This window comes from Chromobacterium phragmitis (genome assembly GCF_003325475.1).
GTDB lineage: Bacteria > Pseudomonadota > Gammaproteobacteria > Burkholderiales > Chromobacteriaceae > Chromobacterium > Chromobacterium phragmitis.
On sequence record NZ_CP029495.1, the window covers coordinates 393897 to 450850 of the forward strand.

Consider the following 56954-nt stretch of genomic DNA (forward strand, 5'->3'; position numbering starts at 1 on the left):
CTGAGTGCCGTAAACCATGGCGAAAGTGCAGAAACCGCCGATGAACATCGCGCGAGCGGTGGCGCGGAAAGCCGGGGTGCCGGCGTGAAGCTTGCCGGCGGGCGGCTCGGTGGCGAGCGCGGCGTCTCTCAGCGCGGCGGCGGGGGGGAAAGTAGGCACGATGACAATCTCGCATTCAACGACACCGTCAGCTTAGGCTTGGGTAAAATCACAGTCCAATATATATTTCACGCAAGATTAATACTTAAAAAGTATCAATATGGAACTGCGCCATCTGCGTTACTTCCTCGCCGTGGCCGAGGAGCTGCACTTCACCCGCGCCGCCGAGCGGCTGCACATCGGCCAGCCGCCGCTGAGCCAGCAGATTCAGGCGCTGGAGGCGGAACTGGGCGCGCCGCTGTTCCGCCGCCACCAACGCAAGGTGGAGCTGACCGCCGCCGGCCTGCAGCTGCTGCCGCGGGCCCGACAGATTCTGGCCGACAGCGCCGCCGCCGCCTCTGCGGTGCGCCGGGCTGCCCAGGGAGAAACCGGCGAGTTGCGCATAGGCTTCACCTCGTCATTGCCGCTGACGCCCATCCTGCACCACAGCCTGCAACGCTATCGCCAGGCCTACCCCGACGTCCGGCTGACGCTGAGCGAACGGTTCACCGCCAGCCAGTTCGACGCGCTGGAGCGCCGCCAGCTGGACCTGGGATTCGTCCGTTTCAACGGCCCCGCGCCCAGCCCGCAAATCCGGGTGGAAGAGCTGCACCGCGACCGGCTGCTGGCGGTGGTGCCCAGCGGCCACCCTCTGGCAAGCGCGGACAGCGTGCCGCTGGCACGCCTGGCCGGCGAGCCGCTGATCGGCTACCCGCGCGACTCCGGCTCCGGCCTGAGCGACGTGGTGCGCCTGCTGGCGCGGGAAAACGGCGTGGAATTGAGACTAGTGCAGGAAGCGGGCGAGGCGATCACCCAGATCGGCCTGGTGGCCGCCGGCGTCGGCATCGCCATCCTGCCCTCCCCGCTGGAAAGCGTGCGGATACCGGCGGTGCGCTACGTGCCGCTGTCGGACGAAGCCGCCTATCTGTCGATGGGCATCGCCGTCCGCCGCGACGACGACTCGCCGCTGGTGGCCAACTTCCTGGCCGGCGTAGAGGGAGACTGAGCTAGCGCCCGCCGGACACGTCCAGCAGGCTGCCGGTGCAGAACGAGGCGGCGTCGGACAGCAGCCAGACGATGGCCTGCGCCGCTTCCTCCGGCTGGCCGGCGCGCAGCAGCGGCACCGACGGCGCCATTCTCGCCGCGCGCCCCGGCTCGCCGCTGGACGCGTGGATGCCGGTGGCGATCAATCCCGGCCGCACCGCGTTGACGCGGATGCCCTCGGCCGCCACCTCGCGCGCCAGGCCCAAGGTCAGCGTGTCGATCGCGCCCTTGCTGGCGGCGTAATCGATGTATTCGCCGGCGGAGCCCAGCCGCGACGCGGCGGACGACACATTGACGATGGCGCCGCCGTCGCCGCCGCGGCGGGTGGACATGCGCCGCACCGCCTCGCGGCAACACAATATCGGCCCCAACACATTGACGCGCAGCACCCGCTCCACCCGCTCGGCGCGGTAATCCTCCAGCCGGCCCAGCGGCGCGGTGACGCCGGCATTGTTGACCAGCCCGTCCAGGCGGCCGTAATGGCAGAGCGCATCATCGAACAGGCGGACAATGGCCTTCTCTTCCGACACGTCGGCGCGGAACAGCTCGATGGCGTCGCCCAGCTCCGCCTTCAAGGCTAAAGCGCTGGCTTCGTCGGCGCGGTAATTGGCCGCCACCCGCCAGCCTTGCGCCACCAGGAGCCGCGTCGTCGCCGCGCCGATGCCGCGCGTGCCGCCGGTGACCAGAACGACTCTTCCGCTCATTTGCTATCCCCTGCGCAAGAATTGCTGATGCCAGCGCGTGCGCGCGGCGCGCGCCTCGCCGAACAACCGGTTCAGGCCTTCGGCGTCGCCCGCCTCCAGCAAAGCCGCCAGCCGGCTCAGGCCTGCCTGGTAGTCGGCCAGCTCGGCCAGCAGCGCGTCGCGGTTGGCCAGGCTGATGTCGGTCCACATCTCGGGGTGGCTGCCGGCGATGCGGGTGAAATCGCGGAAGCCGGTGGCGGCGAAATCGAAGCAGCGCTCGGCATTGGCCTTGGCCGCCACCCGGTCCACGTAGGAAAAAGCCAGCAGATGCGGCAGGTGGCTGACGCTGGCGAACACCGCGTCGTGCTCGGCGGCTTCCATGCAGTGGATTTCCGCGCCGCAGGCGCGCCACAGCTCTGCTACCGTCTCCGCCGCCTCGGGCGCGGTGTCCGCCAGAGGCGTCAACACCACGCGGCGGTTTTCGTACAGACCATATTGGGCGGCCACCGCGCCCGACATGTCGGAGCCGGCGATCGGGTGAGCCGGCACGCACCACGGCAGGTGATCCGGCAGGTGCGCGCGATACAGCGCGGCCACGTCGCTCTTGGTGCTGCCGCCGTCGGTGACCACCGCCCCCGGCCTCAGGCCCGGCGCCAGCGCCGCCATCAGCGCGCCCATCTGTCCCACCGGCGACGCCAGCAGCACCATGTCGGCGCGATGGGCGACTGCGCCGATGTCCTGGCTGATCTCGTCCGCCACGCCCAGCGCCAGCGCCTTTTCCAGATTGGCCAGCGTGCGGCCGACGCCGATCACGGTCTTCACCCTGCCGGCGCGCTTGAGCGCCAATGCGAACGAGCCCCCGATCAGGCCGACGCCCGCCACCACCAGGGTGTCTATCTGCTGCTGCACCTGCATCCCCCTTGTCCAGCCGCCACATGGGCGGCGCGAAGGTCTATCATAAACAATTTTGCCGCCATGGCCAGTCTGGAGAAACGCATGACCGCGACGCTGTACTGTTATTTCAAGGCCCCGCCCGAACGCGATGCCACGCTGGCCCGGCTGCGCGCGCTGCAGGGCGAGCTGGCCGCCGCCGGCTGGACCGGAGAACTGCTGCGCCGCTGCGACGACGCCGACACCTGGATGGAGGTCTACCCCGGCATCGCCGACCGCGATGCCTTCCGCGCCGCCTGGCAGGCCGCCCGCCTACGCCATGGCCTGGCGCTGCCGGCCAGCGAGGAGTGGTTCCAGTCCTTGTAGCGGGCAAGAAAAAGCCGGGCGCGCGGCTCGGCCAAAGATACGATCAACGAGAGAAACCGATGACCTCGCCGCAAACGGCTGTTCAACGGTCAGGCGGACACTATAAACATGGCCGCCCGCTCTCCCAAATCACTTGTTCTGCTTAGCAAATCACCGTCACACTCGCTGCGCGGCGGCCTCGCCCTCCGGCTGCGCCTCGCGTCCCACCAAGCGGTTCACCCACAGCGCGATCACGCCGTCGCCGGCGACGTTGCAGGCGGTGCCGAAACTATCCTGGGCCAGATACAGCGCGATCATCAAGGCCAGGCTGGCCTCCGGGAAACCCAGCACGCTGGACAGAATGCCCAGCGCCGACATCACGCCGCCGCCCGGCGCGCCCGGCGCCGCCACCATGGTCACGCCCAGCAGCAGGATGAAGGGCAGCATCACGTCCCAGCCCGGCACGTCCAGGCCGTGGGTCATCAGCATCACCGCGGTGGCGCAGCTGACCAGGGTGATGGTGGAACCGCACAAGTGAATGGTGGCGCACAGCGGCATCACGAAATTCACCACCGGCGGAGCCACTTTCATATTGCTGGCCGAGCGCAGCGCCACCGGAATGGTGGCGGCGGACGACATGGTGCCCAGCGCAGTGAAATAGGCGGGCAGCATCGCCCGCAGCAGCGACAGCGGATTGCGGCCCAGCAGCGCGCCGCTGGCGCCGTACAGCACGGCCAGCCACAGCCAATGCAGCGCGATGGCCATCAGCAACACCACGCCGAAGGTTTTCAGCGTGGCGAAAGCGGTGCCGGCGGCGGCCATGTCGGCGAACTCGCTGGCGATGTAGAGAGGCAGCAGCGGCACCAGCACGCGCGCCAGCACCTTCTCGACGATATCCTTGCCTTGGTCGGCGATCTCGCGCAGGCGAGACGCGCTGGTGGCCGCGATGCCCAGGCCGAAGACGAAGGCCAGCATCAGCGCCGTCATCACGTCGAACAGCGGCTTGATCTCCAGCTTGAACAGCGGCGCGATCTTGTCGGCGGCGGCCGGCGCGGCCGCCGCGGCGCCCAGCCACTGCGGCAGCAGGGTGGACGCGGCGGTGAAGGCCAGCGCGCCGGACAGGATGGTAGAGGCATAGGCCAGACCCACGGTCCAGCCCAGCATGCGGCCGGAGCCGGTTTCCAGCGCGGCGATGCCGCTCATGATGTAGAACACGATGATCAGCGGGATCATGAAGCCGATGAACTGGCCGAACAGGCCTTTGAAGGTCAGCAGCAGCGTCAATATCGGCCCGGGCGCGTACAGCCCCAGCAGCAGGCCGGCCGCCATGCCGGCCAGCAGTTTCAGAATCAATTTCACAGGCAACCTCTATATCCGGGTCATGCAGCCTGTCGCGCTCGCCACGACGCCGGACAAAGCCCGTCCGCTCCGATGCGATCGGATCGACGCGGAAGAAGAAGATGAGCCAGCCGGGGCGGCAAGCGGAGCACGGCTCCGACTGTCCCCGGCGCCATGCTTCAGGCTTGTTGTAGTAAGGCTTGCCGCAATGCCTGCAGCAAAGGTGGGGGCGTCCAGACCCGCTCGCCCAGGCGAGCCAGCGGCCAGATGCCCATCAGGCTATTGGAGAGAAACACCGCTTCAGCGTCAATCAAGTCTGCGGCAGAGAGTCGCATTTTAGAAAATTTAAGTCCGAATTTTGAAACATTATCCGTCAACCAATCCCGAACCGCGCCGTTCACGCCGCAACGGTCCAGCAAGGGCGTCTGAACCTCGCCGTTGCGCAGCAGGTAGACATTGCTCATCGTCCCCTCTATCAGCCAGCCATCCTGATCCAGCAGCAGGCCTTCCTGCAGCGCGGCATCACTCCACTCGGAGCGCGCCAGCACGCTCTCCAGCCGGTTCAAGTGCTTGACGCCGGCCAGCCTGGGTTGCAAGGACAAGCGCAGCTCGCACCAGCGCGCGGCCACGCCCCGCTCGCCGTACTCCGCCGGATAGCCGGCCCACGGCGTGGCGGACACGATGCGGGTGGGCGCGCCGGCTCCGGCCATCGCGTAGCCGCGCGCGCCCACGCCGCGGGTGATCACGATCTTGCCCACCGCCAGCGCGTGCTCGCGCCCCAGCGCCATCAGCTCGTCCAAAAGCTTCTGCTCATCCGGCAGCATCAACGCCAGCCGCGCGGCGTCGTCGGCCAGCCGCGCGTATTGCCAGCGCCACATCCACGGCCGGCCGTGGCGCAGCTGCAGGGTGCGGAACACGCCGTCGCCGTAGTTGAAGCCGCGGTCCAGCGCCGATACCGCCTCGCTCGGCAAGCCGTTGACCAGCATCGCCATCAGGCCTGCTCCACGCCCAGCGCCCGCAGCAGGCCGCGCGCCTTGTGCCGGGTTTCCTGCAGCTCGCGTTCGGGATCGGAGTCGGCGACGATGCCGCCGCCGGCGCGGAAGCGCAGCTTGCCGCCCTCCTGCATGAAGGTTCGGATCAGGATGTTGAAGTCCATGGTGCCGTCGCGGTTCAGATAACCCAGGCTTCCGGTGTAGGCCCGGCGCGCGCTGTTTTCCAGCTCGCGGATGATCTGCATGGTGCGCACTTTGGGACAGCCGGTGATGGTGCCGCCGGGGAACAAGGCCCGCAGCACGTCCGCCGGCGCGACGCCGTCTCGCAGCTTGCCGCGGACATTGGATTCGATATGGTGGACGTAAGCGTAACTCGCCACCGCCATCAATTCGTTGACTTCCACCGTGCCCGGCTGGCTGATGCGGCCCAGGTCGTTGCGCTCCAGGTCGATCAGCATCACATGCTCGGCGCGCTCCTTGATGCTGGAGATCAGCCGCTTCTTCAGTTCGGCATCCTCGGCAGGGTCTTTGGAACGCGGATGGGTGCCGGCGATGGGCCGGGTCTCCGCCCAGCCGTCGCGCACCCGCACCAAGCGCTCCGGCGACGAGCTGACGATCTGCGCGCCGCCGAAATCGGCCAGCGCGGAAAACGGCGCCGGGTTGGCGCGGCGCAAGGCGGCGAACACGTCCGGCGCGGCGACGCCATCCGCCAGTTCGGCCCGCCAGCCGCGCGAAATGTTCACCTGGAACACGTCGCCCTCGTAGATGTAGCGCTTGAGCTTGCCCACCGCGTCGGTATACCACTCGGGCGGGTCCTCCTCCAGGCTGGCCAACGCCACCGGCTTCGCCGCGAATTCCGGCCGGCGCGCCACCAGCCGCTCCAGCGCATGCCAGTCGTCGGCGGTTTCACCGACCAGCCAGGCTTCGTTTTGGGCGCGGTCCACCAGCACCGCGGCCGGCGTGCGCGCCCATACCGCCAGCGGAAAACTGTCCGGCAGCGCCGCCGGCACATGCGGCTCGAATTCGGACAACAAGTCGTAAGCCAGGTAGACGAACCAGCCGCCGACAAAGGGCAGCTGATGGGGGTTGGCCACGGGTTGAGGCTGGAAGGCGCGCAGCGCGTCCAGGAAAGCCTGGCCTTCTCCGCCGGAGAACAAGCGGCGCTCGCGCTGCATCAACAGTAAGTCCCAGCCGCTGTCGCCGGACGATTGCATCAAGTAAGGGAAATTTTCTCGATCCGCCGCATGCAAGGCCAGCAGATCGGGAATGAAGTCGAGTTTCTGGGTGAACATCCAAAGTCCTGGGCCGGCAAGGCCCGGCACTGATTTGCGACTGCCGCCGGCCAGCCTTGCGCGCGGCGGCTGAAAAAAGAAAAACCGCTGCGAGTGTAACGCAGCGGTTCGCTCTGTCAATCGCCTGTGGCGGCGATCAGACGCGCTTGAACACCAGGGTGCCGTTGGTGCCGCCGAAGCCGAAGGAGTTGGAAATGCCCACTTCGATCTTCATGTCGCGCGCGGTGTTGGCCACGTAATCCAGATCGCAGCCGCTCTCGACATCCTGCTCGACCAGATTGATGGTCGGCGGGGACACCTGATTATGGATGGCCAGGATGGTATAGATCGCCTCCACGCCGCCGGCGCCGCCCAACAAGTGGCCGGTCATCGACTTGGTGGAGTTGACCACCAGCTTCTTGGCGTGGTCGCCGAATGCCATCTTGATGGCAGTCGTTTCGTTGGCGTCGCCCAGCGGGGTGGACGTGCCGTGCGCGTTCACGTACTGCACCGCGTCGGCATTGATGCCGGCGTCGCGCAGCGCGTTGCTCACGCCGCGGGCCGGGCCCTCGGAACTCGGCGCGGTGATGTGGTGCGCATCCGAGCTCATGCCGAAGCCGATCAGCTCGGCATAGATCCGGGCGCCGCGCGTCACCGCGTGCTCATACTCTTCCAGCACCAGCACGCCGGCGCCCTCGCCCATCACGAAACCATCGCGGCCCTTGTCCCATGGACGGGAGGCTGCTTCCGGATCGTCATTGCGGGTGGACATCGCCTTCATCGCGGCGAAACCGCCGATGCCCAGGCGCGACACCGCGCCCTCGGCGCCGCCGGCCACCATGACGTCGGCGTCGCCGTACTGGATCAGGCGAGCGGCGTCGCCGATGCAGTGCGCGCCGGTGGTGCACGCGGACACGATGCCATAGCTCGGGCCCTGATAACCCTTCAGGATGGAGACCTGGCCGGCGATCAGGTTGATCAGCGAGCCCGGAATGAAGAACGGGCCGATCTTGCGCGGACCGCCCTCCATCAGCGCCACGCCGGTTTCCTCGATCAGCGGCAGGCCGCCGATGCCGGAACCGATGTTGACGCCGACGCGGGTCTTGTCCAGGCCCGGAATCTCGTCCAGGCCGGCGTCGGCGACGGCCTGCAGGGCCGCGGCGATGCCGTAGTGGATGAACAGGTCGTTGCGGCGCGCTTCCTTCGGCGTGATGTAATCGCCGATATTGAAGCCCTTGACCTCGCCCGCGATCTGGCAAGCCATGTCGCTGGCGTCGAATCGGGTGATCTTGGCGATGCCGCTCTTGCCGGCCAACAAGTTGGCCCAGCCGGTGGCGACGTCGTTGCCGACCGGGGACACATGGCCCAGGCCGGTGATTACTACTCTGCGTTTGGACACGAAGAATCTCCGTGATAGATGGGAGGGCAGTCTCCCGATGAAACCACGCGCGTCTGACAAGCACAAGCCAGATTCAAACGCGCGTTTGGAACCTTCTTAACAAAAGAACCTCTGCTGGCGAGCCGAAGCAGCACCGCGCAGAGGTCCGGGTCCCGAAAAAGGGGATTACTTGTTCAGATGGCCGGTCACGTAGTCGATGGCTTGCTGAACGGTGGTGATCTTCTCGGCCTCTTCGTCCGGAATTTCGCACTCGAACTCTTCTTCCAGAGCCATCACCAGCTCAACGGTATCCAGGGAATCGGCGCCCAGATCGTCAACGAAAGAGCTTTCCACCTTGATTTCGGCTTCGTTCACGCCCAGTTGCTCGGCAACGATCTTCTTGACGCGCGCTTCGATGTTTTCCATTTGTTTAAACCCTTGACCTTTCTGATTCGGGATCACAAAACCCCGGTATTCTACAAAAAAAAATTAGAGCAGCCTACCTAAATCTCAATCCGGCACCAACCAGCCGAAATCAAGGCATCAGCATGCCGCCGTTCACATGCAGCGTCTGCCCGGTAATATAGGCCGCGCGATCCGACGCCAGGAATACCACGGCATCGGCGATATCCTTGGCGTCGCCCAGGCGGCCCAGCGAAATCTGGCCCACCAGCGCCTCGCGCTGCGCTTCCGGCAGCGCGCGGGTCATGTCGGTATCGATGAAGCCGGGCGCCACGCAGTTGACGGTGATGTTGCGGCTGCCGACCTCGCGCGCCATCGACTTGGTGAAGCCGATGATGCCCGCCTTGGCCGCCGCGTAGTTCGCTTGGCCGGCGTTGCCCATCGCGCCCACCACGGAGGCGATGTTGATGATGCGGCCGCTGCGGGCCTTCATCATGCCGCGCATCACGGCCTTGGATGCCTTGAACACCGACTTCAGGTTGGTATCCATGATGGCGTCCCAATCCTCGTCCTTCATCCGCATCAAAAGCCCGTCGCGAGTGATGCCGGCGTTGTTGACCAGCACCGCCACCGCGCCGAACTCCTTCTCCACCGATTCGATCAGCGCCTCGACCGCGCCGTCTTCGGTGACATTCAGCACGCGGCCCGCGCCGCCCTTGGCGGACAGGCGCTCATGAATGGCGGCCGCGCCGGACTCCGACGTGGCGGTGCCGATGACGATGGCGCCCTCGGCGGCCAGCGCGTCGGCGATCGCCGCGCCAATGCCGCGCGAGGCGCCGGTCACCAGCGCCACTTTGCCTTGCAGACTCATCAATGTGTCTCCTTATTGTCAACGCCTGTCACGGCTCGAGCCGAAACGGACGATGGCGCGCCGAACCCGGCCGGCGCGCCGGAATATCGCATCAAACCAGCTCTTCGCGCGCAGCTTCCAGCGCGGCTCGATCAGTCAGCGCCAAGCATCTTACGTTGCCGTCGATGCGCTTGGCGAGACCGGTCAGCACCTTGCCCGGGCCGCACTCCGCCATCATGGCCACGCCGTCGGCGGCCAGTTTCTGTATGGTTTCGGTCCAGCGCACCGGCATGTACAGCTGGCGGGTCAGCGCGTCGCGGATCTGGCCGGCATCGGCATAGCTGGCCACGTCGGCGTTGTGCAGCACCGGGATCGCCGGCGCGTTCAGATGCACGTCCCGCAACGCCTCTGCCAGCCGCTCGGCCGCCGGCCGCATCAGCGAGCAATGCGAGGGCACGGATACCGGCAGCGGCAGCGCGCGCTTGGCGCCCTTGGCCTTGCACGCCTCCATGGCGCGCTCGACCGCTCCCCTGTTGCCGGCGATCACCACCTGGCCCGGAGAGTTGAAATTGACGGCCTCCACCACCTCGCCCTGGGCGGCTTCCTTGCAGGCCGCGCGGATATCGTCATCCGGCAGGTTGATGATGGCGGCCATCGCGCCTGCGCCGGCCGGCACCGCGGCCTGCATCGCCTCGGCGCGCAAGCGCACCAGCCTCACCGCCTCGGCGAACGGCAACGCGCCCGAAGCCACCAGCGCGGTGTATTCGCCCAGGCTATGGCCGGCCACGATGGACGGCTGCCTGCCGTTCAGTTCCTGCCATGCCAGATACGTGGCGTAACCGGCGGCCAGCATGATGGGCTGGGTATTGACAGTGGCATTGATCGCATCGGCGCTGTCGGCTTGCAGCATCGCCCACAAATCCAGCGACAGCGTGTCGGACGCCTCTTCGAAAGTGTGCTGCACCACGGGCAGGTCGGCGAAGCCATCCATCATTTTCAGGCTTTGCGAGCCCTGACCCGGAAAAAGAAAAGCAAAAGCCATAGTCGACTCCACAGAATTCGACGCAGAGAATGACGCAAAGCGGCTGTTTCCGCCACGCGGCCGATCAATAAACGTTGTCATTATCGGCGATCATGCGGCGAAAAAGCCACTTTGCGGAATTCCAATCAGAAAGTCAGCAGCACGGCGCCCCAGGCGAAGCCGCCGCCAATGCCCTCCAGCATCACGGTTTGCCCGCGCTGGATGCGGCCATCGCGCACCGCTGCGTCCAGCGCCAGCGGAATGGAGGCAGCCGAAGTGTTGCCCTGCTCGGGCAGGGTGACGACAACCTTGCCCATCGGCAGGCCCAGATGCTTGGCAGTGGACTCGATGATGCGCAGATTGGCCTGGTGCGGCACCAGCCAATCCAGATCCGCCTTGTCGATGCCGGCCTCCGCCAGCGTCGCGGTAGCGATTTCGGACAACGATTTGACGGCAAACTTGAACACCGCCGGACCATCCATATGCAGATAAGGCATGCCCTGGATCTTGCCGCCGGATATCTGCGCCGGGGTATTGAGCAAACCTTGATAGCGGCCGTCGGCCGCCAGCTTGGCATGCAAGATGCCCGGCTCGTCGGATTCGCCCAGCACCACGGCGCCGGCACCGTCGCCGAACAGCACGCAAGTGCGGCGGTCGTCCCAATCCAGCACGCGCGACATGATTTCGGCGCCGACCACCAGCGCTTTCTTGGCCAAGCCGCTCTTGATGTAGGCATTGGCGGTGGTCAGCGCGTAGACGAAGCCCGCGCACACCGCCTGCACGTCAAAAGCCTGCACGCCGGGCAAGCCCAGCTTCTCTTGCAAGATGCAGGCCGTGCTGGGAAAAACCATGTCGGGGGTAGTGGTCGCGACGATGATCAGATCAATCTCGCGCTTGTCGATGCCGGCGTTGGCGATGGCGGCCTCCGCCGCTCTCAACGCCAGATCGCTGGTCTTGTGCCCGTCGTCGGCAATGTGGCGCGCGCGGATTCCAGTGCGAGTGACGATCCACTCGTCGCTGGTCTCCACGCGTTCGGCCAATTGCGCATTGGTGAGCACCTGGGACGGCAAGAAACTGCCGGTGCCGAGAATGCGGGAATAGCCCATATTATTTCAGTTCGCTTCCGCCTCGGATTGCTTGAGGTTGTCTAGTTGTTTGGCAACCCGATCGGCGATGTGTGCAATCACGTCGGAACCGGCCTCCTCGCATGCCTGCGCCAACGCGTAACGGAATCCTGTGACATCGGCGCCGCCATGGCTTTTCACCACGATGCCGCGCAGGCCCAGCAAGCTGGCCCCGTTGTAGCGGCGCGGATCGATGCGCTTCTTGAAAAGGCCCAGCACCGGCAGCGCGGCCAATGCGCACGCGCGCGTCCACCAGCTGCGGCCGAACTCTTCCTTCAGGAAGACGGCGAACATGTGCGCCAGCCCCTCAGCTGTCTTCAACGCCACATTGCCGGTAAAACCATCGCAGACTACCACATCGGTCGTGCCCTTGCAGATGTCGTCGCCTTCCACGTTGCCGTAGAAATTCAGCTCCGACTGGCGCAACAGCTCGGCAGTCTTCTTGATGTTGTCGTTGCCCTTGATATCTTCGCTGCCGATATTCAACAGGCCGACGGAAGGATTGGCTCTGCCTTGCAGGCAGGCCATCAGTTCGGAACCCATGATGCCGAACTGCAACAGTTGTTCTGGGGTGCAATCGACATTGGCGCCCAGATCCAGCACGCAGGAAGTGCCCTTGACGTTGGGCAGCAGCTTGGCGATGGCGGGACGGTCGATGCCCGGAATGGTCTTGAGGACGAAGCGGGCGGTGGCCATCAACGCGCCGGTGTTGCCGGCGGAGACGGCGGCCTGCGCCTTGCCTTCCTTGACCAGATTGATCGCCACCCGCATCGACGAATCCTTCTTGTTCTTGAGGGCGAGCTGGGGCGCCTCGTCCATGCCCACCACTTGGGTAGCATGTTGGATGAGGATGCGCCCGCGCACAGCGCCATCATGCAGGGCCAGTTCCGCCTCCAGGGCCGGCTGGTCGCCTACGAGAATCAGATGGGTGTCGGGGTGGTCTTGCAGGAATTGGATCGATGCCGGGACGGTAACCTTGAGGCCAACGTCACCGCCCATAGCATCAACCGCGACGGTGATAGTCATCAACGATTGCGGTATATAAAGTGCCTACCAAAAAAGGAAAGGAAGTGAGGACAGGGAGATTACTCGCCCTTGGTCTTCACAACCTTGCGGCCACGGTAGAAGCCGTTCGGGCTGATGTGGTGGCGCAGGTGGGCTTCGCCGGTGCTGGCTTCAACTGCCAGGGCCGGAGCGGTCAGAAAATCGTGTGCACGATGCATGCCGCGCTTGGACGGGGACTTTTTGTTCTGTTGAACAGCCATGGTCGACTCCTAAGAAATTCAAGTAGATTCGGTTATAGCGAATCCGGGTTACTCGGACTTGGGTCTCTTAAGCGCCGCCAGCACCGCAAACGGATTGGGCTTGTCAGCCTTGGCGAGCGAGAGAGTATCCCTGCCGCATTCGTCGTGTTTCGGCGCATGCGGCAAGCCCATAATGATTTCGTCTTCGATCAGCGCAATCGCGTCGAGTTCGGGCTCGGCGAGAATCGCATCCAGCGTGTCGTCCAGTTCGCAGGCCTCCTCCAGCTTGTCCTGGCTTGCGAACAGCGTGAGCACCGAGTCGGTGTCCAGGCTGAACGGCATGCCGTCCAGACAACGCTGGCAAGTGACGTTCAGCGCGGCGGTCAGACGAATGCGCAGCGCGGGGCGCTGCAATTCATCGATAAAACCGTCGAGCTGATACGACACTTCCCCGGAAGCGTCTGCGAGGTCGCCACGAATGCGCTCGTCGAGTTCCGCCACCGGCGCATTGCCGGACAGCGAGCGGCCCTCCCGGGCGAACTTGAGCGGATCGATCAAAATCGGTTTAGACATAAACTCCGCATGGTACAATCCATTCCCCTGATTTGTCAAAAGAAACAAGGCAAGGCCAAACCATGGCCGCGGACGACCCCGCCGCGCCTCCGGCACTGCCGCCAACCGGCTCGAATCATGCACATCGTACTGGCCTCCACCTCCCGTTATCGTCAAGAAATCATCGCCCGCCTGGGCCTGCCCTTCAGCGCCGAGCCGCCCGTCTGCGACGAAACGCCGCTGCCCGGCGAAACCGCGCTGGAAACCGCGGTTCGCCTGGCCCGCACCAAGGCCCGATCGCTGGCCGGCAATCACCCGAACGCGCTGATCATAGGCTCGGACCAAGTCGCGCTGCTTGACGGCAAACAGATAGGCAAACCCGGCAACTTCGAAAACGGCGTGGAAATGCTCAAGTGGATGAGCGGCCGCACTGTGGTGTTCCACTCCGCGCTGGCGTTGCACAACAGCCACAGCGGCCGGCTGCAGGAGTGCGTAGGCATCACCCGCGTCACGCTGCGCCAGTTGACTGAGGCCCAAATCCGCAATTACCTGACCCGCGAGCCGGATGCGCTGCACTGCGCCGGCAGCGCCAAAAGCGAAGGCCTGGGCGGCGCGCTGCTGGAAAAAGTGGAGTCGGACGACCCCAACGCGCTGATCGGCGTGCCGCTGTTCCAGCTGATCACCATGCTGGGCAACGAGGGCGTGGAGGTGCTGAGATGAGCGGCACCCTGTTTCTGATTCCCGCGCCGCTGGGCGACGAAAACGTCGCTTGGCTGCCGGAAGGCGAGCGCGCCAAAGTCGTCCACATCAGCCATTTCGTCGTCGAGGCGGAAAAGACCGCGCGCAAACATCTGAAAGCGCTGGGCGTGACGACGCCGATCCGCGAGCTATCCATGAACACGCTGAACGAGCACACCAAAGAGGCGGACGTCGCCGCGCTGCTCGCCCCGCTGAAGGCCGGCCATGATGTCGGCCTGATCTCCGAGGCCGGCTGCCCGGCAGTGGCCGACCCAGGCGCCCAGCTGGTGGCGCTGGCGCACCGCCACGGCATCCGCGTCGAACCGCTGATCGGCCCCTCCTCCATCCTGCTGGCGCTGATGGCCAGCGGCGCCAACGGCCAATGCTTCGCCTTCCACGGCTACCTGCCGGTGGACGCGGCGGAAAAATCCAAGCTGGTGAAAGAGCTGGAACAGCGTTCGCGCAAGCACAACGAAACCCAGCTGTTCATCGAGACGCCGTACCGCAACAACGCGCTGCTGGCGCAGCTGCGCGAAACGCTGGCGCCGTCCACCCGGCTTGCGGTAGCCTGCGATCTGACCTTGCCGACCCAAACCATCGTCAGCCACCGCGTGCAGGATTGGCCGCAGAACCCGCCCGACCTGCACAAGCGGCCGGCCATCTTCGTGATCCACGCCGCCTGAGACGCGCCGCCATGCCCAAGAACACGCCCATCATCCGGTCGCTGCTGGATACCGATCTGTACAAGTTCACCATGCTGCAGGTGGTGCTGCACCAGTTCCCCGCCGCCCACGGCGAGTACGAATTCCGCTGCCGCAACCATCCGGACACGCCGCTGACCCAACTGAAGCAGCAACTGGAGACGCAGCTGGACCTGCTGTGCGAGCTGCGCTTCAGCCAGGACGAGCTGGATTATCTGCGCGGCCTGCGCTTCATCAAGAGCGACTACGTCGACTACCTGGAGCTGTTCCACCTGCAGCGCCGCTTCATCAGCGTCAGCGAGGAAGGCGAACAGCTGGCCATCCGCATCAAGGGCCCGATGGTGCAGGCGATGTTCTTCGAGATTTTCGTGCTAGCCATCGTCAACGAGCTGTATTTCCGTCCGCTGGACAGCAAGGCCGTGCGCGAAGAGGGTCGCCGCCGGCTGGAAGCCAAGCTGGCCGAGCTGGAGCGCTTTCAGCGCGAAGAGGCCGCCGGCCAGCGCTTTCCGCTGCTGATCGCGGACTTTGGCACCCGCCGCCGCTTCAGCCGCGACTGGCAGGCCCATGTGGTGGAAAGACTGAACCACGCGCTGCCGCAGGTGTTCCGCGGCACCAGCAACGTCTACCTGGCCCGCAAGCTGGGCATCACGCCGATCGGCACCATGGCCCACGAATTTTTCCAGGCCTTCCAGGCGCTGGGCGTGCGGCTGCGGGATTTCCAGAAAGCGGCGCTGGAATCGTGGGTGCAGGAATACCGCGGCGACCTGGGCATCGCGCTGACCGACGTGGTCGGCATGGATGCCTTCCTCGCCGATTTCGATCTCTATTTCGCCAAGCTGTTCGACGGCCTGCGCCACGACAGCGGCGATCCCTACATCTGGGGCGAGAAGGCGATCGCCCATTACCGCAAGCTGCGGATAGACCCCGCGACCAAGATGCTGACCTTCAGCGATGGACTCAGCGTGGACAGCGCGCTGCAGTTGCAGCGCCATTTCAGCCCGCACATCCAGGTGAGTTTCGGCATCGGCACCCACTTCACCAACGATATGGGACTGGAACCGCTGCAGATCGTGCTGAAACTGGTCAGTTGCAACGGCCAGCCGGTGGCCAAGCTATCCGACAGCCCCGGCAAGATCATGTGCAGCGACGAGACCTTCCTCGCCTACTTGCGCCAGGTCTTCAAAGTGGCCGCCGCCGCATAAGCTTGCCGCCGCCCCGCCCGCGGGCGGCGCCCGTCCCTTGACACAGCTGCGCGCCGCCTACTCGATCGACGAACATCCGCCCCTGCGCCTGCGCCGACGCGGGCGGATCGCCATCGATATCCGCGCCAGAGGCATGCAATGAATCAGACAGAAATCGGAATCCGTCTGAGCGGCCCGCCCTTCGCGCGCCCCACGCCCCGCCTGATCCAGCGGATTCGCGACAATGGCAGGGAGCCCCGTTGTCACGAGGCGATGCGCCAGGCCGCGGCATGGAGCATCCCGGAGCAGGCCGGCATTCGCTCGCCGGCGGACCTTATCGCCCGGAGGGATGCGCTGCCGCGCTGGACGCCCGCGAAAAACCGACAAGGGCGCGAAGTTTATAACCCCCTGCGCCAGACCAGCCCGCCCAGCTGCCGCCGCAGAACCGAGTCGACCCGAACGGCGACCGACGACCGCTCACACCCCTGTCAGCCTGGCTGCTGGAGTACGCGCAGGCCATGGGCGAATTCCTGGATACGCCGGAATCGCTGACAGCTGAGTCGCCGCAGTCGTTCTTCGACTCGCCCGCCTGCAATATGCGCGAACATCTCACTCCCCACGGCGGCTGGAAAACCTTCAACCAATTTTTCGCCCGCCATCTCAAGCCGGGCTATCGCCCCGTCGCCGCGCTGGCGGACGCGTCGGTCATCGCATCGCCGGCCGACGCCTGCATCGCCGTGAAAAATCTGCGCTGGCGCATCGACGAGTTGCCAAACGGCGGCTCCCATCCCTCCCGCCATTCACCGTCAGCAAAGCAATGCCAGCAGCCGCTGCCGCGCCGGCTCCTGCAGCCGGTCGCCGGCCAGCGCCACCACCTGCCTGCCCAGCGCGCGATAGGCCGCGGCCAGCCCCGCGTCGCCCAACACCGCCAAATGGCGCTCCACCGTGCCGATGTCGCCGCGCAAAATGGGCCCGGTCAACGCGTCGTACGGCCCCAGCTCCAGCGCGTTATCCAAGGTCTGCCGCATCAAACCACCCAATAGCGGCTGCGCCAACTCCGGCGGCACGCCGGCCTGGGCCGTCAATTGCCGCGCCATCGCCGTCAGAACAACCAGAAAATTCGACGCCACCGACAAGCCGGCGTGATACGCAGCCTTGCCGCCCGGCGCCAGCCGGAAAGGCCGGCCACCCAAGGCCCGGGCGAAGCCTTCCAAGCGGCGACAGGCCTCCTCGTCGCCCTCCAACGCGCACAGCGTGCCGGCAAATCCCTCCACCGCTCGCTGCGGATCGGCAAAGGAAAACGCCGGGTGCAGGCTGGCGGTCAACACCCCCTGCTCCGCCAAGGGCTGCAGCAGCTGGGCATCGCCCACCCCGCTGGCGTGGAATGCCACGCTGCCGGCCGGCGCCACGCCAGCCAGCGCCAAGCCTCGCGCGCAGGGGGCGATGGCGGCGTCCGGCACCGCCAATAGATACAGATCCGCCGCCGCCAACTGCCGCATCTCGCCCACCAGCCGCCCCGCGCCGACAAACTCGCGCGCCTCCCGCAGCGGCTGCGGCCGCCGTCCCATCACGTCCAGCAAGCAATACTCGCCGCTCATCACCGCCAGTCTGGCCAGGCTGCGACCCAGCCTGCCCATGCCCACCACCGTCAGCGTTTGCATACCTTATATATACTTTGCGCTCATTCATCCGATCGAAGCCGCCATTGTAGGCGCTTCCCGGCCAACCACCCACCGCCCCTCGCCTCCGCGGCCCGAGACGGCGCAGCCGTCGCCAAAACACATCACTCTCCGACGCGACCAGCATATTTCCGCAACTACTTACACGTCGAAATTTCACTTTAAAATCAATCACATAAATACAATCAACAATTAAGATTGTCTCTTTTTTGGAATATCTACTCAATTTACAGAGCCAATGCTTTCTTTTAACATGACTGAAAGCGAATTCAAGTGGATGCAAACCGCGCCTGCTGGGATTCACTTCAAGTCACGTTGATTTTTCAGCCCGCCCACCCGGTCGGGCTGTTTTTTTTGGCCACGCCGACTCCCCAACCCCTAAAAAATACATACATCATAGGCATTTCAACGTTTTGACGTTTTTTTGCAACACCACAAACAACACGGTAAGAAGACAATAATAAAACTGACAATTCAATAAGTTACATCGAAATAAAACGAACAATTCATCGATTCAAATCCAACACAAGTTGCTTGATAGCAACACAAATCCACGCACAAAGTTGCATTTCCACAACCCAGCCAATAGCATTTGCTCACATTCCTAAAACCTAAAAAGGATGACTTGACCATGAAAAAGAGCCTGATCGCCCTGCTGGTAGCCACTCTGCCGGCTGCCGCTTTCGCCGACGTAACCATCTACGGCAAAATCAAAGGCGGCGTTGAATACGTCGACAATGGCACCACCAAGCAAACCAATGTTGACGATCTGGGTTCCCGCATCGGCTTCAAAGGTTCCGAAGATCTGGGCAACGGCCTGAAGACCATCTGGCAAGTTGAAACCGGTTTCGGCATCGACGGCACTGGTGACGGCTCCTCCAGCGGCACTTTCGCCAACCGCGAGTCCTTCATCGGCCTGCAAGGCTCCTTCGGTACCATCCGTCTGGGTAACATCTCCAACTTCCAAGACAGCGACATGGGCATCGTCGACGCTTGGGAATACAAAGATGCAGCTCTGGGTCTGAAAGTATTCACCCGCGATGCTGACCGCCTGAAGAACTCCATTCGCTACGACCTGCCGGCCATCGTTCCGGGCCTGACCGCCGCTCTGCAATACGGCGCCAAGGAAGATAAGACCGCTGGCACTCCTAAAGACCGCGAAGTTTACGGCCTGGGTCTGGGCTACGAAAACGCCGGTTTCTTCGGCAAGTACGCTTACACCTACGAAGCCGCTCAGCAAGTTGGTGGTGTTATTACCAGCAGCAACGACAAGCACCGCCTGGAAGTTGGCTACAACGCCAACAACCTGCTGGTGGCCTTCGGTTACAACCAAGACGACGCCAAGCTGGCGAATGCTGCTGGCAGCGTCAAGCTGAAGAGCAAGGACTACGCGCTGACCGCCGCTTACACCATGGGTGCCATCACCCCGAAATTCACCTACGGCCAAGGCGAAACCAAGGGTGCAGGCGTAACCGCCGGCAAGTACGACCAGTACATCCTGGGCGTTGACTACGCTGTATCCAAGCGCACCACTTTCGGCGCTCAGTACGGCCACATCAACCTGAAGGACGACAACACCAAAGACCGCAACGCTTTCGGTCTGAACATGGTTCACAAGTTCTAATAGCTGGTTCGACGCAAGAACCTGCGAACTTAGACGCAAAAAAGACCCGCTTCGGCGGGTCTTTTTTCATGCTTGCGACAGACGATGGAGGAAAGCGCGGGCCGCGCGCAGCTCCCCCCCACCACGACCACACCAATCCAGGCTGCGGACAAATGAAAACCCCGCCGCAAGCGACGGGGTTTTTTACGCCAAAGAGCCGAGGATTAGAACGGCAGTTGGTAGACCGGGTTGCGGGTATCCGCCCCTTCCTGCCGTATCCGCTCCAGCTCAGCCCTCAAGGCGGACAGCAGCCATTGCTCGCGCATCCTGTCGCCTTCCGGGTGCTCGGCCAGCGTGCGGTACAGCGCCATGCCGTGCATGGTGGTCATCATGGTGAGCAGCGTGGCGAAGAAGCCGGTGGAGATCGCGTAGCGCGGAAACAGCGACGCCATCAGCGCGACGAAGCGGTCGCGGAAATAGGTGCTGGCGCTGCCCAGAAACACATCGCGCAGATCCGGCGTGGTGCGCGCCGCCATCAGCAGCTCCAGCAGCACGATGTGGCGCGGCGACATCACCAGCGCCTTCATCAGCGCGATGATGCGCTCCTCCTCCGACATGCCTGGCGGCAACTGCGCCGCCAGCGTCAGCGCGGACTCGAAGATGTCGTCCACCACCTTGCGCCCCACCGGCTGCATCAGTTCGTTCTTGGTGGCGAAATGGCGGAACAGCGCGCCTTGGGACACGCCGGCGCGGCCGCAGATCAGCTGCACGCTGGTGCCGTGGTAGCCGCTCTCCATCAGGCATTCGATCGCCGCTTCCACCAGTTTGCCTATGGTGGACTCCCTGCGGCTTTGCTGTGTTCGTCTGGTTTGCATCTATTGTTTTATCATTTATCGTCCCGAACCCGGCGCATCATACGCGAAAGCGCATGCGCAAGCGAGGGCGGGCGCATTCTATGAACAAGCAAGACACGCCAACGGCAAGGCGTTCCTCTCTCCCCTGGCGGCCGTGCATTGCGACCGCCTCCGCCATACTACCAAATCCAGCCTACTCGCATGCAACTGGCAATGCGGCGCGGACAAAGGAAGCGGCGCGTTGCGACATTGTCGCCGCCAAGCAACGGCCCCGCCTTGCCCTGAAACAAGCCACCCAAAAAAGAAAGAGACTACTCTGTTATTAAGCAGAGTAGTCGATTGTTGCCCGGAAAACCGCTTATTTCAAGCTTACGGCGGCGAAATTGACCCGGCCATAAGGATTGACCGCATAACCGGAGACTTCCTTGCGCGCCAGGCCATAAGCGGTGGGGTGAGCCAGCGGCAGCCACAACGCCTGCTCATGGATGACGCGTTGGGCCGCCTGATACAACTTGGTCCTGGCCTTGAAATCGCTGGTCTTCTTGCCGTCGGCGATCAGCTTGTCGAGCTTGCCGTCGCAATAACGGGCGAAGTTGGTGCCGGACTGCACCGCCGAGCAGGAAAACTGCGGCGTCAGGAAATTGTCCGGATCGCCGTTGTCTCCGGCCCAGCCCATGAACAGCATCTCGTGCTCGCCGGCCTTGCCGCGCTTGATCAGCTCGCCCCACTCCAGCACCTTGATCTGCAGCCGGATGCCCACCTTGGCCAGATCCGCCTGCAACATTTCCGCGCCGGCCTTGGGGTTGGGATTCAACGTGCTGCCGCCGGGACGCGCCCATACCGTGACATCGAAGCCGTTGGGGTAGCCAGCCTGCGCCAACAGCTTCTTCGCCTGCGCCGGATCATAGGCATAGGGCTTGATGGCTTTGTCGTAGCTCCAGGTGTTGGGCGGATAGACCAGATTGGCGGCGCTGGCGGTATTGTCGAACACTGTTTTCAGGTAGCTGGCCTTGTCGAAGGCCAGGTTGATCGCCTGCCGCACCAAGGGATTGTCCAACGGCTTCTTTTGACTGTTGAAAGCGACGAAGGCAGTCATGAAGGCCGGCGTCTGCGACACCTGCAGCCTGCCATCGGCCTTGGCCGCCAGCACGTCCTGCGGCTTGGGCGACAGCGCGATCTGGCACTCCCCGGCGCGCAGCTTCTGCAGGCGGACACTGGAATCCGGCGTGATCGCGTAGATCAGCGCCGAAGCCTTGGGTTTGCCGCCGAAATAGGCCGGATTGGGCGCATAGCGCACCAGCGCATCCTTGGCGAAGCTCTTGAAAATGAACGGTCCCGTGCCGATGGGCTTGCTGTTGAGCTCCGCCGTTTTGCCCGCCGCCAGCAGCTGAGCCATGTATTCGGCAGAGTAGATGGACGCGAAGCCCATGGTCAGGCTGGACAGGAAGGTGGCTTCCGGGTAATTGAGTTCGAAACGCACCGTCTGCGGATCAAGCTTGCGCACCGCCTTGATCAGCTTGGGAAACTGCATCGATTGCGCGTGCGGATAGCCGGCCGGCGCGGTCTTGTGCCAGGGATTGTCCGGATTCAGCATCCGGTCGAAGGTGAGCACCACGTCGTCGGCGTTCAGCTTGCGCGTAGGCTTGAAGTAGTCGGTGCTGTGGAAGCCGACGTTGGGCCGCAGGTGGAAGGTGTAGCTCAGGCCATCCTCGCTCACCTCCCAGCTGCTGGCCAGCCCCGGCTGCAGCTTGCCGGCGGCGGCGTCGTACTCCACCAGGCGGTTCATCAATACGTCGGCGGAAGCGTTGGTGGTGACCAGCGAGTTGTACTGCACCACATCGAAGCCTTCCGGATTGGCGTCGGTGCATACGGTCAATGGCTTGGCCGCGTAAGCGGCCAGCGGCAGCAAGGCCGCCAGCGCGGCTACGCTCAGTTTCTGCATATCGTTCTCCTTGCCTCAGACGGAAATGCCGTCTGCATTTACCCGCATAGGGTAAGCGAAGAACGCGGTCAAACCAACGATTTAATCCACATATTGATATAAGGCCGCCGCAGGCTGCGCCAGGCGTTGCAGAAAGTCTCGGGCGGACAGCGCCGGACTATACAGAAAGCCCTGGTACTCCTGACAGCCTCGCTCGACCAGCCAAGCCAGCTGATCCTCGGTTTCCACGCCCTCCGCCACCATGTTCAGCCCCAACATCCGGCACAGGGTGGTGATCAGCTCCGCGATGGCCGGCTTGTCGTCCAGCGTGGCGATGAAGGAACGGTCTATCTTCAGCGAAGTCAGCGGGTAACGCTGCAGATACGCCAAATTGGAATAGCCGGTGCCGAAATCGTCCACCGCTATCCTCACGCCCAGCGCGCGCAGCGCCTGCAAGGTGCTCATGGTCTGCTCGTCGTGCCCCAGCAGCACGGATTCGGTGATTTCCAACTCCAGCCGGTCCGGCTGGCAGCCGCTGTCGGCCAGCAGTTGCTCGATCAGGGACGGCAGGCCGGGATCCACAAACTGGCAGGCGGACAGGTTCACCGAGACCAGCAAATCCAACCCGCTCTCGCGCCACTGCCGCTGCTGCCGCGCCGCCTGCGCCAGAATCTGCCGCCCCAGCTCCATCACCATGCCACAGTCCTCGCACAACGGGATGAAGCTGTCCGGCATCAGCAGGCCGCGCTGCGGATGCCGCCAGCGCGCCAGCGCCTCGGCGCCGACCACTTTGCCGCTGCCGATATCGACCCGCGGCTGGAAGTAGGCGAGGAATTCGCCGGCATCCAGCCCGCGGCGAATATCGGTCTCCAGCGCCAGCTGCGCCTGGCTGCGCGCCTCCAGCGCCGGCGTGAAGAACATCAGATTGTTGCGCCCGGCATCCTTGGCGGCGTACATGGCCAGATCGGCGTGGCGCATCATCTGCTCCAGGTCCAGCGCGCGCCCCTCGCACACGCTGACGCCTATCGACGCCGACACGCCCACATCCATTCCTTCCAGCCGCATCGGCACCGCCAGCGCCTGCAGGATGCGGCGGCCCAGCGTTTCGGCGCGTTCGGCCACTTGCGGCGCGCTCAGCATCACCAGAAACTCGTCGCCTCCCAGCCGCGCTGCTTTCTCGTCATGCCCCAGCAGGCCGACCAGCCGGCCCGCCATCCGGATCAGCAGCTCGTCGCCGCAGGCGTGGCCGAGCGAATCGTTGACATTCTTGAAACGGTCCAGATCGATGAACATCAACGCCACCTGGCGGCCGTTGCGCAGCGCTTGCTGCAAGTGCGGCAGCAGTTCGCTGCGGATGCCGTTGCGGTTCGGCAGGCCGGTCAGCACATCGTGGTTGGCCAGGAAGCTGGCGCGCGCCTCGGCGTGCTTCAGGTCGGTGATGTCCACCTCGCTGACCAGCAGCGCATCCTGGCCAGTGACCGCGTCGCGGCAGGCGCGGGCCGCCACCTCATGCCAGCGCATACCCTCGCGGGTGTTGACCCGCGCCAGCAACCGCGCTTCGCCGCAGGCGGCCACGCCTTGACGCAGCTGTTGCCAATCGCTGTCGTGGACGAAATGCTGCCGCCAGTTCTCGCCCGAGGACGCCAACCACTCGCGCGCGGCCGGGTTGCGATATAGCGCGCGGCCGTCATCGTCGTACAGGGAGATCAGCACCGAGGTGTGCAACAGCGCTTCGGTGCTGCGCAGCGAGGCGGGGTCGGCGCTCAGGCTGTTCTGCGCCTCGCAAAACATCAGCATTCGGCCATTCACCCTTATGCCGCGGAATTTCACCTTCAACACGCAAGGTCGGCCGTTGGGATACAGCGTCCAGCTTTCGACGAAACTGGCGCCCTCGCGCTCGAAATCCTGCTGGTATTGGGCCAGCCTTTGCGAAACGGAGACCGACATGTCGCTCGCCATGTCTCTATCCTGCAGCTCGCGCAAGCTGCGCGCGCCCCACACCTGCAGCGCGGCCTCGTTGGCCCAGAACACCCGCTTGTGGTCGATGTCGAAAATCCATACCGGCAGGCTCAAAGCCTCCAGCAGCTCCAGATTGCTCCCCTGCCAGGAGAGCACGCTTCTCATCGACATGTCCGACGCCAACCTTTTATTTATTCATCAAAAACTGCCGCGCGACTGCCATCGCGGGCGCTGGTCATTGTAGCAAACACGTCTCATTTCCTGACTCGTTTTTTGCGTTTGCCTATGATTGACTGCGATGAAGCGCCCCAGTTTGCTCCATGCAATAAAAAACAGGGCCGCTGGCCCTGTTCCCAACTCGCCGCCCAGCGTCAATGCTTGCAGGCGAAAATCCTGGCCATGCTATGGTGGTGGGGGTAGCCATGGCTGAGGTCCAAAGCGAATTCCTCCTGGTAGGCGAGCGGCGTCAAGCCGTTAAACTGCTCGCGCAACTCTCCTGGCTGATAATAGTGGCGAATATAGGCCGCGGTCTCGCTGATCCCGCCCCCGGAGCCGCAGCAGCCCGGGTCGTCCACCATGAATACCGCAGCGAACAGATAGCCCCCAGGCGCCAGACCGGCCATCATCGCCTGCGCCAGCCGTTGCCCGGCGGCGGCATCCACATGGTCGAGCGCGGTATAGGCGATGATGATGTCGTAGCGCTGCGGCTCGATCTCCAGCTCGGTCAGGTTGACCACCTTGCCGCTGACATCCACTCGCCGCTGATCAGCCAGCTCGCCTAGCCGGGCGATCGCTTCGGGCGACTCGTCGATGCCGAACATCGAGTAACCGCGGCTCGCCAAATAGAACGCGTTGCGTCCCTGGCCGCAGGCCATGTCCAGCCCCCGCCCGCCTCCCTTGACATCGTATTTGTCGAGAAAGTACATCAGCGACAACGCCGGCCGATCTCCATAAAAGGAACCATTGCGGCGGTAAAAAGCATCAAAATTAGCGACGCACATATCATCCACCCCTGCTTCTTTCCTGCCCGAGACGCCGCCGCGCGCGCGGCGCGGCCACTAGCTACGTACTACCCCTTAGTGATAGTTCGCACAGAAACAGATGACCACTTAGTTATGATTTCTAAGTGTTTGTACGTAAAAGTTCATGAAACATAAAAAACCCCGGCAAACAACCGTCTGCCGGGGTTTAAAATGACGCGCGCAAGGACGCTGGGCGCGCTTACATATAGCTATCCGTGCTCGGGCAGCTGCACACCACGTTGCGGTCGCCGTAGACGTCGTCGATGCGGTTCACGCTCGGCCAGAACTTGTTTTCCAGCACGTAAGGCAACGGGAACAAGCCCTGCTCGCGGCTATATGGACGGTTCCAGTCGCCGGCGATGTCGGCCTTGCTGTGCGGCGCGTTGACGAGCGGATTGTTGTCCGCCGGCCAGGCGCCGTTCTGCACCTGGTCGATCTCGGCGCGGATGGCGGCCATCGCGGCGATGAAGCGGTCCAGCTCGGCCTTGGGCTCGGATTCGGTCGGTTCAATCATCAAGGTGCCCGGCACCGGGAAGCTCATGGTCGGGGCGTGGAAGCCGTAGTCCATCAGGCGCTTGGCCACGTCCACTTCGGTCACGCCAGAGGCGGCCTTCAGCGGGCGCAGGTCGATGATGCACTCATGGGCGACGCGGCCGTTGGCGCCGGTGTACAGCACCGGGAAGTGCTCGCCCAGACGGATGGCCAGGTAGTTGGCGGACAACAGCGCGTTTTCCGTCGCCTGCTTCATGCCTTCCGCGCCCATCATCGCGATGTACATATACGAGATCGGCAAGATGGAAGCCGATCCGAACGGCGCGGCGGATACCGCGCTCTGGCCTTCTACCGCGCCCGGCACCGAAGCCACCACATGGTTGGCCATGAACGGCGCCAAATGGGCCTTGAGGCCGATCGGGCCCATGCCCGGTCCGCCGCCGCCGTGCGGGATGCAGAAGGTCTTGTGCAGATTCATGTGCGACACGTCGGCGCCGATGTCTGCCGGACGGGTCAAGCCCACTTGGGCGTTCAGGTTGGCGCCATCCATATAGACCTGGCCGCCGTGCGCATGGACAATCTCGCAAATCTGCTTGATGCCCTGCTCGAATACGCCGTGGGTGGACGGGTAAGTGATCATCAGCGCGGCCAGGTTGGCGGCGTGCTGCTCGGCCTTGGCCTTCAGATCGGCGACGTCGACGTTGCCGGCATCGTCGCACTTCACGACCACCACCTGCATATTCATCATCTGCGCGGTGGCCGGGTTGGTGCCGTGCGCCGATTGCGGGATCAGGCAGATATTGCGATGGCCTTCGCCGCGCGACTCATGGTAGCGGCTGATGGCCAACAGGCCGGCGTATTCGCCCTGGGCGCCGGAGTTGGGCTGCATGGAGATGGCGTCGAAGCCGGTGATCGCCTTCAGCTGCGCCTGCAGGCCTTCGATCAGCTCCAGATAGCCCACGGTCTGCTCGCGCGGCGCGAACGGGTGCATATTGGCGAATTCCGGCCAGGTGATCGGAATCATCTCGCTGGTGGCGTTCAGCTTCATGGTGCAGCTGCCCAACGAGATCATCGAGTGATTCATCGCCAGGTCGCGGTTTTCCAGCTTCTTCATATAGCGCAGCATCTCGTGCTCGCTATGGTGGGTGTTGAACACCGGGTGGGTCAGGATGGCCGACTCACGCTTCAATGCGGCTGGAATCGCGTCCTGAGCGGCGGCGTCCAAGGCGGCGATGTCGGCCGGCTTGCCGGTGAACAGCTCGATCAGCTTGGCCAGGTCGGCTTCGGTGGCGGCTTCGTGGAAGGCCACGCCCAGCACGGTCTTGCCGGCGCGGCGCAGATTGTAGCCGGCGGTCAGCGCAGCGGCGTAGATGGCATCGGCCTTGGGCGCGTCCACCTGCACCGTGTCGAAGAAGCGGTCGAACACCAGCTTGCCGCCGGCGGCCTGCACCGCGTGGGCGAAAATGGCGGCCAGCCGGTGGATGCGCGCGGCGATGCGCTGCACGCCTTCCGCGCCGTGGTAAACGGCGTACAGGCCGGCGATATTGGCCAGCAGCACCTGGCTGGTGCAGATATTGGAATTGGCCTTCTCGCGGCGGATGTGCTGTTCCCGGGTTTGCAGCGCCATGCGCAGCGCGGCCTTGCCCTTGGCGTCGATGGACACGCCGATGATGCGGCCCGGCGCCGAACGCTTCATCTCATCCTTGAACGCGAAGTAAGCCGCGTGCGGGCCGCCGAAACCCATGGGCACGCCGAAGCGCTGGGTGTTGCCCAGCGCGATGTCGGCGCCCATCTCGGCCGGCGACTTCAGCGCCACCAGCGCCATCACGTCGGCGGCGACGGCGACGACGCCGCCCTTGGCCTTGATCGCGGCGATGTGCGGCGTCAGGTCGATCAGATCGCCCGCCTCGCCCGGATACTGGAACAGCGCGCCGAAGTAGTCGCCGCTGCCGGCCTCTTCCGGATGGCCCGACACCAGCTCGAAGCCGAAGTACTTGGCGCGGGTCTTCATCACGTCCAGCGTCTGCGGCAGCACGCGGCTGTCGACGAAGAAGCTGACGGACTTGGACTTGGACACGCGTTTGGCCATCGCCATTGCTTCCGCGGCGGCGGTGGCTTCGTCCAGCAGCGAGGCGTTGGCCATTTCCAGGCCGGTCAGGTCTATCACCATCTGCTGGAAGTTCAGCAAGGCTTCCAGGCGGCCCTGGGCGATCTCGGCCTGGTACGGGGTATAGGCGGTGTACCAGCCCGGGTTCTCCAGCACATTGCGCAGGATGACGGCGGGCGTCAGCACCGGGGAGTAGCCCAGGCCGATGAAGGACTTGTTGACCACGTTCTTGGACGCTACCGCCTTCAGCGCGGCCAGCGCCTCGGCTTCCGGCTGCGGCGACGGCAGATCCAGCCGGCGATTCAGGCGGATGTCGGCCGGCAAGGTCTGGTCGACCAGCGCGTCGATGGACGGCGCGCCGACGGCGGCCAGCATTTCGGCGCGTTCGGCGTCGGACGGGCCGATGTGGCGGGCGATGAATTCGTGGCGATTGAAGAGTTCGGAGAGCGACATGCTTGGGACTTCCTTCTTTGCGGCGGCCTGCGCGAGGCCGCGCCGGGAAAAACAACGCCCCGGCGTCTGGCGACGGCGGGGCGGTCAGGCGATCAGGCGCCGATTTCCTTGGCGTAGGCGGCGGCGTCCATCAGCCCGTCAAGATCCGCGGCGTTGGCCGGCTTGATCTTGAAGAACCAGCCGTCGCCGTACGGCTCGTTATTGGCCAGATCCGGCGCGCTTTCCAGCTCGGCGTTCACTTCCAGCACTTCGCCGGCGATCGGACAGTAAACATCGGAAGCGGCCTTCACCGATTCCACCACGCCGGCCTGCTCATCCTTGGCCAGGGTCGCGCCCACTTTCGGCAGTTCGACGAAGACGATGTCGCCCAGCAGTTCCTGCGCGTGCGCGGTGATGCCCACGGTCACGGAGCCGTCGGCTTCCAGACGCAGCCACTCGTGGCTGTCGACATATTTCAGTTCGGCGGGAATGTTGCTCATCTTGAAGTTCTCCAGCTTTAGATCAGATCAATGGTGACGGCAGTCGCCCCGAGGCGTTGCCCGATTATTCGAAAACTTTCTTGCCGTTGCGCACGAAGGGCATCCTCACCACGCGCACGTCGGTCAGCGCGCCGCGCAGGTCCACCTGGGCCGAGGCGCCGGTAGCGGCCGGCACGCGGGCGATGGCGATGGAATGCTTCAGCGTCGGCGAGAAGGTGCCGCTGGTGATCACGCCTTCGCCCACGCCCTCCACCACCACCTTCAGGCCTTCGCGCAATACGCCGCGGCCTTCCAGCACCAGGCCCACCTGCTTCATCTTCACGCCGGCGGCCTTTTGCGCCTCCAGCGCCTCGCGGCCGTTGAACTTGCGCTCGGCCGGTTCCCAGGCGATGGTCCAGCCCATGCCGGCTTCCAGCGGCGACACGGTTTCGTCCATGTCGTGGCCGTACAGATTCATGCCGGCTTCCAGACGCAGCGTGTCGCGCGCGCCCAGGCCGATGGGCGATACGCCGGCATCTTGCAGTTGATTGAAGAAGGCGATGGCCTGATCGGCCGGAACCATGATTTCCAGCCCATCTTCGCCGGTGTAGCCGGTGCGGGCGTAGAACCACTCGCCCTGCGGCAGGCCCTGGAACACTTTGAGCGCGCGGATGGCGTCGGCCAGTTCCGGTCGGATGGAGCAAACCTTGTCTATGGCCTGGGGGCCCTGCACGGCCAGCATCGCCAGGTCGCGGCGCACGTTCAGCGCCACGTCGAAACCGGCCCTCTGGCTCTCCATCCAGGCCAGGTCTTTTTCGGTGGTGCCGGCGTTGACCACCATGCGGTAGCCATAGGAAGTGAGATAGACGATGAGGTCGTCGACGACGGTGCCTTCCGGCGTCAACATGCCGGAATACAGCGCCTTGCCCTCGAAGCCGAGCTTGGACACGTCGTTGGCGATCAGTTTTTGCAGCCAGGCTTTGGCGTCGGGTCCGGTGATGTCGACCACCGTCATGTGGGACACGTCGAACATGCCCGCGTCGGTGCGGACGATCTCATGCTCTTTCAGCTGGGAACCGTAATGAATGGGCATTTCCCAACCGGCGAAATCGACCATCTTGGCGCCGGCGGCGAGGTGGGCTTCATACAGCGGAGTACGTTTCGGGGCCGTCATGGCGCGGTTCCTTGCAGAATAGTGTGGATAGCCTCATCAACCACACCCCTCTGTCCCTGCACCTGAGATTTTCCGGCCGGATAAGCCGTTAGCCCCTTCGGTGGGCATCGCGCGGACGCCGCTCTCCAGATTGCGCGAACCGGCTGCCGCCGGCCCGATGATACAGTCCTTTTGCCTGAGCGATTGCGGGTGCGCTTGCGCCTTCGGCGGCGGCCCAAGGCCGCTCTCTCCTGTATGATCCGGCGATTATGGTGTCAATATCCGAGCCTTGGCAAGCCGAGTTTATTTCCAGATCAAAGCAATACGATAAATGTTTTTTTATGAAAAAAAACGCAAAAAATCATGTAATTTATTTTTCGAAAACCACCGGCATTTCCAAAAAAACAACGGCCGCCCACATGGATCAGGCAGCCACTGGAAGAGCGGGAGCGGCGTGTTCCGCCGCCCAACATCATAAAGCGCAGTTTAGCGCCGGGTAATGCTTTGCAACTCCCTGGGCTCGGTTTCGCCGATATTGCGGAAGGCCTCTTTAACCTTTTCTGCGCCGGTGATGCCCGAAAAATAGAACGGAGCCATATCCACCACTTGCTGCTGCACCCGGCAACCCAGGCCTTCGCGCGCAGCGTTGGTCAGCAAGCCGCTATCGCCATCGCCAGTCCAGACAAACATGCCGCCTAGGCCCTTGGAGCGGGCATACTCGGCCTTGGCCTTCACCGACCGCGGCGTATCCAGCGACATGAATACCTGGCTTTGGCTGTTATACAGGAAATCCGCGTCCGCCACCGTGTCGGTATACAGCTGAAAACCATTGCGGCCGGTCTGATTTTCGAAGTCCATGTACTGGTACAGCACATCCGGCCATTCGGTGGTGCCAGACTCGAAACTACCCACCGTGGTTTGATCCGGGTAGGGCTGATAACTGCCGCGCAACGGCGAAACGCCATCGATCCTGGCGCGTTGCGCGTTGCGGCTGTAGGCGGCATAGCCGAGGAAAATCTTTTTCGGCGCCACGCCCAGGCTCAGCAGGTAGTCCACAGCCTTCGTCGCGGAGTTCTGGCTGGCGTCGGAAGGATTGCCTCGCAAATTGGTGTGATGCGCCAGATGTTCGGCCCAAGGCGTGCCGAAAAAGTCGTAGCACATCACATTGAGGCCTTCCACCCCTGCCGCCAACAACGAAGGAATATCGGCCGCCGCCATCTTGGCCGGTTCGGCGTTGACCGCGATGCTCAAATGCATGGACGGCAAGTGCGCCTTGATTTCCCGGATCAGCGCCGCGAAATTGGGGGCGTCCTCTGGACCGAATTGATTACCCGGCGCGCCCGGCACGCCCGGATATTCCCAGTCGATGTCCAGATCGGTGAACATCGGGAAGGCATCGACAATGCGCTTCAGGCTAAGGGCAAGCACGGTGCGCAATGCCGGCTCCTTGGCGATGTGATGGAAGGCCTGGCTCATGGTCCAGCCGCCCAGGCTTAGCGATATCCGCAGATCCGGCTTGCTCCGCTTCAGCTTGACCAAGGCGCCGAGCAGGCCTTGCGCCCGGTCAGGGTGGAACATGGCAATCGCGTCGTTGCTCACCCAGCTGTTGAAACCGCAGTTGATATAAGACAGCACATCGCCCCAACTGTCGGTGAAAGTGGCCTTGCCGCGTTGATTCGGCAAGTCGGCCGGGCCGCTGGCGATGCCGAAATCGATGGCGGCTTTGTCTATCACCGGCTTCTTTTCCCCTTCGTCGCCGATGATGCCGGCGAAGCCGACCACGATCTTGTCGAATGGTCCCATGGCCTGCAGACGCATCGCATCGGTACCGCGCCCGCCGACCGAATAATTGACACTTGGATCGCCAGGGCCATTCCCATAGCGACTGTCGTATTGCGACCAGTCGGTATAGTAGCAAGCCACTTGAAACTCATTGCTTTCGTACTTATTGAAAACGTTTTTCACCACCCGGCCCGGCGTATAGGAAAAAAGCTTATCTTCAACTGCCGCATCAAAATGATTGACGGCATACGTCTTTTCCGCCGCGCCCAATCCCCACACCTGTCCATTCACAAGCGTGCCGGGATCAGATGAATATACCAGCGCGTCATCTTTCACACCCCGCTTCAGCTGACCGTCATTAGGCATTTTGTTTCCCATACAAGTCATCCTTTTCAGTACGATTTTAAAAGACCGACGAACTGCGAGGAGATGATAATGCCGCGCCCAATCCAATTAAATGCAAGGCTTGGCGAAACTGACCCAAATGCCAGAAATGCATGAATAAATCATTAAATCTTATAAAACCGAAAAATGACCAGGCAAAATAAAACGCGGCAAAACTTGCCGCGTTCGTTTCATTCCAAATCAGACACCATCAATTCGCATGGCGTTCTTTTAGCTGCCAGACATAAATCGGCAAACCCAGCAACAATAGCAACATGCCCCACATAACAATATCGGCGCCAGAACCATACAAGGCCCACAAGGAATAAATAAAGCCAATGCCGGAGAAAAATCCAGGCGCGATGTAATCCTTGGGCGCGAACGCCTTGCCGCGCATCAACATGATGGCGATCAGCGCCATCGAGCAAAACGCATAAGGCAGCAGCGTAGTGGCGGTCGCCAGCAGGATGATGAACTCGAAGATCTTCACCCCGCTGTCGCCGCCGGCGTACTTCATCGCCATCAGAATGGTGACCAGCGCGCTGGATAGCACCAGGCCGAAGATGGGCACGCCGGCCGCGTTGCGCTGGTCGAAACGGCTGGGGAACAGGCCATCCTTGGCCGCGGCCGCCGGCACATGCGCCTGCATCAGGCTCCAGCCGTTGAGCGCGCCGAAGCAGGACACCACCGCGCCGAAGCCCACCAGCCAATAGCCCCAGTCGCCCCACATCAGCCGCGCCGCGTCGGCGAACGGCGCCTGAGAGGCGGCCAGCACATCGACCGGCATCAGCCCCATCAACGATACCGTGGACAGGATGTAGAGCACGGTGGCCAGCAGGGTGCCGATCACGGTGGCCCGCGGGATGGTCTTCTCCGGCTCCACCACGTCGCCGGCCGGCACCGACGCTGACTCCAGGCCGAGGAAGGCCCACAACGTCAGCGCCATGGTGGCGGACAACGAGGACAGCAGCGGCTTGTTGTGCGGATTGAATGCCAGATTATCCGGCTGGAAATGGAAGAAACCGATGAAGGTAACCGCCGCCAGCGGCAACAGCTTCAGCAGCGTGGTCACCACCGCCACCACGCCGGAACTGCGCGCGCCGCGGCTATTGATCCAGGTGACGATCCAGATCAGGCCGATGGCGACGGCGCCAGCCAGCGGCTCGTTATGCCCCAATATCGGGAAGAACACCTGCATGTAGCTGGTGGCCGCCACCGCCAGCGCGGCGTTGCCCGCCCACAGCGCGATCCAGTAGCCCCAGGCGATCCAGAAGCCGGCGAAATCGCCGAAGCCCGCGTGGATGTACGCATACGGTCCGCCCTCTCGCGGCAGGATGGATGACAGGCGGGCGAATACCAGCGCCAGGCAGATGGCGCCGCAGGAGGTCAGCAGCCAGCCCAGCATCGACACACCGCCGAACGGAGCCAACGAAGCCGGCAGCAGGAAAACGCCGGAGCCTATCATATTGCCCACCACCAGGGCGGTGCACATCCAGACTCCGAGCGAGCCCTTCTTTTTAACGGAACTGTTTTCGTTCAAACCTGACTCTCCGTGGGAACGAAAGCATCGCGCGCCGGAGTGATCCCCCCCAGCGTCAGACATGCGAAAAAGGTCAAAACCGCATCGGCAGGCCTATGGGCCATGGCTTCAAGATAGCTGAAGCCGGAACGCTCGGCTGCGTCGCAGCCGGATGCGGCCTGCCGCCGCGCCAAAAAAGGGCGCATTAAAACACAGTTTTGACGTAAAAACATGTCGCATTGACGATTTTTTCAGGAAAAAATCACACCCAAACAAATGCTTGCGTCATTTAATGGAAAAAGCGTCAGGAATGAGGGAGTTGCAAGGGGCCGGCCGGCACCCTGCTTAATGACCAATTCGCCACCGCCCAGCGCCACAGCTCGTCCAAGCCGGCGCAATCGGCCGGAGGCGCGTGGCCCAACAGCGCCAACGCGGTGCCGAGCTGGCTTGCGGCGGCATCCGCCGATATGGCCGGCGCCAGCGTCTGCTTGGACAACTTTTCGCCAGCGGCATTGGTCAACACCGGCAGATGGCAATAGCCTGGCGCGGATAGGCCCAAGGCCTCATATACGGCCAATTGCCGCGGCGTGGACACCAGCAGGTCCGAGCCGCGCACGATGTCAGTGACGCCCTGATCGGCGTCATCCACCACCACCGCGAGTTGATAGGCCCAGAAGCCGTCGGCGCGCAGCAACACGAAATCGCCGATGTCGCGCGCCAGGTCCTGCCGGTACGCGCCCTGCAGCCGGTCGTCCACCACCCGCTCCCCTTCGGCCACGGCCAAGCGCCAGGCCCGGCCCTCGCGGCCGCCGGGACAGCCGCGCCGGCAGGTGCCCGGGTAAACGTAGCCGTCCAGGCCGCGGCGCGCCAACGCAGCGATTTCCTTGCGGGTGCAGCAGCAGGCGTAGGCTTGGCCAGATGCGGCCAACCGTTCCAGCGCGGCGCGGTACAAGCCATGGCGACGACTCTGGTACGCCACCTCGCCGTCCCACTCGAAGCCGAAAGCCTCCAGCGTGCGCAGGATGTCGTCGGCCGCGCCCGGCACTTCGCGCGGCGGGTCGAGATCCTCCATGCGCAGCAGCCACTGGCCGCCGCGGCTTCGCGCCTCCAGATAGCTGCCGACAGCAGTGCTGAGCGAGCCCGCGTGTAGCAGGCCAGTGGGGCTGGGGGCGAAACGGCCCCGATAGAGCGCATTGGACATCTTGAGGATTTTGCCGGAGCGTCGAACGGGCGAATTATCGCTAAAATAACGACTATCCCGAATCACGATCCAGCCTTACTGAGGATACAAGAATGGCGTACGTTGTAACCGATGCCTGTATCAAATGCAAATACACCGACTGCGTGGAGGTCTGCCCGGTGGACTGCTTCCGCGAGGGGCCCAACTTTTTGGCGATCGACCCTGACGAGTGCATAGACTGCTCGCTGTGTGTGGCAGAGTGTCCGGTCGGCGCCATCTATCCCGAGGACGATGTGCCCAAGGGGCAAGAGGCGTTCATCCCTCTTAATGCCGAGCTGGCCCGGAATTGGCCCAGCATCGTGGAGCGCATCGATCCACTGCCCGACCACGCGGATTGGGCCGACGTGAAAGACAAGCTGAAATATCTGGAACGATAAGCCTCTTCCCCCTCCCGCGAACAAGGCGACGCATGCGTCGCCTTGTTCGCGTCCGCGGTCTGGGCTCAGATGAACAGATCGATATCCCCTGTCTTGGACGCCTCGCCCTGATCGATGATGCGCCCACGGTATGGTTGCTCCTGCTTGACCGCCGTGCTGTTTCTCTTCATTTTTTTAATCAGCACCTTTCCAGTGGCTGTGAAGAAATACACCTTTCGCGCGCACTCGCCCAGCAAGTCCTCCGCCAAGACTGGAATTTGCTCATTGGAAAGATAGCTGCGGATGAAGTTGGTGTTGCGCTCGCCGACGTTCACCACAGTCATGCCCTCCAGCACGTTGCCGGCGCCGAATATCTTGGCTTCCAGCCGATTGCGCATCGCGCCCAGCTTCTGCATGTCGGTGATCAGCAACTCCATCGCGTTGACGCCGAAACGCGCCGCAGACGCGCCGCTGCCCAGATCCAGCGATCCTTCCGGCAGAAGAAAATGGTTCATGCCCGCCACGCCGGAGATGCGATCGCTGAGGCACACCGCCACGCAAGATCCCAGCAGCGTCACCAGCAGTCGCGACTGGTTGGTGGCGTGGAATTCGCCGGGGAACACTTTGACCGCCATGATCTGGAAATGCTTGTCGTAATAGTGATGGCTGTTCATCCCGTCGACATGGTTCATGTAATCGCCCTTTCGGCATGATTCTGCAGACACTCGACCACCTTTGCCGCCAACCGGCCCAGTGGATGCACATGCATCACCGCGCCAACCTTGAACGCCTCCCTCGGCATGCCATACACCACACAGCTAGCCTCATCCTGGCCGAAGGTGACCCCGCCGGCCTTGCGCATCTGCAGCATTCCCAACGAGCCATCCTTGCCCATGCCGGTCAGGATCACGCCGACCGCATTCTTTTTCAGATGCTGGGCCGCCGACTCGAACAGCGGGTCGACGGCTGGCCGATGCCGATTGACCTTCTCCCCTTGGTCCAACGCTATCCTGAACCCGCCCCCCGAGACCGGCGCCACCCGCATATGGGAATGGCCCGGGGCGATGTAGGCGACGCCGGCGCAGACCGCCTCCCCATCCTCGGCTTCCTTCACCCTCATCGGACACAGCCTGTTCAACCTCGCGGCGAAGCTGAAGGTGAAATGCTCCGGCATGTGCTGGACGATCAGGATGGGCGGCCCCTCCGCCGGCATGCCCATCAGGAAATCCTTGATCGCCTCGGTGCCGCCGGTAGAGGCTCCGACAAACACCAACACGCTCTTTTTCAATACCGAGCCGGCAGGCGGCGGAACGGGAGGCGCCTGGCGAAAACGCTGGGGCTGCTGCAACTTGGCTGCCGCGGCTGCCCTGAGCTTCTCGCGTATCTCCTCCGCATACTCCTGCATATGCCGCGCCACATCATCCGCCGGCTTGTGGATGAAATCCACCGCCCCCAGTTCCAGCGCGGTGAGCGTAGCCTCGGAGCCGGTATCCGTCTGTGAGGAAATCATCAGCACAGGCGTCGGACGCAGCCTCATCAGTCGCCGCAAAAACTCCAGTCCGTCCATCCGCGGCATTTCCACGTCCAGCGTCACGACGTCGGGATCGGTTTCCCTGATCTTCTCTCTGGCGATGAAGGGGTCGGAGGCGGTCGCCACCACCTCCATGTCTGGCGCTTCGTTGATGATGGCGGTCAACAGACTGCGCACCAGAGCGGAGTCGTCAACCACAACCACCCGTATTTTCCTCGCCACGACTGGACTCATCCCCCTCTCTCCTCATCATTTGGATGCGCCAGCTTGTAGCTTGTCCGGCCGCAACCGACGAAGGCGTCGGTCAGATGCACTATGTTTTCCGAATGGCCCAGCAATAGCAACCCGTCCGGCTTCAGGCAGGCTGCCATCTTGCCCAGTATCTCCGTCTGGGTGGGCTTGTCGAAATAAATCATCACATTGCGGCAGAAAATCACGTCGAAGCTGCCGATATCCGGCCAATTCTGCGCCACCAGATTGAACTGAAAAAAGGATACGGCATCCCGGACCTGCTGCTTGAGACGGATCTTGCCCTCATTGCTGCCCACTCCCCGATCGAAGTATCGGCGCAACAAAGCATCGGACACTTTTTCCGCCCGCTCCCTGCCATACACGCCCAACGCCGCCTGTTGCAAGACATTGGTGTCGATATCGGAAGCCAGCAATTGAAACGACCCGCCGCCCGGCTCCCTCCATTGCTCCAGCAGCGTCATGGCGATGGAATACGGCTCCTCGCCGGTGGAGGAGGCCGAGCTCCAAACCCGAAACGTTTCACCGGGCTTCCGATGCTTCCTGGCATGCTCGCTCAGGATGTCGAAATGATGCGTCTCGCGGAAAAACGAGGTCAGATTGGTCGTGAGGGCATTGATGAATCCCTGCCACTCCTCGCTCTCCTCGCTGTGCTGCAGCATGTCCAGATAGTCGGAAAAGCTGCGCAAACCACGAGAGCGGACTCGCTTGGCCAATCGGGCATAGGCCATGTGAGTCTTGGAATCGCTGAGCGAAATGCCCACCCGCTGGTAAATCATCTCGCGAACCCGCTTAAAGTCGTTGCGGGTGAACTTGAGCTCCGTCCCGTCAGCCATCCCCCGCCCCCTTGCCCGCTTCCGCCTATGTCAACCGCGCGAGACGATCAAAATTCCTCCCAGGAACCATCGCCCATGTCCCCCGGTGGGTGGATGGGCTCTATGCTCTTGGGCTTGACCTGATAGCTGCCCGGATGATGGCCCGCCTTGCCCGCCAAGCCGGCTACGGCTCCATTTTGCTTGGCCATGCTTATGCCCCCGGTCGGATGCGATGCGCTCCTCGCCGCGGGAGGCTTGCCGTGTGATGGCTTGTCGTCCAGCTTGAATACCGCCACCGCGTCGGACAGGTATCTCGCCTGCTCTTCCAGCGACTCCGCCGCCGCTGCCGCCTCCTCCACCAGCGCCGCGTTCTTCTGGGTATTTTCGTCCATCTGGGTCACCGCCAGATTCACCTGCTCGATGCCCGAGCTTTGTTCCAGCGACGCGGCCGAGATATCGCTCATGATGTCGGCCACGCGACGGATGGAAACCACGATCTCGTTCATCGTGCGACCGGCCTCGTCCACCAGCCGGCTGCCGGACTCCACCTTGTCCACAGAGTTGCCGATCAGCGACTTGATTTCCTTCGCCGCCGCCGCCGAGCGTTGGGCCAAATTGCGCACTTCGCTCGCCACCACCGCGAAGCCGCGGCCTTGCTCTCCTGCGCGAGCGGCTTCTACTGCCGCGTTCAACGCCAGAATGTTTGTCTGGAAAGCGATGCCGTCAATCACGCTGATGATGTCCACGATCTTCTTCGCGCTTTCATTGATCTCGTTCATCGTCGACACCACGTCGCCCACCACCTTGCCGCCGCGCGCCGCGATGTCCGACGCGCCGGTGGCCAGCGAATTGGCCTTCTTGGCGTTCTCCGCGTTCTGGCGCACCGTGCTGGTGATCTCCTCCATGCTGGAGGCCGTTTCTTCCAGGCTGGCCGCTTGTTGTTCGGTTCGGCCGGACAAATTGGAATTGCCCGCCGCGATCTCCTTGGCCGCGGTGTTGATCGCGTCGGTGGAATCCTTGATATTGGCGATGATCTCCTTCAGGCGCTCCACCGTGGTGTTGCTGTCCGCCTTCAACTGGCCGAACAGACCATCGTAGTCCGAGCTGATGGTACGCGTCAGGTCGCCGCGGGCCAGGGCGCCAAGAACATTGGCGATATCGTTCAGACCCTGGCTGGTCACGCCCAGCAGCTGGTTGACGCCCTCGCCCAGCAACCTGAAGAAGCCCTGCTTGCTCTCCACCTCGATGCGCTTGCCGAACTCGCCTGCCGATGCGGCCCGGACGATTTCCGACACCTCGTGTTCGATTTCCACCTCGGCGGTACGATCCTTCCACTCCACCACCGAGCCCAAGCGCTCGCCATCGGAATCGAACACCGGGTTGGCGACGAGGGAGAAAGTCCGTCCCGCCACCTTGATTTCGGCGCGGTAGGTGGAGCGCAGGTTGGCCAGCAACTCGCGCTGGTGACTGGGGTTCTTGTGGAACTCGTCCATGGTGGAGCCTATCAGCCGGCGCACGTCAAAATTGGGCAGCGCCTTTCGCAAATCGGCCTCAGCGCCGCGCAGCATGTCGGTCACGCTGTGATTCATGTAGATGATCTTGCGCTCGTTGTCGGCGATCATCACATTGGTAGTGCAATTGTCCAATGCGCTGCGGATGCGCGCGTTTTCCCCGGCGATCCGGCTTTCCTCGGCCGCGCGGGTCTCCGCTTCGGCCTGCTGGCGCAGCGTTTCGGTATTGTCCTGCCACTCCACCACCGCACCCAGCCTCTCGCCTTGTGCATTCACGATGGGCGACAGGATCAATCCGAACGTGCGGCCGCCGACCACGATGGAAGAGCGATGCGTGCTCCTCACCTGCTGCAGCACGCCATGCTGGTAGGACGGATTCTTGTGGAAATCGTCTATCTTGCTGCCCATCAGATTGGATACGGAGAAGCGCGGAATATCTTTGCGAATGTCGCTCTCCGCCTGGCGGAACATTTCTTGAACCGCCTGGTTGGCGTAAATGATGTGATGGCTTTCATCCGCGATCATCACATTGGTGGTGCACACGTCCAGCGCGCTGCGGATGCGCGCGTTTTCCGCCGCCAGCTTGCGCTCCTTCTCCGCCCTCAGGTCGGCCTCGCGCTGCAGCTTCAGCATATCGGTATTGTCTTGCCACTCCACCACATCGCCCAGCCGTTCTCCCTTGCCGCCGACAATGGGCGTCAGAATCAGGCTGAACGTGCGGCCGCCGACGGTGATGGACGAGCGGTGGGACTCGCGTACCTGCTGCAGCAAGCCGCGCTGATAAGAAGGGTTCTTGTGAAAATCATCGATATTGCTGCCCAGCAGACTGCCCACCGAGAAACGCGGAATGTCGCGGCGGATGTCCGCCTCCGCCTGCTGGAACATCTTCAGAACCGACTGATTGGTATAAATGATGTTGTGATCTTCGTCCGCGATCATCACATTGGTGGTGCACACGTCCAGCGCGCTGCGAATGCGCGCGTTTTCCGCCGCCGCGCGACGATCGGCCTCCTGCCGCGCCTGCTCCGCCGATTTCAGCTCCAACTCTCGGGTGGTGTCCAACCACTCGACAACCGAACCCAGCTTGCGGTTCTGGCCATCGCGTATCGGCGTCAACACCAGACTGAAAGTGCGTCCACCCACCTTGATGGTGCCGCGGTGAGTGCCGTTCAACTGCTGCAGCACGCCGCGCTGATAGGACGGGTTGCGATGGAAGTTGTCGATATTGCTGCCCAGAATCGCCCGCGCCGTAAACTGCGGCAGCTCCTGCCGGATATCAGACTCCGCCTGCTGAAACATATCCAGCACCGCCCGGTTCGCATACACCACCTGATGGTTGTCGTCGGCGATCATCACATTGGTGGTGCAAACATCCAGCGCGTTGCGCACCCTCAGGTTTTCCAGCGTATGCGCGACCACCTCGGCCAAACAGGCGAACATGCTATCCCTGTCGCCAGGGCGCACTGAAAATTCAGTGCGTACCTCGCCCTCTGCCAGTTCCTTCAGCACTGTGGCCAGCAACTGCGGATCGCCGCCAAACTGGCGATCCACCGCCCGCCTCAGCATCCACACCATCGCAGCCGCCAGCAACAGCAAAGCGCCGCCCATGCTCAGCAGCTCGTTGCCTATCGCGCCTGCCGTCGCGCCGGCATCTCCGGCGTCGCCCTTCAACGCCTGCTCGCCTTCATAACGGACATATTGGCCAATAGCCTCCTGATACTTGAGCGCAGACGGCCACAGCGTGGCGAGCAGATAGCCATGCGCATCGTCGCCGCGCCCTCCCGCCAGCAACTGCCGATAGGACGCGACTTGGTTGCGCAGCGTCCCGTCCAGATTCCGGGCCGCGTCCAGCCTCGCTTTTCCGTCAGCCGACACATGCGCGGACAGACCGTTCAGCCGGCCTGTCACGCCATCTAACGCATTATCCAGCTGTGGTTGGCCAGCTCGCTGCGCCGCCAGGCCTGCATCCGGCAGCAATCCGCCCAGTTGCCGCACCAGTTGCTGCGATGCCTGCTGCGCCTGGCCCGCCTGCGTCAACTGCCCGATCTGGACAGACTGGCCGCCCGAAAACTCATCCGCCGCGCCCTGCAGGCGATGCAGCTGCGCCTGGGCGAGATACAGCGCGGCAGCCATCGCCACCATCAACAAGCCCACGCCCAGCGTCAGCTGCTGCTTCAACCTGATGTCGCTCATTCTTCTCTCCCCCACGCTATCCCGGCCTCAGGCTCGGGCGGCTACATCCATCAGCGCCATTTCCTCGCTGCGCATCAGGCGTTCGATATCGACCACGATGATCATCTGCTCCCCGATCGTGCCCAAACCTTCGATATAGGCGGTGTCGACCGTCGCGCCAAACTCCGGCGGCGCGCGCATCGACTCCTTGTCCAGCTGAATCACATCAGACACGCCATCCACCACGATACCCACCGTGCGCTTGCCGATATTGAGGATGATCACTACGGTAAACTCGTTGTACTGCGGCTCTCCCAAACCGAACTTCAACCGCAGGTCAACGATGGGCACGATGCTGCCGCGCAGATTGATCACCCCCTTGATGAACTCTGGCGCGTTGGCGATGCGGGTCACTGTGTCGTAACCGCGAATCTCCTGCACCTTGAGGATGTCCAGGCCATACTCCTCGCTGCCCAGCGTGAACACCAGTAGCTCATGCGCCGCGCCATCCTTGACTTGCGCATCGCTCAGATTGTCCAGTTGCATATGGTTTCTCCGCCTGTCATTCGGCGATGGCCACCTGAGCGGCGGCCCCCCGCGCCCCGCTATTGCTGCGGGCGATGGTGGAAATATCCAGGATCAGCGCCACCTGGCCATCGCCAAGTATCGTGGCACCGGACAAGCCATCCACCTTGCGATAATTGGTTTCCAAGTTTTTCACTACAAACTGCTGCTGGCCTATCAGATCGTCCACCAATAGCGCCACCCTGATCCCGGATGCCTCAACCACGACCAGAATGCCTTCATCCGCCCTCTGCCTGGCTTTGCCCACATTGAAATACCGGCTCAACGCGATGATGGGCAGATACTCGCCGCGGATATGCACCACTTCGCCGCGGCCTGATACCGTCTTGATCGCCCTGGGCTCCGGCTGCATGGACTCCAGAATGAAACCCAGCGGCAGCACATAGATCTCGTCCCCGACTCTTACCGACATGCCATCCATGATGGCCAGCGTCAGCGGCAGCTTGATGCTCATCGTGGTGCCGATATCGGGCATGGAGTCAATCTCTATCCGCCCCCCCATGTTCTGTATGTTGCGCTTGACAACATCCATCCCAACGCCACGTCCGGACACATCGGTCACTTCCGCGGCGGTTGAGAAGCCGGCCTCGAATATCAGCCCCCATACTTCTTGGTCCGGCATGTTGTCGCTAACCGGCATGCCGCGCTCCCTGGCCTTGGCTAGAATGCGTTCGCGGTTCAAGCCGGCGCCGTCGTCGCTGACTTCGATCACGATGCTGCCCCCCTGATGGAAGGCCCTCAGCGTCAGACGACCCGCGCGGGACTTGCCTTTGGCCTCCCGTTCCGCCGTCGACTCAATGCCGTGGTCAAGGCTATTGCGCACCAGATGAGTCAAGGGATCGGACAGCTTCTCGATGAAGCCTTTGTCCAGCTCGGTGTTTTCACCCACCATTTTTAAATCCACCTGCTTGCCAAGCTTGCCGGCAAGATCTCTGACCACTCGGGGAAAACGGTTGAACACGAAAGCGATGGGCGTCATCCGAATGGACATCACCGCCTCCTGCAACTCGCGGGAATTGCGCTGCAAGGAGCTGATGCCATTGAGAAGACGCTCATGCTCGACAGGATCGAGCGCATTGCCGGACTGCATCAGCATCGATTGGGTGATCACCAACTCACCGACCAGGTTCAACAGAAGATCGACCTTCTCGATGTTCACCCGAATCGAGTTCTCTCCCGCCGCTACGCCTTTGTCCGGAGCGGGACGTACGACAGCCGCGGCCCTTTCCGGTGCCGCAGCCACCGCAGGGGCCGCGGGCTTGTCGGCGGCAGTCACGCCCGGCGCGTCGCCAAACAAGCCAAACCCCTCGCCCTCGAAATCCTCCGCTGCGGACACGCCCTGCGCAGGCAAGGGATCGAACAGGCCAAAGCTGCCGTCCTGCTCCATTTTCCCCAGCCTGTCCGGCTCCGCATCATCCGCCACCGCCGGCAGCGGCTCGAACAAGCCGAAACTGCCATCCTGCTCCATCTGCTCCATCTGCTCCAGCCGCGAAGGAGGCTGCGTTTCGCCGCCCTGCTCGAACAAGCCAAACCCGCCGTCGTCGTCCATATGGGCGACGCCTTCCGCCAGCAGGCGTCGATCCGGCGCGACGTTGTCACCCGGCGAAAACAAGCCATACTCGTTTCCGCCCTCTCCTCCCCGGTCTATGCTGACCCGAAAGCGATCCGGAGCAAGCTTGAACGCCAAAGACTCGGCCACCTCCTCCGCGGCCAACGCCGAAGTGAACACCGCCACCCATGGCAGTTCCCCATCCCCCCGTCCTTCCTGCACAACGGTCAAATCGCCTTGCGCCGACAAACTTTCCAGCAAGGGGCGGATATCCATCCCATCCGGCGGCGTCAACTCCAAAAACAGCGTCCACAAGGGGTCGGCTACGACTGCGCCTCCTTCCGGCTCTCTGCCGACAGCTTCGGCCTCCGGCATCTGCCCCTCGATCTCCTCCAGACGCCGTCTCACCGCCTCCCGAGGTTCTGCCTCGGATGTTTCGCCATTCTTGTAATCCGCCAGCATGGACTGCAGCACGTCCTTCGCCTGCAAAAACACGTCCACCATGGGAAGAGTCAGCGCCATGCTGCCCTTGCGAACTCGGTCCAGCAGGTTTTCCAACACATGGGTCAGTTCCGCCATGTCGGAGAAGCCGAAGGTGGCCGCCCCCCCCTTTATCGAGTGCGCAGCGCGGAAAATCGCGTGGAGATCCTCTTGTTCCGGCAGCTCCACATTCATCGCCAACAGCAGCGACTCCATCGTGGCGAGGTGTTCCTCCGCCTCATCGAAAAAGACCTGATGGAACTGCGACATATCGATCGCCACGATCATCCCCCCATAGCGGCGACTGCGTTAACCGACCAAACGCTTGACGACATCCAGTAGTTTTTGAGGATCAAATGGCTTGACCAGCCAGCCCGACGCGCCGGCGGCTCTCCCCAGCGCCTTCATCTGGTCGCTGGACTCCGTGGTCAACATCAGGATGGGAGTGGAGTTGTAGGTTGGTTGCTTGCGCAAAGAACGAATCAACGTCAATCCGTCCATGCCCGGCATGTTCTGATCGGTCAGCACCAGATCGAACTGCATACCCTGGGCCTTACTCAGGCCAGCATTGCCGTCCACCGCCTCGGCGACTTCATAACCGGCGCTCTTCAAAGTGAAGCTGACCATCTGACGAATCGATGCCGAATCGTCCACCGTGAGAATTTTCTTAGACATGGCGTTCCCGTTATCGAGAGATTCCCGTTGAAATACGCATTGCCTGATTGAGTTCCCGCCAGAGCCGCCATCCCGGCGCGCTCGACGCCGCCAATCGCCCCCGGTCCGACGGTCGCAGAGCGTCCGGCCGCCATCCACCAACGGCGGCACCGCAACGTCATCAGTTTTCCACGACAATATCGGGATAGCACAATACGAGCATCTTTCCATCCGGCTCCCTGTGTCCCCGGCACATCCTCGCTCGCGCCCCCCCCATAACGTGATTCATCATCAGCGAGAGCAAATCAAGGGGAATTTGGCCTCAGTACGAATTTGGTGTGAATGGCATGAAGCTCGCCTTGCAGGCACCGTCTTGAAAAACGAAATGGCAAACTTGATTAGCGCGATGCCGAGCGGCATCTTTTAAGATAGAAAACGAGCGCACTCGCTCCTTGCCATGAATAAAATGGCCATTTTGACCAAACACTACCCGGCGTCTTGCCCCCCAATCCAAATGCTTTGGGAACTGCGACCGCCGCGCGGTCCGAACGACCTATCCCGTAGCCGCGCAGGGGCCTCCGCCTCGGATGATCCCATCACGACGTCCGCTTCGCGGACGCCCGTCTCGATCACCGCACCAGCCAATCGCCACTGCTCATGCAGCAAAGCGACAAGCTCGCTCTCTCGCAGAGGCAAGGCGCGCCGGCACAGACGGAACAACCCATAGGACTGGCGGCGCGACAAGGCATCAGACTTATAGCTCTCGGCCCCTCAGAGCGAGTTCACGCCGGGCGGATAGTGAACATCTTGTTGAAGCAGGCGATTTCGAATACCTGCATCACCGCCTCCCGACAGTTGACCAGGATCATCGATTTTTTCTGTCCAGCCGCCCTTTCCTTCAACAACAACAGCATCCCAAGCGCGGAGCTGTCCAAAAAAGGCACCTGATCGAAATCGACATGAATTTCCTGCACTTCGGGGTTATCCAGCAGCTCCTGGCTGGCCTGGCGAAACTCCTTGTGCAGGTTGAAGTCGAACTGCCCAATCAGCACCATTTTCCCGATACTCCCCTCGACTCTCACTATCGGTCTCATCACTGATCCTCGGCTTTCCTTAGGTTCGCTGACAAATTGAACAGACGGTCCCGATCTTCCGGCATCATCCCGGACATATCGGCAGCCACAGCTCGAAACAGGCGCCGCCCGCCACCTTGTTGTAACAACGTACGCCCCCACTCAACTCCTCAGCCACTTTCTTCACGATCGCCAAGCCCAGACCGGTTCCGCCCGGGCGCAGAGTGAAAAATGGTTCGAAAATGCGCTCCCGCACCAGCTCGTCCACGCCAGGCCCATCGTCCTCCACCCGAAATACGACGATATCGCCTTCGCGCGCCAGCGCCAGGCTGACTCGTCCGCCTGTAGACACGAACTGCAACGCATTCTCCAGCAGATTGACCAAGGCCCCTTGCAGCGCCTTGCGGTCTATCAAGACCGTTATGGCAGAATCTTCTGGCAGATGGCAATCAAAAAACACACCTTTGTCATGACATTGCGGCGATAGTATTGCGCAAACGTCATCCAGCAGCGCCTCCACCCCAACCCTCTCCAAAGAGGACACCTGCCCCCTCACGTAGCTCAGCATGTTCTGGATCAGCCCCTCCAGCGCTCTCATGCGCGCCAAGCTCTTGTCAACGAAACGAGCGCGATCTTCTGCCTTGGGAATGTCCTGCTTCAAGTTGGCTGTATACAACATCGCGCTAGCCAGCGGCGTTCTTAACTGATGGGCCAGCGCCGCCGCCATGCCGCCCATCGACGCAAGCTTCTGCTGTTGGGCCAGCTCTCTATTCAATTGATGCAAACGGGTCACATCGTGAATAAGCACAATCCGCCCTCCCGATGCCGGCAACTCCTGATACTGCAGCGTCAGCCGGCGAAGACCGTCTGCGGAATCCATCTCGTAGCTGTCATCGGCCTGCCTGACTAATAGGCGGCCCAATAGAGAAGACCACATTTCCCCTACATAACAACCACTTAGAAGAGACTCCGCGGCCAAATTCCCGGTCACCACCCGACCATTGGAAGACAGCTCTATCACGCCCGCGGGCAGCATTTTCAGAAGCAATGCCAAACGCTCGGCCAGTTCGGCGTTCTCATCACGCTGTTTTCGCAACTGACTGTTCGCCTCGTCCAGTTGGGCGTTCAGTACATTGACCTGGACCTCAAGTTGCCTATACGCATCAATGAGTTGGCTGGACACTGCGTTGAACTGTTCAAACGCGGCCTCGAGTTGCTGTTGATCCTTCAGGCTTGAAACCATAGTCGGCATCGCTTCACTGTCATTTGTAAAAACCACTTAAACGGTATGATAATGATCAGCCTATGACGAGCCAACACGATATCGGCATCGTCATGAGCAAAAAAAAACGGGAAAAACCAATATCTGGCGTATAAAGGGAAGTAGTGCGCCATTCCAAAAGATGCTGCGGAGGTTTCTGTGTCAGAGCTTCTCAAAAAAATCGACGCCAGAACCAAACTGGCAGGCACCAACAAGCTGGAAATCCTGCTGTTCTCCTTGGGGCATGATCAGCGTACAGGTCGCAAAGAAATTTTTGGTATCAACGTATTCAAAGTGCGCGAAGTCATGCGCACGCCCGAGATCACCTCGGCTCCGGAAATGCCTTCGTCCGTCGAAGGCATGGTGAGCTTGCGCGGCGCGCTGGTGCCGGTTATCGATCTGGCTAAATATTCAGGCATCGTGACCAGCAATCGTCCGGAGATCATGATCGTCACCGAGTACAACGGCCACACTCAGGGCTTTCTGGTAGAGGCCGTGGACACCATCCTGCGGCTCGACTGGTCCGCGATGCGCGTGCCGCCGGACATGATCACCAACCGCATGGCAGGCTTGGTGACTGCAGTCACCGAGCTGGACAACGGCACGCTGGTGATGATGATGGACGTCGAGAAAGTGTTGGCGGAAACCAGCATCATCGACGACGGCCACAGCTTCATCAATATTGAACCGGTAAAGGAAGATCGCCGCATATTCTTCGCCGACGACAGCGCCGTCGCCCGCAAACAGATCGAACGCACACTGGAGGCGATGAACATCCGCTACACTTCCGCGATCAACGGAATGCGCGGTTGGGAAGATCTGCAGAAAATGGCCCAACAGGCGGAGGCCGCCGGGCGCAAACTGTCCGACGAGCTGCATCTGGTGCTGACGGATGTGGAAATGCCAGAAATGGACGGCTATATGCTGACCAAGATGATCAAAAGCGATCCGCGTTTCGCAGGCATCCCGGTGCTGATGCATTCCTCGCTTTCCGGCTCCTCCAACCAAAAGCTTGGCGAGTCAGTCGGCGTCGATGCCTATGTATCGAAATTCGAACCGCAGAAGCTCGCCAGCAAGCTGCGCCAGATGCTGAAGCTGGAACCCAGCAACTAACAGGCCTTCTTCAAGATTTTCTAGGGATAGGGATACGACATGCCTAGCACCGACGCCTCCTTGCTCGCCAGTGTTGACGCCAGGACCAAGCTTGCCGGCTCCAACAAAATGGAGATTCTGCTGTTCTCTCTGGGGACGCGCGAAACCTTCGGCATCAACGTGTTCAAGGTGCGCGAGGTCTCGCAGACGCCGACCATCACCAAGACGCCCAACATGCCGTTCGGCGTGGAGGGCGTGCTGTCGCTGCGCGGCAATATCATCCCGGTGATCTCGCTGGCCAAGTTCATCGGCCACGACAACAACGGCAGCAAGTTCGACACCATGATCGTCACCGAATTCAACAAGAGCACCCAGGCCTTCCTGGTGGACTCGGTTGATCGCATCATCCGCGTCGACTGGGACAAGGTGCGCGCCCCGGAAAACATCATGGCGGCCGCCGGCACCAACCAAAACCTGATCACTGCGGTGACCGAACTGGAAAACGGCAAGCTGGTTTCCATCCTCGACGTCGAACAAATCCTGGCCAGCGTTGTCGGCGAGCCCCGCTTGCCTGATGTCCCAACCGCCCAGTTGGAAACCGACCAGTACATATTCTTCGTCGATGACTCCGTGGTCGCTCGCAAGGAAATCACAGGCGTTCTGGAAAAAATGGGCATCAAGTTCCAGCAAGCGACCAATGGCCGCGAAGCCTGGGACCGTCTGCAGGTTCTTGCAGGCCGCAACTGGGCCGATGGCGAATGCCTGCACGACTATCTGAAAATCATTCTGGTCGATGCCGAGATGCCGGAAATGGATGGCTACGTGCTGACCAAGCTGATCAAGTCCGATCAGCGCTTCAAGGGCATCCCAGTGATCATGCACTCGTCGCTGTCGTCCAACGCCAACCGCGCGATGGGCTCCAGTGTCGGGGTGGATTCCTACGTTGCCAAGTTCGACCCTGGCGTTCTGGCAGAAACTTTGATTCCATTCCTGCAAAGGTAGTCGCTACAATGTGCGCCTTGATGGAACATAGATAATTCAGGATATACCTCGATGTCAGACAAGAATATGCGATTTCTGGTTGTGGACGACTTCTCCACCATGCGCAGAATCGTCCGCAACCTGCTGAAAGAGTTGGGTTTCACTAACGTCGACGAAGCCGAAGATGGCCAGGTCGCGTTGCATAAGTTGAAAACCCAGAGCTTCGATTTCGTCGTTTCCGACTGGAATATGCCCAACATGACGGGCATCGAGCTACTCAAGGCAGTACGGGCGGACCCCCAGCTGAAGCATCTCCCGTTCATGATGATCACCGCCGAGGCCAAAAGGGAAAACATCATCGAGGCGGCCATGGCCGGCGCCAGCGGCTACATTGTGAAGCCGTTCACTGCCGCCACCATGGAAGAGAAGATGAACAAAATCTTCCAGAACATGAACAAGCCAGCCTGAGCAGTACCACAACAAGACTGCCGCGTCCGTATTGAGGAGGAAAGATCGTGCCCGACCATACTTTGGAGAATGGAGACTCGCCGGAACTGGAAGCGCTGTTCGACAGCATCTCCATCCAGCAGCAAGAAACGCAGCCTGTCGAAGAGACGCCTCCTCCTCAAGCCGCAGCGCCGGCCACAGGGGAAACGGCCCCTAGAATGTTCTCGAGCGAGACCAGCCCTTCGACAATGTATGAACACATCGGACAGATGACCCGCAAGATGCACGATGCCCTGCGCGATCTCGGCTATGACAAATCATTGGAAAAGGTGGCCGAAACCATCCCCGACGCCAAGGACCGTCTAGCCTACATCGCCACGCTAACGGAAAACTCAGCGGAACGCGTGCTGAACGCAACGGATATCGCCAAGCCTTTTCAGGACAAGCTGGAAAGCCAGGCAATGGCGCTGAGCGAACGCTGGGAGAAACTGTATGCCAATCTGCTGGGCGTTGAGGAATTCAAGGCGCTGGCGGAGGAAACCCGCCAATACCTGAAAGATGTGCCTAACCAGACACAGGCAACCAATACCCAGCTGTTGGAAATCGTGATGGCGCAAGACTTTCAGGATTTGACCGGCCAAGTGATCAAGAAAATGATGGGCATGGTAAAAATTCTGGAAACGGAACTGGTCAGCTTCTTGATCGAGTTCTCTCCCGACGAAAAGAAGGGAGAGCTGAATACCAGCCTGCTCAACGGCCCGGTCATCAATCCGGAAGGACAGACCGACGTGGTCACCAGCCAGCAGCAAGTGGACGACCTGCTGGAAAGCCTGGGCTTCTAAAGCAACGCAAGCAAGACAACGCAGAACGCGTGGGGTGGAAAAATGAGCGAATTTGGCGGCATGGAAGAGTTGCTACAGGACTTTCTGATGGAGTCCACCGACCTCTTGTCCGATGTGGACAACAAACTGGTCGAACTGGAAAAGCGTCCGGAAGACAAGGCCTTGCTCAATGACATCTTCCGCGGATTCCATACCATCAAGGGCGGCGCGGGCTTCCTCAACGTCATTCCCATGGTCAATCTGTGCCACCGCACGGAGAACCTGTTCGACAAGCTGCGCAACGGCGAGATGCACATAACCCCCGAAGTCATGGACGTCATTCTGGACGCAACCGGCATCGTGAGGGACATGTTCGGCACCTTGGGCCAAGGCCTAATGCCTGGCGACGCCGACGCGCGCGTGCTGTCAGCGCTGGATGCCGCGCTGGCGGGAGAGCCCGTCGCTGCGGAAAGCCATCCCCACACAGAACCGGTTGCCGCCCAGCCGACCGCGGCAGCAACGGAGCCCGCTCCCGCGGCGGCCTCGGGCAATGGTCCGGACTGGAACCAGCTATATCAGGCCGTCACGCCCAACACTGCGGCTGCCGCGCCGACTCCAGCGGCCCCCACTCCAGCTCCTCAGGCCGCTCCGGCCCAGCCGCCGGCACCCGTCGCCGCCCCCAAGCCCCCCGCGCCCAAACCGGCGCCGGCCAAACCGTCCGGCGGCGGCGGCCCCGTGGCCAGCGGCCCGCAGGAAAACACCATTCGCATCGATACCGTACGTCTGGACATGGTGCTGAACCTGTCCGGTGAAATCGGACTGACCAAAAACCGCCTGACCACGCTGCGCACCGAGATTTTGCAAGGCAATCGAGACGGCAACACGCTGCGTTCTCTGGACGAGGCCATCAGCCAGCTTGACCTGCTGGTCGGCGACCTGCAGAACGCGGTGATGAAAACCCGCATGCAGCCAATCGGCCGCCTGTTCCAGAAGTATCCCCGCCTGGCTCGCGACTTGGCTCGTCAGTTAGGCAAGGAAGTGGAGCTGGTGCTGTCCGGCGAGGAAACCGAACTCGACAAGACCATGATCGAGGACTTGAACGATCCGCTGGTCCACTTGGTTCGCAACGCGGTGGATCACGGCATCGAATCCCCGGAAGACCGCATCGCGTCGGGCAAGAAACCGCAGGCGCTGGTGCAGTTGACGGCCGAGCAGGTGGGCGACCACATCCTGATCGAGATCACGGACGACGGCAAGGGCATGAACCCCGACGCTCTGCGCCGCAAAGCCATCGAGAAGGGGTTGATCGATCAGGAAACGGCCAACTCTCTGGATGAGAAGCAATGCCTGCAGCTGATCTTCCTGCCCGGCTTCTCCACCAAGGATCAGATATCCAGCGTATCCGGCCGCGGCGTCGGCATGGACGTGGTGCGGACCAATATCCAGAAGTTGAATGGTCGCATCGACATCAGCTCGGTACCGGGCGAAGGCACCCGCATCAGCATCTCGCTGCCGCTGACGCTGGCTATCCTTCCGGTGCTGGTGGTTCGCGCCTGCAATCAGCCTTTCGCCGTGCCTCTGGCCATGGTCCGCGAAATCATCACCATAGACGGCAGCGCCATTCAGGAAGTATCCGGCAAGCCCACCATCGTGGTGCGCGACGAGATTCTGCCGCTGAAGACGCTTGCTGGTCTGCTGGGCTGGGAGCCTACACAAAAACCCTATTTCGGCGTGCTGATGCAGTCCGCGGAAAAATCCTTCATTCTGGCAATCGACTCATTCGTCGGCCGGGACGACGTAGTGATCAAGCCGTTGCAGAACATCCGCCCGAAAGGCGTCGCCGGCGCCACGCTGTCCGGCGATGGCTCCGTCGTGCTGGTGCTAGACATGGAAGACCTGCTCGCCTCCAGCGAAAGCAACAATATCCAGACTCGGACCACGGATATGATTGCCACCTAAACGCAAGGTGCGATGATGACCATCAACACCGCCTTCATCGGAAGGCAGCCGGTATTGAACCGCAACCAGCAGCTCATAGGCTATGAGCTGCTTTTTCGTCCCAGCGGGGACGCGTCCGGCGTCGGCAAGCACACCGAGTTGCAGGCCGACACCGACGTGTTGGTCAACACGCTCAACAACATGGGCACCAACTGGCTGATCGGCAACAAGCTGGCCTTCATCAATGTCGGCGAGACCATGCTCAACAGCGACTTTCTGGAGCTGCTTCCGCCTCGCCGCATCATTCTCGATCTGTCGCCCCGCATCGTGCCCAGCAACGAGCTGCTCTCGCGTGCCCGCCACCTGCGCTCGATGGGTTTCGGCATCGCGCTGGACGACTTCAGCTTCGAAGCCCCCTCCGCAGCCTTCCTCGAACTAGCCAACTACGTCAAGCTGGACATACAGAATCAGGACACCACGCGTTTCCAGATGCTGGCCGCGCGCTTGCGCAGCTATCCGCTGATCCGCATCGCGGAGCGAGTGGAAACCCATGCCCAGTTTCATCTGTGCAAGGAACTGGGCATGGACGGCTTCCAGGGTTATTACTTCGCCCGGCCGGAAACCCTGGCGGCCAAGGTGATCCATCCCGCATTCAGCAACACGCTTGAACTGCTCAACCTGCTGCGCATGGATGCCGACATCCGCGACATTGAGCAGGTTCTCAAACGCGATGTCGCGCTGTCTTACAAGCTGCTCCGCTACGTCAACTCCGCCGCTGCCGGACTCAACACCACCATCAGTTCGTTCTCGCACGCGGTCACCGTTCTCGGCTACCAGAAACTCTATCGCTGGCTGACGCTGTTGCTGGTCACCGCCTCCGACGACAATAACGCGCCGCCCGCATTGCAAAAGACCGCAGTTACCCGCGGCCGTTTCATGGAGTTGCTGGGAGTGGAGCTTGGCGAGCGCCATGACGTCAATGACAATTTGTTCATCGTCGGCCTGTTCAGCCTGCTTGACGTGCTGTTCGACATGCCGATGGAAAAGATCATCGAACACCTGCAGCTGTCCAATCAGGTTACTGACGCTCTTCTGCATGACCGCGGCGCGGTCAGCCTTTACCTGAAGCTGGCCCGCGCCTGCGAAGACGGCGCCCTGGACGGCGTGCCTCAATTATGCGATCAACTGGGCCTATCCAGCGAGCAACTGAACCAGGCCCACATCTCCGCGCTCGCCTGGGTGGAGGAACTGGGCTTATAATTCCCAGCCTTGCAAGGTTGCATCAAGCCCAATGAAACTGTTAGCCCTGGATACCTCCACCACCTATCTGTCTCTGGCCCTGAGCCATGGCGAAGATATGCTCGTCTTCCACGAATGCGTGGAGCAGAAACATGCCGAGCGCACGCTGCCCGAAGTTTCTCGCTTGCTGGCGGATGCAGGCATCGGGCTGAACGCGCTGGACGGCATCGTATTCGGCCAGGGCCCCGGCTCATTCACCGGCTTGCGCATCGCCTGCGGCATCGCGCAAGGCCTCGCCTACTCCGCTGATTTGCCCGTCATCGCCATCCCGACGCTGGACAATCTGGCTCATCAAGCCGGCGAGGGACAGGTGTTGGTCTGTTTTGATGCGCGAATGCAGCAAGTCTACAGCGCGCTATACCGCACCGGCGCCAACTGGGAGCGGCTGAGCCCGATCTTGGTCGCGTCGCCCGAGGATGTCGCCCTGCCCGCCGGCACCACGATGCTCGCCGGCGACGGCTTCCACAGCTATCCATCGCTGCTGGCCGATATCCGGGGCGAACTGCCGCAGTCCCCGCATCCACGCCCTCACGCCGCAGCCTATCTCCAACTGGCGAAAAGCGGCCGCTACCCCATGCGCCATCCGCGCGAGGCCGAACTGCTTTACGTGCGCGACAAGGTCGCGCTGACTTCTTCTGAGCAAGCACAGGCGCGCAAGCGATGAGCAACGTCCGCCTCTTCCAGCCTACCGACCCGCAGCAACTGGCCGACCTGGAGCAACTCGCCACCGCCCACCCCTGGCGCGTAGGCCAGTACCGGGATAGCCTGGCTGCCGGCTACCCCTGCTACGGCCTGTTCGGAGACGATGGTTCGCTAATGGGATTCGCGCTGATCATGCGCGTGCTGGATGAAGCCGAAATTCTCAATATCGTAATCGCCAAGCCGCATCAAGGCCAAGGCTTGGGTTGCCAGCTGATGCAATCGATGCTGCAGCACCTGCACGACGATTGCTGCCGACGCCTGTTCCTAGAGGTTCGTGAAAGCAATGTCCCGGCGCGCAAACTCTATCAGCGTTGCGGTTTCCGCCAGTGCGGACTGCGCAAGAACTACTATCCAGTCAACGGAGGCCGCGAACACGCGATTCTGATGGAGGCATCGCTATGAGCCGCGCCAGCCTGCAGCAACAGGAAATGGGCCTGGGGCCTGCCTGGCAGCCCCGCGCCGGATGGTTCGAGCAGCATCCGGCGCAATTGCTGCGCCAGACGCTGCGAACAGGCGCCGCGCAAAGCGAGCTGCCCGACATGATCATGGCCGCCCCCCCATCCGGATCCCTCCCCGCCCACGATCCAAAACTGGCTGCGCCGCCAGAGGCGCCGCAGACTACGGAACTGGCCGTCATCCCGCCCGTCGTCGAACGCGGGCCCAAAGCCGAGCCGCCGGGTGCCGAGGTTCCCGCAGAAATCGCCCCGGCAGACTGGCCCCTGCTGCAACGCAAAGTGGCCAGCTGCCAGGACTGCCGCCTGTGCGAAACCAGAACCCAGACAGTATTCGGGCGCGGCAACCCCCAGGCGCGCTGGATGCTGATAGGCGAGGCGCCAGGCGAAAACGAGGACAAGCAAGGCCTGCCCTTCGTCGGCCGCGCCGGCCAACTGCTGGACAATATGCTGGCCGCGGCAGGTCTGGAGCGGGACCAGGATGTCTATATCGCCAACGTGCTCAAATGCCGTCCGCCCGGCAACCGCAATCCGGCGCCGGATGAAATCGCCGCCTGCAACGGCTATTTGCTGCAGCAGATTCGCCACGTCCAACCGGTCCTGATCATCGCCCTGGGCCGCTTCGCCGCCCAAACGCTGCTGGAAACGGAAGACTCCATAAGCAAACTGCGCGGCAAAGCGCACCGCTACCAGGGCGTGCCGCTGGTGGTCAGCTACCATCCCGCCTATCTGCTGCGTAACCAGCCGGACAAGGCCAAGGCCTGGCAGGATCTGCTGCTGGCGCGTGAAATCTACCGCCAGGCAGGCGGCTAACTCCGCCGCCAAAAGAAAAAGGCCAGTCCTCAGACTGGCCTTTTTCATGCGCACGCCTCTTCGAAACTCGCCGCGAGGCTAATAAAAAACCCTTCTCCGTGCACCAGAGAAGGGCTCTTTGCCAACCGGGGAAACCAGCTTATTTCAGCTTGGTTTCCTTGTACAGAACATGCTTGCGGGCAACGGGATCAAATTTCTTGATCTCCATCTTTTCCGGCATGGTGCGCTTGTTCTTGGTGGTGGTGTAGAAGTGGCCGGTGCCAGCGCTGGATTCCAGCTTGATCTTATCGCGCATGATGTATACCTCTGTGCGTTATCTAGTTAGACCGCTTAGATCTCGCCGCGAGCGCGCAGATCCGCCAGCACAACATCAATGCCCACCTTGTCGATGGTGCGCAGTGCGGCGTTGGATACGCGCAGACGCACCCAGCGGTTTTCGCTTTCCACCCAGAACTTGCGGTATTGCAGGTTCGGCAGGAAACGACGTTTAGTCTTGTTATTGGCGTGGGAAACGTTGTTCCCGGTCATCGGACGCTTGCCGGTGACTTTGCAAACACGCGCCATGGTTAAACTCCCAAAACCGGTAAAAGCTGGCTTTATAACATAGAAAAAGCCAGTAATTCAAGCGGAACGCGCACCCGACGCAAGACGGGCGCGCTCTCGTAATGAAACAGTCGGCGGGCATTGTAACGGATTCGCCACAGCTGCGCGAGCTTTATCGCCGGCCGTCTATAGTGAGTGTTGCATTCCGAGTCGCCCATGGGCCGAAACTAGATGCAGCAAGTGATTCAACTTCGTTCGATTTCAGGGTAAAATCCCGGATTCCCACAGAGCCGTAATCTCATGACCAAGTACATCTTCGTAACCGGTGGCGTGGTGTCCTCCCTGGGCAAGGGCATTGCTGCAGCGTCCATCGCCGCCATCCTCGAATCCCGCGGGCTGAAAGTCACCATGCTGAAGCTCGACCCTTACATCAATGTCGACCCGGGCACCATGAGCCCCTTCCAGCACGGCGAGGTGTTCGTCACCGAAGACGGCGCGGAAACCGACCTTGACCTCGGCCACTACGAGCGCTTCATCCACGCCAAGATGAAGAAGAGCAACAACTTCACCACGGGCCAGGTGTACGAATCGGTCATCACCAAGGAACGCCGCGGCGATTATCTGGGCGGTACCGTCCAGGTGATTCCGCACATCACCGACGAAATCAAGCTGAAGATGGGCGAAGGTGCGGCTGACGCCGACGTCGCCATCGTAGAAATCGGCGGCACCGTCGGCGACATCGAATCGCTGCCTTTTCTGGAAGCCATCCGCCAGATGCGCTCCAACCACGGCCGCAAGAACACGCTGTATGTGCACCTTTCCTACGTGCCCTACATCGCCACCGCCGGCGAGATCAAGACCAAGCCGACCCAGCACTCGGTGAAGGAACTGCGCGAGATCGGCATCCAGCCGGATATCCTGCTGTGCCGCATGGACCGCGAGCTGCCGGAAGACGAGAAGCGCAAGATCGCCCTGTTCTGCAACGTGGAAGAGAACGCGGTGATCGGCTGTTACGATTCCGACTCCATCTACAAGGTTCCGGGCATGCTGCACGCCCAGGGCATCGACGACATCATCGCCGAGCAGTTGCAGTTGGACCTGCCCAAAGCCG

Annotated in this window: 54 protein-coding genes and 2 riboswitches (2 of these 56 cut by a window edge); of the genes, 17 read left to right on the plus strand and 37 right to left on the minus strand. The window is 62.1% G+C overall.

Annotation, left to right across the window (positions count from 1 at the left end; translation table 11 throughout):
- On the minus strand, window positions 1-159 hold the 5' end (the start) of the coding sequence (locus DK842_RS01970; protein ID WP_114059857.1) for an MFS transporter. 1095 nt of this gene lie to the left of the window's left edge; 159 of the gene's 1254 nt are visible here — the first part of the coding sequence; it begins with the start codon at window positions 157-159; the stop codon falls past the left edge of the window.
- Window positions 160-259: 100 nt separating this feature from the next.
- Here DK842_RS01970 and DK842_RS01975 point away from each other — a divergent pair, with 100 nt between their 5' ends.
- On the plus strand, window positions 260-1144 hold the full coding sequence (locus DK842_RS01975) for a LysR family transcriptional regulator (RefSeq protein ID WP_114059858.1): 885 nt from the start codon (window positions 260-262) through the stop codon (window positions 1142-1144).
- 1 nt (window position 1145) lies between these two features.
- Here the strand turns inward: DK842_RS01975 and DK842_RS01980 are convergent, their stop codons facing one another.
- Complete coding sequence (locus tag DK842_RS01980; RefSeq protein ID WP_114059859.1) at window positions 1146-1886, minus strand: SDR family oxidoreductase; 741 nt, start codon at window positions 1884-1886, stop codon at window positions 1146-1148.
- A gap of 3 nt (window positions 1887-1889) precedes the next feature.
- Window positions 1890-2780: a prephenate dehydrogenase gene (locus DK842_RS01985; protein ID WP_198414615.1), complete on the minus strand. Its 891-nt coding sequence runs from the start codon at window positions 2778-2780 to the stop codon at window positions 1890-1892.
- Window positions 2781-2861: 81 nt separating this feature from the next.
- Between DK842_RS01985 and DK842_RS01990 the strand changes: the two genes are divergently transcribed.
- Window positions 2862-3122, plus strand: coding sequence for a DUF4936 family protein (locus DK842_RS01990; protein WP_114059860.1), 261 nt, complete (start codon window positions 2862-2864; stop codon window positions 3120-3122).
- 156 nt (window positions 3123-3278) lie between these two features.
- Here DK842_RS01990 and DK842_RS01995 read toward each other — a convergent pair whose 3' ends face one another.
- From DK842_RS01995 to DK842_RS02045, 11 genes are all read right to left on the minus strand, one after another.
- The gene (locus tag DK842_RS01995; protein WP_114063568.1) at window positions 3279-4460 is read right to left on the minus strand and encodes a dicarboxylate/amino acid:cation symporter; all 1182 of its coding nucleotides are present in this window, start codon (window positions 4458-4460) and stop codon (window positions 3279-3281) included.
- A 158-nt stretch (window positions 4461-4618) separates the two neighbouring features.
- A complete protein-coding gene (gene pabC / locus DK842_RS02000) occupies window positions 4619-5431 on the minus strand; it encodes an aminodeoxychorismate lyase (RefSeq protein ID WP_114059861.1) in 813 nt (270 codons plus the stop codon).
- Window positions 5431-6723 carry an aminodeoxychorismate synthase component I gene (locus tag DK842_RS02005; RefSeq protein WP_114059862.1) on the minus strand — a complete coding sequence of 431 codons (1293 nt, stop codon included), beginning with the start codon at window positions 6721-6723 and terminating at the stop codon, window positions 5431-5433. Before DK842_RS02005 ends, pabC begins: the two co-directional genes overlap by 1 nt.
- A gap of 136 nt (window positions 6724-6859) precedes the next feature.
- Window positions 6860-8101 carry a beta-ketoacyl-ACP synthase II gene (gene fabF / locus DK842_RS02010; RefSeq protein WP_114059863.1) on the minus strand — a complete coding sequence of 414 codons (1242 nt, stop codon included), beginning with the start codon at window positions 8099-8101 and terminating at the stop codon, window positions 6860-6862.
- A 165-nt stretch (window positions 8102-8266) separates the two neighbouring features.
- The gene (gene acpP, locus DK842_RS02015; protein ID WP_043596572.1) at window positions 8267-8506 is read right to left on the minus strand and encodes an acyl carrier protein; all 240 of its coding nucleotides are present in this window, start codon (window positions 8504-8506) and stop codon (window positions 8267-8269) included.
- 109 nt (window positions 8507-8615) lie between these two features.
- Window positions 8616-9353, minus strand: coding sequence for a 3-oxoacyl-ACP reductase FabG (fabG, locus tag DK842_RS02020; RefSeq protein WP_114059864.1), 738 nt, complete (start codon window positions 9351-9353; stop codon window positions 8616-8618).
- Between the two features lie 91 nt (window positions 9354-9444).
- Window positions 9445-10374, minus strand: coding sequence for an ACP S-malonyltransferase (gene fabD, locus DK842_RS02025; protein ID WP_114059865.1), 930 nt, complete (start codon window positions 10372-10374; stop codon window positions 9445-9447).
- Between the two features lie 125 nt (window positions 10375-10499).
- The gene (locus DK842_RS02030) at window positions 10500-11459 is read right to left on the minus strand and encodes a beta-ketoacyl-ACP synthase III (protein ID WP_114059866.1); all 960 of its coding nucleotides are present in this window, start codon (window positions 11457-11459) and stop codon (window positions 10500-10502) included.
- Window positions 11460-11465: 6 nt separating this feature from the next.
- A complete protein-coding gene (plsX, locus tag DK842_RS02035; RefSeq protein ID WP_114059867.1) occupies window positions 11466-12503 on the minus strand; it encodes a phosphate acyltransferase PlsX in 1038 nt (345 codons plus the stop codon).
- A 59-nt stretch (window positions 12504-12562) separates the two neighbouring features.
- Window positions 12563-12742, minus strand: a complete 180-nt coding sequence (gene rpmF / locus DK842_RS02040) for a 50S ribosomal protein L32 (protein WP_011136965.1) — start codon at window positions 12740-12742, stop codon at window positions 12563-12565.
- A gap of 48 nt (window positions 12743-12790) precedes the next feature.
- Window positions 12791-13294, minus strand: coding sequence for a YceD family protein (locus DK842_RS02045; protein ID WP_114059868.1), 504 nt, complete (start codon window positions 13292-13294; stop codon window positions 12791-12793).
- A gap of 117 nt (window positions 13295-13411) precedes the next feature.
- On the opposite strand from DK842_RS02045, the gene DK842_RS02050 reads away from it, so the two are divergent.
- Genes DK842_RS02050 through pncB form a run of 3 tightly spaced genes read left to right on the plus strand, consistent with a single transcriptional unit; the run spans window position 13412 to window position 15914 of the window.
- Window positions 13412-13993, plus strand: coding sequence for a Maf family protein (locus DK842_RS02050; protein WP_114059869.1), 582 nt, complete (start codon window positions 13412-13414; stop codon window positions 13991-13993).
- Window positions 13990-14694, plus strand: coding sequence for an SAM-dependent methyltransferase (locus tag DK842_RS02055; protein ID WP_114059870.1), 705 nt, complete (start codon window positions 13990-13992; stop codon window positions 14692-14694). The genes DK842_RS02050 and DK842_RS02055 overlap by 4 nt, the downstream gene beginning before the upstream one ends.
- Before the next feature lie 11 nt (window positions 14695-14705).
- Entirely contained in the window at window positions 14706-15914 is a 1209-nt protein-coding gene (pncB, locus tag DK842_RS02060) for a nicotinate phosphoribosyltransferase (protein WP_114059871.1), read from the plus strand.
- Between the two features lie 467 nt (window positions 15915-16381).
- Here pncB and DK842_RS22865 read toward each other — a convergent pair whose 3' ends face one another.
- Window positions 16382-16681: a hypothetical protein gene (locus DK842_RS22865; protein ID WP_145963957.1), complete on the minus strand. Its 300-nt coding sequence runs from the start codon at window positions 16679-16681 to the stop codon at window positions 16382-16384.
- A gap of 18 nt (window positions 16682-16699) precedes the next feature.
- The gene (locus DK842_RS02065) at window positions 16700-17554 is read right to left on the minus strand and encodes a Rossmann-like and DUF2520 domain-containing protein (RefSeq protein ID WP_114059872.1); all 855 of its coding nucleotides are present in this window, start codon (window positions 17552-17554) and stop codon (window positions 16700-16702) included.
- Between the two features lie 649 nt (window positions 17555-18203).
- On the opposite strand from DK842_RS02065, the gene DK842_RS02070 reads away from it, so the two are divergent.
- Complete coding sequence (locus DK842_RS02070; protein ID WP_114059873.1) at window positions 18204-19196, plus strand: porin; 993 nt, start codon at window positions 18204-18206, stop codon at window positions 19194-19196.
- A gap of 203 nt (window positions 19197-19399) precedes the next feature.
- Here the strand turns inward: DK842_RS02070 and DK842_RS02075 are convergent, their stop codons facing one another.
- The 10 genes from DK842_RS02075 to gluQRS all read right to left on the minus strand — a co-directional run bounded on the left by DK842_RS02075 (window position 19400) and on the right by gluQRS (window position 34480).
- Entirely contained in the window at window positions 19400-20050 is a 651-nt protein-coding gene (locus DK842_RS02075; protein WP_114059874.1) for a TetR/AcrR family transcriptional regulator, read from the minus strand.
- A 337-nt stretch (window positions 20051-20387) separates the two neighbouring features.
- Complete coding sequence (locus tag DK842_RS02080) at window positions 20388-21971, minus strand: ABC transporter substrate-binding protein (RefSeq protein WP_114059875.1); 1584 nt, start codon at window positions 21969-21971, stop codon at window positions 20388-20390.
- 81 nt (window positions 21972-22052) lie between these two features.
- On the minus strand, window positions 22053-24074 hold the full coding sequence (locus DK842_RS02085; RefSeq protein ID WP_114059876.1) for a putative bifunctional diguanylate cyclase/phosphodiesterase: 2022 nt from the start codon (window positions 24072-24074) through the stop codon (window positions 22053-22055).
- A gap of 206 nt (window positions 24075-24280) precedes the next feature.
- Window positions 24281-24835 carry a class I SAM-dependent methyltransferase gene (locus DK842_RS02090; RefSeq protein WP_232538656.1) on the minus strand — a complete coding sequence of 185 codons (555 nt, stop codon included), beginning with the start codon at window positions 24833-24835 and terminating at the stop codon, window positions 24281-24283.
- A gap of 295 nt (window positions 24836-25130) precedes the next feature.
- Window positions 25131-27983: an aminomethyl-transferring glycine dehydrogenase gene (gcvP, locus tag DK842_RS02095; protein ID WP_114059878.1), complete on the minus strand. Its 2853-nt coding sequence runs from the start codon at window positions 27981-27983 to the stop codon at window positions 25131-25133.
- Window positions 27984-28075: 92 nt separating this feature from the next.
- Window positions 28076-28462 (minus strand): glycine cleavage system protein GcvH, encoded by a 387-nt coding sequence (gene gcvH, locus DK842_RS02100; RefSeq protein WP_114059879.1) that lies wholly within the window; start codon window positions 28460-28462, stop codon window positions 28076-28078.
- Between the two features lie 64 nt (window positions 28463-28526).
- Window positions 28527-29615: a glycine cleavage system aminomethyltransferase GcvT gene (gcvT, locus tag DK842_RS02105; RefSeq protein ID WP_114059880.1), complete on the minus strand. Its 1089-nt coding sequence runs from the start codon at window positions 29613-29615 to the stop codon at window positions 28527-28529.
- Between the two features lie 40 nt (window positions 29616-29655).
- Window positions 29656-29754: riboswitch (glycine riboswitch) on the minus strand.
- A gap of 14 nt (window positions 29755-29768) precedes the next feature.
- Window positions 29769-29858: riboswitch (glycine riboswitch) on the minus strand.
- A gap of 222 nt (window positions 29859-30080) precedes the next feature.
- Complete coding sequence (locus DK842_RS02110) at window positions 30081-31829, minus strand: glycosyl hydrolase family 18 protein (protein WP_198414616.1); 1749 nt, start codon at window positions 31827-31829, stop codon at window positions 30081-30083.
- A gap of 142 nt (window positions 31830-31971) precedes the next feature.
- On the minus strand, window positions 31972-33252 hold the full coding sequence (locus tag DK842_RS02115; protein ID WP_168194802.1) for an amino acid permease: 1281 nt from the start codon (window positions 33250-33252) through the stop codon (window positions 31972-31974).
- Window positions 33253-33583: 331 nt separating this feature from the next.
- Window positions 33584-34480 (minus strand): tRNA glutamyl-Q(34) synthetase GluQRS, encoded by an 897-nt coding sequence (gene gluQRS, locus DK842_RS02120; protein WP_114059882.1) that lies wholly within the window; start codon window positions 34478-34480, stop codon window positions 33584-33586.
- Window positions 34481-34572: 92 nt separating this feature from the next.
- Between gluQRS and fdxA the strand changes: the two genes are divergently transcribed.
- Entirely contained in the window at window positions 34573-34896 is a 324-nt protein-coding gene (fdxA, locus tag DK842_RS02125) for a ferredoxin FdxA (RefSeq protein ID WP_114059883.1), read from the plus strand.
- A gap of 65 nt (window positions 34897-34961) precedes the next feature.
- On the opposite strand, the gene cheD is transcribed toward fdxA, so the two are convergent.
- From cheD to DK842_RS02170, 9 genes are all read right to left on the minus strand, one after another.
- A complete protein-coding gene (gene cheD, locus DK842_RS02130) occupies window positions 34962-35567 on the minus strand; it encodes a chemoreceptor glutamine deamidase CheD (protein ID WP_114059884.1) in 606 nt (201 codons plus the stop codon).
- On the minus strand, window positions 35564-36640 hold the full coding sequence (locus DK842_RS02135; protein WP_114059885.1) for a protein-glutamate methylesterase/protein-glutamine glutaminase: 1077 nt from the start codon (window positions 36638-36640) through the stop codon (window positions 35564-35566). Before DK842_RS02135 ends, cheD begins: the two co-directional genes overlap by 4 nt.
- Complete coding sequence (locus DK842_RS02140; protein ID WP_114059886.1) at window positions 36637-37491, minus strand: CheR family methyltransferase; 855 nt, start codon at window positions 37489-37491, stop codon at window positions 36637-36639. Before DK842_RS02140 ends, DK842_RS02135 begins: the two co-directional genes overlap by 4 nt.
- Window positions 37492-37538: 47 nt before the next feature.
- Entirely contained in the window at window positions 37539-41174 is a 3636-nt protein-coding gene (locus tag DK842_RS24180; RefSeq protein WP_332835396.1) for a methyl-accepting chemotaxis protein, read from the minus strand.
- 27 nt (window positions 41175-41201) lie between these two features.
- Window positions 41202-41699, minus strand: a complete 498-nt coding sequence (locus DK842_RS02150; RefSeq protein ID WP_114059887.1) for a chemotaxis protein CheW — start codon at window positions 41697-41699, stop codon at window positions 41202-41204.
- Window positions 41700-41715: 16 nt separating this feature from the next.
- Window positions 41716-44049 carry a chemotaxis protein CheW gene (locus tag DK842_RS02155; protein ID WP_114063571.1) on the minus strand — a complete coding sequence of 778 codons (2334 nt, stop codon included), beginning with the start codon at window positions 44047-44049 and terminating at the stop codon, window positions 41716-41718.
- Between the two features lie 27 nt (window positions 44050-44076).
- Window positions 44077-44442, minus strand: coding sequence for a response regulator (locus DK842_RS02160; protein ID WP_114059888.1), 366 nt, complete (start codon window positions 44440-44442; stop codon window positions 44077-44079).
- A 761-nt stretch (window positions 44443-45203) separates the two neighbouring features.
- Window positions 45204-45515, minus strand: coding sequence for an STAS domain-containing protein (locus DK842_RS02165; RefSeq protein WP_332835397.1), 312 nt, complete (start codon window positions 45513-45515; stop codon window positions 45204-45206).
- Between the two features lie 64 nt (window positions 45516-45579).
- Window positions 45580-46737: a sensor histidine kinase gene (locus DK842_RS02170; RefSeq protein ID WP_232538574.1), complete on the minus strand. Its 1158-nt coding sequence runs from the start codon at window positions 46735-46737 to the stop codon at window positions 45580-45582.
- 177 nt (window positions 46738-46914) lie between these two features.
- Between DK842_RS02170 and DK842_RS02175 the strand changes: the two genes are divergently transcribed.
- From DK842_RS02175 to DK842_RS02215, 9 genes are read left to right on the plus strand one after another with little or no spacing between them, the layout of a single operon-like run.
- Entirely contained in the window at window positions 46915-47868 is a 954-nt protein-coding gene (locus DK842_RS02175) for a chemotaxis protein (protein WP_114059890.1), read from the plus strand.
- 39 nt (window positions 47869-47907) lie between these two features.
- Window positions 47908-48849 carry a chemotaxis protein gene (locus DK842_RS02180; RefSeq protein WP_114059891.1) on the plus strand — a complete coding sequence of 314 codons (942 nt, stop codon included), beginning with the start codon at window positions 47908-47910 and terminating at the stop codon, window positions 48847-48849.
- A gap of 51 nt (window positions 48850-48900) precedes the next feature.
- Complete coding sequence (gene cheY, locus DK842_RS02185) at window positions 48901-49296, plus strand: chemotaxis response regulator CheY (RefSeq protein ID WP_011136995.1); 396 nt, start codon at window positions 48901-48903, stop codon at window positions 49294-49296.
- A gap of 47 nt (window positions 49297-49343) precedes the next feature.
- Window positions 49344-50117 (plus strand): protein phosphatase CheZ, encoded by a 774-nt coding sequence (gene cheZ / locus DK842_RS02190; RefSeq protein ID WP_114059892.1) that lies wholly within the window; start codon window positions 49344-49346, stop codon window positions 50115-50117.
- Window positions 50118-50159: 42 nt separating this feature from the next.
- Window positions 50160-52055 carry a chemotaxis protein CheA gene (locus DK842_RS02195; protein WP_114059893.1) on the plus strand — a complete coding sequence of 632 codons (1896 nt, stop codon included), beginning with the start codon at window positions 50160-50162 and terminating at the stop codon, window positions 52053-52055.
- A gap of 15 nt (window positions 52056-52070) precedes the next feature.
- Window positions 52071-53294 carry an EAL and HDOD domain-containing protein gene (locus DK842_RS02200; RefSeq protein ID WP_114063573.1) on the plus strand — a complete coding sequence of 408 codons (1224 nt, stop codon included), beginning with the start codon at window positions 52071-52073 and terminating at the stop codon, window positions 53292-53294.
- A 31-nt stretch (window positions 53295-53325) separates the two neighbouring features.
- The gene (gene tsaB / locus DK842_RS02205) at window positions 53326-53997 is read left to right on the plus strand and encodes a tRNA (adenosine(37)-N6)-threonylcarbamoyltransferase complex dimerization subunit type 1 TsaB (RefSeq protein ID WP_114059894.1); all 672 of its coding nucleotides are present in this window, start codon (window positions 53326-53328) and stop codon (window positions 53995-53997) included.
- A complete protein-coding gene (gene rimI / locus DK842_RS02210) occupies window positions 53994-54437 on the plus strand; it encodes a ribosomal protein S18-alanine N-acetyltransferase (RefSeq protein WP_114059895.1) in 444 nt (147 codons plus the stop codon). The genes tsaB and rimI overlap by 4 nt, the downstream gene beginning before the upstream one ends.
- Window positions 54434-55300 carry a uracil-DNA glycosylase gene (locus DK842_RS02215; RefSeq protein WP_114059896.1) on the plus strand — a complete coding sequence of 289 codons (867 nt, stop codon included), beginning with the start codon at window positions 54434-54436 and terminating at the stop codon, window positions 55298-55300. Before rimI ends, DK842_RS02215 begins: the two co-directional genes overlap by 4 nt.
- A 139-nt stretch (window positions 55301-55439) precedes the next feature.
- Here DK842_RS02215 and rpmG read toward each other — a convergent pair whose 3' ends face one another.
- Together rpmG and rpmB are read right to left on the minus strand one after the other, a co-directional pair.
- The gene (rpmG, locus tag DK842_RS02220; RefSeq protein ID WP_011137002.1) at window positions 55440-55595 is read right to left on the minus strand and encodes a 50S ribosomal protein L33; all 156 of its coding nucleotides are present in this window, start codon (window positions 55593-55595) and stop codon (window positions 55440-55442) included.
- Between the two features lie 35 nt (window positions 55596-55630).
- On the minus strand, window positions 55631-55864 hold the full coding sequence (rpmB, locus tag DK842_RS02225; RefSeq protein ID WP_011137003.1) for a 50S ribosomal protein L28: 234 nt from the start codon (window positions 55862-55864) through the stop codon (window positions 55631-55633).
- A gap of 279 nt (window positions 55865-56143) precedes the next feature.
- Between rpmB and DK842_RS02230 the strand changes: the two genes are divergently transcribed.
- Window positions 56144-56954 carry the 5' portion of a CTP synthase gene (locus DK842_RS02230; RefSeq protein WP_114059897.1) on the plus strand. Its footprint extends 830 nt past the window's final position, so 811 of the gene's 1641 nt are visible here — the first part of the coding sequence; its start codon is at window positions 56144-56146; the stop codon falls past the right edge of the window.

Coding starts and splice junctions, on each gene's coding strand:
- DK842_RS01975 (WP_114059858.1), top strand. CDS start 260: ATGGAACTGCGCCATCTGCGTTACTTCCTCGCCGTGGCCGAGGAGCTG.
- DK842_RS01980 (WP_114059859.1), bottom strand. CDS start 1,886: ATGAGCGGAAGAGTCGTTCTGGTCACCGGCGGCACGCGCGGCATCGGC.
- DK842_RS01985 (WP_198414615.1), bottom strand. CDS start 2,780: ATGCAGGTGCAGCAGCAGATAGACACCCTGGTGGTGGCGGGCGTCGGC.
- DK842_RS01990 (WP_114059860.1), top strand. CDS start 2,862: ATGACCGCGACGCTGTACTGTTATTTCAAGGCCCCGCCCGAACGCGAT.
- pabC (WP_114059861.1), bottom strand. CDS start 5,431: ATGGCGATGCTGGTCAACGGCTTGCCGAGCGAGGCGGTATCGGCGCTG.
- DK842_RS02005 (WP_114059862.1), bottom strand. CDS start 6,723: ATGTTCACCCAGAAACTCGACTTCATTCCCGATCTGCTGGCCTTGCAT.
- acpP (WP_043596572.1), bottom strand. CDS start 8,506: ATGGAAAACATCGAAGCGCGCGTCAAGAAGATCGTTGCCGAGCAACTG.
- fabG (WP_114059864.1), bottom strand. CDS start 9,353: ATGAGTCTGCAAGGCAAAGTGGCGCTGGTGACCGGCGCCTCGCGCGGC.
- fabD (WP_114059865.1), bottom strand. CDS start 10,374: ATGGCTTTTGCTTTTCTTTTTCCGGGTCAGGGCTCGCAAAGCCTGAAA.
- DK842_RS02030 (WP_114059866.1), bottom strand. CDS start 11,459: ATGGGCTATTCCCGCATTCTCGGCACCGGCAGTTTCTTGCCGTCCCAG.
- plsX (WP_114059867.1), bottom strand. CDS start 12,503: ATGACTATCACCGTCGCGGTTGATGCTATGGGCGGTGACGTTGGCCTC.
- rpmF (WP_011136965.1), bottom strand. CDS start 12,742: ATGGCTGTTCAACAGAACAAAAAGTCCCCGTCCAAGCGCGGCATGCAT.
- DK842_RS02045 (WP_114059868.1), bottom strand. CDS start 13,294: ATGTCTAAACCGATTTTGATCGATCCGCTCAAGTTCGCCCGGGAGGGC.
- DK842_RS02050 (WP_114059869.1), top strand. CDS start 13,412: ATGCACATCGTACTGGCCTCCACCTCCCGTTATCGTCAAGAAATCATC.
- DK842_RS02055 (WP_114059870.1), top strand. CDS start 13,990: ATGAGCGGCACCCTGTTTCTGATTCCCGCGCCGCTGGGCGACGAAAAC.
- pncB (WP_114059871.1), top strand. CDS start 14,706: ATGCCCAAGAACACGCCCATCATCCGGTCGCTGCTGGATACCGATCTG.
- DK842_RS22865 (WP_145963957.1), bottom strand. CDS start 16,681: ATGGGAGCCGCCGTTTGGCAACTCGTCGATGCGCCAGCGCAGATTTTT.
- DK842_RS02065 (WP_114059872.1), bottom strand. CDS start 17,554: ATGCAAACGCTGACGGTGGTGGGCATGGGCAGGCTGGGTCGCAGCCTG.
- DK842_RS02070 (WP_114059873.1), top strand. CDS start 18,204: ATGAAAAAGAGCCTGATCGCCCTGCTGGTAGCCACTCTGCCGGCTGCC.
- DK842_RS02075 (WP_114059874.1), bottom strand. CDS start 20,050: ATGCAAACCAGACGAACACAGCAAAGCCGCAGGGAGTCCACCATAGGC.
- DK842_RS02080 (WP_114059875.1), bottom strand. CDS start 21,971: ATGCAGAAACTGAGCGTAGCCGCGCTGGCGGCCTTGCTGCCGCTGGCC.
- DK842_RS02085 (WP_114059876.1), bottom strand. CDS start 24,074: ATGAGAAGCGTGCTCTCCTGGCAGGGGAGCAATCTGGAGCTGCTGGAG.
- DK842_RS02090 (WP_232538656.1), bottom strand. CDS start 24,835: ATGTACTTTCTCGACAAATACGATGTCAAGGGAGGCGGGCGGGGGCTG.
- gcvP (WP_114059878.1), bottom strand. CDS start 27,983: ATGTCGCTCTCCGAACTCTTCAATCGCCACGAATTCATCGCCCGCCAC.
- gcvH (WP_114059879.1), bottom strand. CDS start 28,462: ATGAGCAACATTCCCGCCGAACTGAAATATGTCGACAGCCACGAGTGG.
- gcvT (WP_114059880.1), bottom strand. CDS start 29,615: ATGACGGCCCCGAAACGTACTCCGCTGTATGAAGCCCACCTCGCCGCC.
- DK842_RS02115 (WP_168194802.1), bottom strand. CDS start 33,252: ATGTGCACCGCCCTGGTGGTGGGCAATATGATAGGCTCCGGCGTTTTC.
- gluQRS (WP_114059882.1), bottom strand. CDS start 34,480: ATGTCCAATGCGCTCTATCGGGGCCGTTTCGCCCCCAGCCCCACTGGC.
- fdxA (WP_114059883.1), top strand. CDS start 34,573: ATGGCGTACGTTGTAACCGATGCCTGTATCAAATGCAAATACACCGAC.
- cheD (WP_114059884.1), bottom strand. CDS start 35,567: ATGAACCATGTCGACGGGATGAACAGCCATCACTATTACGACAAGCAT.
- DK842_RS02135 (WP_114059885.1), bottom strand. CDS start 36,640: ATGAGTCCAGTCGTGGCGAGGAAAATACGGGTGGTTGTGGTTGACGAC.
- DK842_RS02140 (WP_114059886.1), bottom strand. CDS start 37,491: ATGGCTGACGGGACGGAGCTCAAGTTCACCCGCAACGACTTTAAGCGG.
- DK842_RS24180 (WP_332835396.1), bottom strand. CDS start 41,174: ATGAGCGACATCAGGTTGAAGCAGCAGCTGACGCTGGGCGTGGGCTTG.
- DK842_RS02150 (WP_114059887.1), bottom strand. CDS start 41,699: ATGCAACTGGACAATCTGAGCGATGCGCAAGTCAAGGATGGCGCGGCG.
- DK842_RS02160 (WP_114059888.1), bottom strand. CDS start 44,442: ATGTCTAAGAAAATTCTCACGGTGGACGATTCGGCATCGATTCGTCAG.
- DK842_RS02165 (WP_332835397.1), bottom strand. CDS start 45,515: ATGAGACCGATAGTGAGAGTCGAGGGGAGTATCGGGAAAATGGTGCTG.
- DK842_RS02170 (WP_232538574.1), bottom strand. CDS start 46,737: ATGGTTTCAAGCCTGAAGGATCAACAGCAACTCGAGGCCGCGTTTGAA.
- DK842_RS02180 (WP_114059891.1), top strand. CDS start 47,908: ATGCCTAGCACCGACGCCTCCTTGCTCGCCAGTGTTGACGCCAGGACC.
- cheY (WP_011136995.1), top strand. CDS start 48,901: ATGTCAGACAAGAATATGCGATTTCTGGTTGTGGACGACTTCTCCACC.
- DK842_RS02195 (WP_114059893.1), top strand. CDS start 50,160: ATGAGCGAATTTGGCGGCATGGAAGAGTTGCTACAGGACTTTCTGATG.
- DK842_RS02200 (WP_114063573.1), top strand. CDS start 52,071: ATGACCATCAACACCGCCTTCATCGGAAGGCAGCCGGTATTGAACCGC.
- tsaB (WP_114059894.1), top strand. CDS start 53,326: ATGAAACTGTTAGCCCTGGATACCTCCACCACCTATCTGTCTCTGGCC.
- rimI (WP_114059895.1), top strand. CDS start 53,994: ATGAGCAACGTCCGCCTCTTCCAGCCTACCGACCCGCAGCAACTGGCC.
- DK842_RS02215 (WP_114059896.1), top strand. CDS start 54,434: ATGAGCCGCGCCAGCCTGCAGCAACAGGAAATGGGCCTGGGGCCTGCC.
- rpmG (WP_011137002.1), bottom strand. CDS start 55,595: ATGCGCGATAAGATCAAGCTGGAATCCAGCGCTGGCACCGGCCACTTC.
- rpmB (WP_011137003.1), bottom strand. CDS start 55,864: ATGGCGCGTGTTTGCAAAGTCACCGGCAAGCGTCCGATGACCGGGAAC.